Below are 55,628 nucleotides of genomic sequence, written 5' to 3'. Positions count from 1 at the left end.
AGCCTGCTGCCGCTGTTCCTGGCGCAGGCCGCGGTGATCGACTACCTCGCCATCACCCACTTCGGTGTCAGCGATTTTTGCGTGACTCCTGCCTATGCACTGCTGTTGCCCGCCTATTCCGTGCTGTGGCTGGCCGGTCGCTGGTATGCCGCACGCTACCAGTTCAACCTGCGTACGCTGCCGCTGTTCGCGGGTGCCGCGACAGTGGGAATTTCCGCATGCGAGTTGATCTCCAGCGGCGGCTTCTACTTCCTCGGTGGCCGTTTCGCCGAACCTACGCTGGCCGAGTTCGGTTCGCGTCTGGCGCAATACTTCCCCTACAGCCTGGGTAATGCTGCGCTGTACCTGGGCTGCGCAGCGCTGATCCATGTGGCGCTCGTGATCTCCCAGCGCCAGGCTTCCACCGCCGCGCAATGACCTCCGAGGCTGAGCGCGACGAGCGCCACCGAGCGCGGATGGCGCGCCAGAAGGCGGTCGTCGATGCGAAGATCGCCTCTGCCGCCGTCGAACGCGGGGTAGTCGTGGTCAATACCGGCAACGGCAAGGGCAAGAGCACCGCGGGTTTCGGCATGGTTGCGCGCGCGCTGGGACACGGCATGCGTGTCGGGGTGGTCCAGTTCATCAAGGGCAGTTCCACCACCGGCGAGGAAGCCTTCTTCCGGCGCTTTCCGGAAGTCGAGTACCACGTGATGGGCGAGGGCTTTACCTGGGAGACACAGGACCGCGCACGTGACACTGCCGCGGCCCAGGCCGCTTGGGCGGTGGCCGGCGGCATGTTGCGCAACCCCGGCATCGCGCTGGTGCTGCTGGACGAACTCAATATCGCGCTGAAGCTGGGCTACGTGGCAGTGGACGATGTGCTCGCCGCACTGCGCGCACGGCCCGCCGCGCAGCATGTGGTCATCACCGGGCGCGGGGCGCCCGACGCGCTGATCGACTACGCCGATACCGTTACCGACATGCATCTGGTCAAGCATGCCTTTCAGGCGGGCATACGCGCGCAGCAGGGCGTCGAGCTGTGAATCCTTCGCGCAGCTGCCCGGCGCTGCTGGTCAGCGCTGCCGCATCCAACCAGGGCAAGACCACCGTCACGGCTGCGCTGGCGCGTCATTTCGGCAGAGGCGGCAAGCGCGTCCGCGTGTTCAAGGTGGGCCCCGATTTCCTGGACCCGCTGATCCTGCAGCGGGCCTCTGGCCATCCCGTCTATCAGTTGGACCTGTGGATGGTCGGCGAGGCGCATTGCCGACAGCTGTTGTACGAAGCGGCCGCCGACGCAGACCTGATCCTGATCGAGGGGGTGATGGGGCTATTCGACGGCCAGCCGTGCAGCGCCGATCTGGCGCAGCTGTTTGGCATTCCGGTGCTCGCCGTGATCGATGCTTCCGCCATGGCACAGACGTTCGCCGCCGTGGCGTTCGGCTTGCGTCACTATCGTGCCGACCTTCCCTTCTTCGGAGTGGTTGCGAATCGCGTAGGCTCCGCGCGCCATGCCGGCATGCTGCTGCCGTCGCAAACCGATACGCCCTTGCTCGCCGCTTTGCCGCGAGATGTGGCTTGCGAGCTGCCGAGCCGTCACCTCGGCCTGTTACACGCGGCCGAAATCGAGAACCTGGATGCGCGCCTCGACGCTGCTGCCGAGGCCCTGCAGTGGCAGGATGCGATTCATCCGATTCCCTCGATCAGCTTCGACTGTCCCGCGCAAGACACCAGTGCACAGGGCGCGTTGCGCGGGGTGCGCATCGCTGTGGCACGCGACGAGGCATTCTCGTTCATCTATCCGGCCAACCTCGATTGCCTCGAGTCATTGGGGGCGGAACTGGTGTTCTTCTCGCCGTTGCGCGATGAAGCGCTGCCAGAGGCGGACAGCGTATACCTGCCCGGCGGCTACCCCGAGCTGCATCTGGCGGAACTGCAGGACAACCAGCCCATGCGCGACGCGCTGCGCGCGCACCATGCGGCGGCCAAGCCGATGCTCGCGGAGTGCGGCGGCATGCTGTACCTGCTGGAGAGCCTGCGCGACAGCGACGGCCAAGAGGCAACGATGAGCGGCATCCTGCTGGGCCAGGCGCAGGTCGGGAAAAGACTGGCGGCGCTGGCTCTGCAAAGTGTGACGCTGACCGAGGGCACGCTACGCGGCCACAGCTTCCATTACTCGCAGATGCAGACCTGCCACGCGCCTATCGCGCACGGCGCGTGCCCGAACGGCGGCACGCTGCAGGAGCCGGTATACCGCAGCAAGCGTCTGACCGCGAGTTATGTGCATTTCTACTTTCCCTCCAATCCGGCGGCTGTCGCGCAATTGCTTTTGCCATGAACACCTTCCCGGAGCATTTCTCTGAAGTGGAGCGCGAGACGCTATACCGCGTGCTGCACGCGCGGCGCGACATGCGCCACTTCCTTTCCGGTGTTCCGGTCGACGAGGCTGTGCTGCAACGTGTGCTCGAGGCAGCACATCACGCGCCCTCCGTCGGCTTGATGCAGCCTTGGCGTTTCATCCGCGTGCGTGATGCGGCGATGCGTGCATCTATCGCCGCGCTGGTGGATGAAGAACGCGGCCTGACCGCACAGGGCATGGGCGAGCGCGAGGCGGAGTTCCTGCGTCTGAAAGTGGAAGGCATCCGCGAATGCGCCGAGCTGCTGGTGGCTGTGCTGGCGCCGGACGACGGAACGCTGTTCGGGCGGCGCACCATGCCGCAGGAAATGGCGTTGTGCTCGGTGGCGTGCGCGATCCAGAACCTTTGGCTGGCGGCACGCGCGGAGAATCTCGGCATGGGCTGGGTGTCGTTGTTCGATCCTGTGCGGCTGGGCAAATTGCTTGACCTTCCTCTGGGGGCCAAGCCGATGGCATTGCTGTGCCTCGGACCGGTGCGGGAGTTTTACACGCGCCCGATGCTTGAGCAATTGAACTGGCGCCAAGGGCGGCCGCTGCACGAGTTGCTGATGCAGGACCGCTGGAGCGAACCGTGCTGAGCACCGTATTGATGATGGCGTGCGCCGTGCTGCTCGATCGTCTGCTGGGCGAACCGCGCCGCTTCCATCCGCTGGTGGGCTTCGGGCGCTATGCAGCCTGGCTGGAACAGCGCCTTAATGTTCATGGCGCGTCGCGGCTGCGCGGTGTGCTGGCCTGGCTGCTCGCCATTGCGCCGTTCCTGTTGATCGCGTTCTTCCTGTTGCGACAGCCATTCTTGCAGTTCATCGTCGGCGTGCTGGTACTGTACTTTTCGCTCGGACTGCGGAGCCTGAGCGAGCATGCAGGTCGCATCAAAGGGGCGCTCGACGCGGGTGACCTGCCGCAGGCAAGGCAGTGTGTGGGCGAGATCGTCAGCCGCGATACGGCTGCAATGCAGGAACAGGATGTGGCGCGCGCCGGTGTCGAATCGGTCCTGGAGAACGGCAACGACGCCGTGTTCGGCGCGCTGTTCTGGTTTACGCTGCTCGGCGCACCCGGCGCGCTGCTGTATCGACTGGCGAATACGCTGGATGCGATGTGGGGCTACCGTACGCCGCGCTATTTTTATTTCGGCTGGGCCGCGGCGCGGGTGGACGACGTGCTCAACTACATTCCTGCAAGGCTCACCGCGCTGACCTATGCGCTGCTCGGCAACGCACGTTCGGCTCTGCGCTGCTGGCGGAAGCAGGCGCCGGCGTGGGACAGCCCGAACGCGGGGCCGGTGATGGCGAGCGGCGCGGGCAGCCTGATGTTGCTGTTGGGTGGCGCGGCGAGTTACCACGGCACAACCGAGCTGCGTCCATCGCTGGGGGCGGGCGTTGCTCCGCAGGCGGCGGACATTTACCGCGCTGTCACGCTGGTGCAGCGCGGCGTGTGGCTGTGGCTGGCGCTGCTGTTCATCATCGAGGTGATTGTTCATGCTTGAGCACGGCGGCAGATTGCGCGTGGCGGCGCAGCGCTATGGCATTTCCGAATGCGACTGGCTGGACCTGTCCACCGGCATCAACCCCAACGGTTGGCCGGTGCCCGCAGTGCCGGGCGAAGTCTGGCAGCGCCTGCCGCAGGACGACGACGAGCTGAACGCCGCCGCACAAGGCTATTACGGAACAACGAAACTGCTGGCAGTGTCCGGTTCGCAGGCGGCGATCCAGTCCCTGCCGATGTTGCGTGCACCGTCGAGAGTGGCGCTCGTTGCGCCATGTTATGCGGAGCATGCTCATGCCTGGCGACGGCATGGGCATACCGTCGTCAGCGTGCCCGCGACTGAAATTCTGCAGGCCGGTGAGAACGCGCAAGTCGTGGTTATCGTCAATCCCAACAATCCCACGGGCAATCTTTTCGGTCGCGACGAGTTGCTGGATTTGCATGCGAAACTGGCGGCGCGCGGCGGGTGGCTGATCGTGGATGAAGCGTTCATGGATGCCACGCCTGAACACAGCCTCGCGTCCGTTTGCCCGCGTCCGGGTCTGATCGTGCTGCGCTCGCTGGGCAAGTTCTTCGGGCTAGCTGGCGCGCGGGTCGGGTTCGTTCTGGCCGAAGAAAATATTTTGCAGCCGCTCGCCGAACTGCTCGGTCCGTGGGCTATCGCCGCCCCCTCGCGCTATGTCGCGGCACTGGCCTTGCGCGACACGGCATGGCAACGCACGACGCGCGAGACCTTGCCATTGGCATCGCAACGTCTGGCGGAATTGCTGAGTGCGCACAAGCTGTCACCTTCCGGCTGCAGCGGTCTGTTCCAGTGGGTGAACTGCGACGATGCCGCGACCATGCACGAGCAACTGGCAAGGCTAGGCATCCTGACGCGCTTGTTCGAACAGCCTGCCAGCCTGCGCTTCGGCTTGCCACGCGACGAGGTGCAGTGGGCGCGCTTGTCGGCTGCATTGATCGAGGTGCGACGATGAACTCGAACGTATCACCTGTAGGAGCGAGCCCTGCTCGCGAACAGGAAGAACAGTCGCCCGCAAGGCGTGCTCTTACCATGCAAACCAAGATGACCGCCCGTACTTTGATGATCCAGGGCGCCACTTCCGACGCAGGCAAAAGCACGCTGGTGGCGGGGCTGTGCCGTTCGCTGGTGCGCCGTGGCCTGAGTGTCGCTCCGTTCAAGCCGCAGAACATGGCGCTGAACAGCGCGGTTACTGCGGACGGCGGAGAGATCGGTCGAGCGCAGGCGGTGCAGGCGCACGCCGCGCATCTTGCGCCGCACACCGACATGAATCCCGTGTTGCTCAAGCCCAACAGCGACACCGGCGCGCAGGTCATCATCCACGGACGCGCCATCGGCAACATGGATGCTCTGGAATATCACGCATACAAACAGACGGCGCGTGCGGCGGTGCTGGAGTCGCACCGGCGCCTGAGCGGACGATATCCGGTCGTCGTCGTGGAAGGTGCGGGCAGTCCTGCCGAGATCAATCTGCGCGAGGGCGATATCGCCAACATGGGCTTTGCCGAAGCGGTGGATTGCCCGGTGATATTGGTCGCCGACATCGATCGCGGCGGCGTGTTCGCGCACCTTGTCGGCACGCTGGCGCTGCTCTCCGAGAGCGAACGGACGCGCGTGCAGGGCTTCGTCATCAACCGCTTCCGCGGCGATATTTCATTGTTGCAGTCGGGGCTGGACTGGCTGGAGGCGCATACCGGCAAGCCGGTGCTGGGTGTGCTGCCTTATCTGCACGGCCTGCACCTCGAGGCCGAGGATGCACTCCCCTCTCCCGCTTGCGGGGAGAGCGTAGCGAGGGGGGCGCAGCCGGCTGGGGGGGAGGGTAAACTGAGCGTCGTCGTCCCCGCGCTGCCGCACATCAGCAATCACACCGACTTCGACCCGCTGCGGTTGCATCCGCAGGTGGAACTCCGTTTCGTCGCACCAAACGAAACACCATCTCCTGCAGACCTGGTGATCCTGCCAGGCAGCAAGAATGTGCGCGCTGACCTGGACTGGCTGCGCGCACAAGGCTGGGAAGAATACCTTGCGCGCCATCTGCGTTATGGCGGCAAACTGCTGGGCATCTGCGGCGGGCTGCAGATGCTCGGCCGTGCCATCCACGACCCGCATGGCATCGAAGGCGAGCCCGGCAACAGCGACGGGTTCGGCTATCTGGATTTCACCACTACGCTGCAACCAAACAAGCAGTTGCATAACGTGCGGGGCGTGCTGGCACAGGGCGATGTCCCGGTGAGCGGCTATGAGATCCATGCGGGTATCAGTGAAGGCGCTGCGTTGCAGCGCCCCTTCGCGCAGCTAGATGACCGCCGCGATGACGGTGCGATATCTGGCGACGGGCAGATCATGGCGACTTATCTGCACGGCGTGTTCGAATCGCCGCAGGCCTGCGCTTCGCTGCTCGAGTGGGCCGGACTGCAGGCGCCCCAGTCCATCGACTACCACGCGCTGCGCGAACAGAATCTGGAGCGGCTGGCCGATGCACTGGAATCGCATCTCGACATGCCGCGCATACTGCAATTGCTGGGAGTAAAGACATGAAGGAACTCATTTTGGGCGGCATGCGTTCCGGCAAGAGCCGTCTCGCCGAGCAGCATGCGCAAGCGACGAACCTGCCGGTCACCTATGTCGCCACCGCCACGGCGCAGGACGACGAGATGCGGCAGCGCATCGCGCATCATCAGTCGCAGCGTCCCGATCACTGGCTGCTGGTGGAAGAACCCATTGCACTCGCCGCTTCCTTGCAGCGCCATGCCGTGGATGGACACTGCATATTGCTGGATTGTCTGACGCTGTGGCTGACAAATCTATTGTGCCTGGATGATGAGGCACGGCTGCGGCAGGAAGTGGACGCACTGTTGGATGCGCTGCCGAAACTGCCGGGGACGGTCATTCTGGTGAGCAACGAGACTGGCATGGGCGTGGTGCCGTTGGGCGAACTGACGAGGCGCTATTGCGACGAGGCCGGCCGGCTGCATCAGGCCGTCGCTGCACGATGCGACAAAGTGGTTATGACGGTGGCGGGCTTGCCGCTGGTTTTGAAAGGGTAGGAGCGGGCCTTGCCCGCGACTGGCTACCTTCGCGGGCAAGGCCCGCTCCTACAGGCTGGTTATCGGAAACTTTGGGAGCAAAGATGGAAACGAGGACGGATTGGCTGCGACAGGCCATCAAACCATTGGATGAAGCCGCGCGCGCTGCCGCGCAAGCGCGCCAGCAGCAGCTGACCAAGCCGCCCGGCGCGCTGGGCAGGCTGGAAGGACTGGCGATCCAGTTCGCTGCGATGCAGGGAAGCGAGAAGCCGCAGGTTGAAGGCGTATTCATCGGCGTGTTCGCCGGCGACCACGGCATCGCGCAGGAAGGCGTGTCGGCCTTCCCGCAGGCGGTGACGGCGGAGATGGTGAAGAACTTCGCGCGCGGTGGAGCGGCGATCAGTGTGCTGGCGAAACAACTCAGCGCGAAACTGGAAGTAGTGAACCTCGGTACCGCATTCGAAACCGGCGACCTGCCCAGTGTGCTGCAATGCAACCTCGGCAAGGGCACAGCCAACTTCGCACAACAACCTGCGATGACAGAAAGCCAGCTGGAAGCGGCGCTGCAGGCTGGACGCGACAGTGCGGATAGGGCGCAACAGGCGGGCGCGCAACTGTATATCGGCGGGGAAATGGGCATCGCCAACACCACCTCAGCGGCCGCGCTCGCCTGCGCCCTGCTGGGCCTGTCGCCGCAGCAACTCGCCGGTCCCGGCACCGGCCTCGATCATGCCGGTGTGCAGCACAAGGCGCAAGTCATCGCGCGTGTGCTGGCGTTGCATGCGTCGCACCTGAATGAGCCGAGGGAAGTGCTGCGCCGCCTCGGCGGCTTTGAGATCGCCGCGCTCACCGGTGCCTTCATCGGCAGCGCGCAGCAAGGTATCCCCGTGCTGGTTGACGGCTATATCGCCAGCGCCGCGGCACTCATTGCCGTGCGCATCAATCCCGGCGTGGCGGACTGGCTGCTGTTCGCGCACCACTCCGCCGAGCCCGGACACACGCTGCTGCTAGAGGCATTGCACGCGGAGCCGCTGCTGAATCTGGGCATGCGCCTGGGCGAGGGCAGCGGTGCGGCGGTGGCCGTGCCGCTCATCCGGCTGGCCTGCGCGTTGCACAGCGGTATGGCGACGTTCGCCGAGGCGGGGGTGTCGGAGAAGATTTGACCTTTCGGGAGGCTGAAAGTCGGCTGGTTTGTGGCAGGCGCGGCGTGTTTAAATTTTAACTGCGCTATTCCGATGCCATCACCAGCAACTGCACGTACAGCTGGAGTTTCATGTTGGTCTCGTGGCTGATGGAGGTGAATTCGATGCCTGCGAGATGGCCGCTTTTGTCGTGTTCCAATTCGACCACTTTCCCGTAGATGTCGGATGCCTTGAAATCGACCAGAGGAAGATCGAATTCGAGTTTTATATCATCGTATGCCTTGAGCAGCTGATCGGTTTCCATCAACACGCCGAAATAGCCGATGTCGCGGATGGTGGCGCTGTATATCTTCGGCATCACCACCTTGTTTTGAATGAGCCTGAAAGAGCAGGGCAGCCGGACTTCCAGGCGTCGGCTATGGCGGGTCTCCTTTCGCATTCGCGGCACTTCGAGATTCAATGAGGGTATCGCATACAACTCGCGCAATCTGACGGATTGCGCCTTGCCCTTGACGAATACCTCCATCGCTTCGCTGACCGTGATGAAATCACGGCAGCGATCAAAGGTGGGTTCACTGATCAGGATCTGGCCGCGCAGACTGAAGGCTTCGATACGCGAGGTCAGGTTCACTTCATTGCCGATCACCGTATATTCGGAGTAGAAGTCCGATCCGATCTTCCCGGCCGTGACGTTGCCGGTATTGATGCCGATGCCCATGGATAGCTCCGGCATGCCTTCCTGGTGGTCCTGATTGTTGATCTCCACCATCGCGAGTTGCATCTCGACAGCGCAAGCCAGTGCACGTTGCACATCATCCGGTCGCTTGTCCGGCACGCCGAACAGCACCATGATGGAATCGCCCATGAACTTGTCGATGACACCCTGATGACGGGAGACTATTTCGTTCATGCGCCCCAGACAGCGATTGAGCAGTGGAATCACGGCTCCCGCGGGAAGCGTGGCAGTGATGGCGGTAAAGCCCCTCAGATCGGCGAGCAGGATAGTGACCTCGCGCTGCACGAAGGAACGCTCCGGCTCGGCCTCTCTGATTTGTTCGCCGACAGCGCCGCATGCACTCTGGACGATAGAGGCCATCTCGGCATTGGTCGAGGGGTTGAGTGGTGCACCGGTCTCGCGAAGGATCAATGCCTGGAGACGCCGCACTGCCTCTTTGCTAGGGTCTTCTTTCATGTCTGATGTGAATATGAAATGTGGGACACAAATTCGAACGCGGATAAAGTTTTCCAAGGATAACGGTAAATCGCATATGCAGTAACAAACAAGTCGGGTTTCACCCGATTCGCAGATGCGTTGTTATTGGCGGTATTGGAGCAGCACGAAGAACGGTTAAAGTGGGGTCAGGCTGAAGCCATGCACCCCGGGAGAGATTTCCGGGCCGAGGTGGTGCAGCAGTTCGGTAAGGTTGTCATAGTTTCCCGCGGAAGCCTGCGCCTTTCCATGAAACTCCAGTCCCCGTCCTGCCAGCCAGTTTCCATCGCCCTCCAGCAGCAATATCCCCGAGCTTGTCGTCAATCCGATATGGAGGCGGTCGCCTGAGCCATTCAGCGCCAGGCGGTAGTCGCCCAGCGGCGCGATGCTGCTGAGAGCGGAGCTTGCCTGCCGCCAGTCGACAATGGCGGATCCTTCCACGCCGCGGCTTGAGAATACGAGATGGTCGCCCTGTATCTGGAGTTGCCCGCGAAACTGGGCCGGCTTGAGCATGGTCGAGGTTTCCTCCAGCATCCGTGCCGGGAGCTGGAGCATCGCATGATGCAATTCGACCTGATTGAAAGAGATGACGGCTTCCGTTGCGGAGGCAGGAGGCTGGCCCTCCCATTGGAGCATTGTCTGGATTTTTCCGGTGAACAGGGACGGCACGGCAATCTTCCAGCGCAACAAGGGCAGGGCAACGAGACGGCCATCTTGTGTGCGCAGGGCGGGAGTGGCGGAACCGCTCCATACTGTGCCGCTGGCATTCGCCAGCAGCAGGCGGTCTTGGGATGCATGTTGCAGCACCTTGTCCAGCAAGGATGCGGGTGCCGTGATGAGCAGGGTGAGCAGATAGACGAGGGCGAAAATGGCAAATACTCGCTTGCCCATTTTTACTGAGCTCCGCCGTTGGTCAGCGTGGCGTTGATCTTCACCATGCCGGTTTGCGGCAACGCTGCGATGCCGACCGATTCCGCGCGGATGTGTTGCTCCTGTTGCAGGTTGCGCAGCCAGTTCAGCCACTGCTCGAAAGGAACTGCAGCAAGCGTGATGCGCGCGGCGTTGGGTTGCTGCGCATCGAGGCTGGTCAGGGCATCGCGCATCTGGTGACGCACGGCGGATTCCTCGATGGCCGTCTTCAGTGCGTTGGCGTCGAGCACGGCTGGTTTCGGATGGTGGCGCAGCGTTTCGGCCTCTGCCGCCTGGGCGCGCAGATGCGCCGCCTGGGCGCGCATTGCGGGGACGCTGTCTCGCAACTTGGTGCCAGCGACATGCGCCGGTTGCCAGACCAGCAAATAGGCAAATAGTGGCGACAGTGCCAGCGCCCCGAGGGCGATGGCGCGTCGCTCGCTCGATGCGCGGCCATCCCAATGGCGTTTCTTGAAGGCTTGCCAGCGCGCTTTCATCGGCCATCTCCCGGCAGCAGTGTCAGGCGTGCTTCGGCGCCGTCCCCTACATCATGGATGTCGCCTATCTGTACGCCGAGCCCCTTGTTTTGCAGGTGCTGCCGCAAGTCCTGGATATCGCTGCCGCGACTCAGCTTGATATCCACGTCGAACCGTCCGGATTCGTAGTGCAGTCCGCGAACGCTGCCCGCAGGCAGCGTGGCAAGTGTTGGAGCTGATGCGTCGAGTAGTGGCAGGAAGTCGCCGTCGTCCGGCAAGCCGGCGCTGTGGCGCAAGTCCGCCAGGTTGCGCTGCATCTGCAATGGGGCATTGACCAGCGTTCCGGCTTCGCCGAATGCGGTGCGGAAGCTGCGCTCCATGTCCTGCGTCAGTGTTTTCTTTTCATGTGCGAGCAAGGCCCATTCGATGTTGGCGCCGATGGCTTCCACGCCGAGCGCGGCCAGCAGTATCAGGGCGGCGGGTCGCAATTGCGGCCACCATTCGCTGATCCTGGCGCGGGGCGCGAAGTCGCCCCAAAGCAGGTTCAGGGCGTCCGCGGGTACGGGTGCGCGCCGCCAATCCCAGACAGGCCCTGCGGAAAGGATGGTGGGCAGGTTCCATTGCGGCAAGATGCGTTGTGCTTCGGGAACATGCTGAGGGAAGCGCACCTCGATCTTTCCCGGCAAGGATGCCGGTGAATTATTCCGGGCAGAATTCAGGCTCAGGTGCAGAGCGAGTGGGGCGGTATGGGGGCCACCGGTGTCGAGCGCCATGCCGCTGGCTGCACCCGTGCGCATGAAGCCGCTGCTGCCATCCCACATCAGAGTCCACGTCTCCGGCGCGAGTGGAGGCAGGAATGTCTCCGGAACCATCCGGCGCAAGGGCAGGTTCGCCGTGCGGCACGCCTCGACAATGCGCCTGAGCCAAGGCTTGTCCACGACGGCAATCAGCATGTGGCCATCCGCCAGTGCAGGGCCAGGCACCACATGGCTGTCTTCCGGGTCGGGCAGGGTGTGCTCCTCCGCTGCGAACGGAAGTGCTGCCTGCCATCGGCGGCGCGAACCAGGCGGCAGCTTGGCGCTGATGCTCAGCACGCGATCCGGTGCGGCGATGGCAATGCATTCCTTGCCTTTGGGCAGGGCCGCGAGCGGATCGTTACCGGATTGCAGGACGGTGCCGTTTTCTTCGCACAGCGCCCAGGGACAGGGTGAGGTGCTGTCGCGCCAACTGCCGGAAAAATAGATGCGCAGGATGCTCATTGGACACTCTGCCATACGACAGTGGGCCAGCCGCCCGTGCGTTGCAGCAATGCCTGTGCGGTGACCTGTGCTCGCCCCACGCTGCCGCGGCCGGTCACCAGGAAAAATTGGCTGCTTATCGTGATGTTAAGGTCTGACACTTGTATCCCCCCATGCGGCAGCCGCTGTCTGAAATCCGCCACATCCTTGAACGGACGAACGCTGCGTTGTTGCACCATCAGGCGGGCATCCGCCAGGTTCATGTTTCCCACTACTGCCGCCAGCACTTCCGGTGGCGCAAAATTGACGTTGATGGCCCCAAGGACCGGCAGGACCGCCACGAAGGGGCGCAACCGTTCGATGGTGCGGCTGTCGAATCCTTTTACCAGCGACAGTTCGCCGATTTCTGCCAAGGGGCGGTTCGCTGCGCGATAAGGGCGCGGGAGCGCGAGGTAATATGCATCCTCTGCTCCGCCCGGATACTGCGCTTCGCTGTCTGCATCCATCCAGTCCGCCAGGGTGGTTGCCAGTTCGACGGGCAAGCCGAGCATTCCCAGCAACTTCTGGAATTGAGCCACATCGGGTGCGCTCGTGGCGCCGTTGCGAACCAGATTATTCAGGTTGAACAGGCCTTGACGGTCCTCGATCACGCCGGTCACTTCGCCGTTTTCCACCGGCTGGGCGGGCAGGCGCATCGCCCATATTTCTTTCTCATGGTCTATGCTGCTGGCGCGCGCATCGTCGGCCAGGACGGCGCGCGCCCAATCTATCGCGGCAATGCCGATGCGACGCGCCTGGGCGCGTTCGAACTGGCTTTCTACCTGGCGCAGCCACAGATTCTGCTGTGTTGCCATGAAGGCGGCGAGCGAGGTGGCGAGCGCGACGATGAGCAGCACCATGATGATCGCCACACCGTGTTGTCTGGATGGTCTCATTGCAGTGCGAACACCCGTGTGATCTTTTCTCCGCTGGCAAGCGTCACTGCCACTTCAAGTGCTGTGGGCAAGTTGCCGGCCGTCTCTTCGGACGGCCATTGCTCCAGCCAGTTTCCGTTGGTATCGAGATGGCGCAGATGGAACTCGCGGACTCCTTCCAGCAGTGGGTAGCGTACAGGTTCGGTACGCGGCGCCTGGTCCGGGAAAGGCCACCGTAGCAGGACGATAGAGCCCTGCTGCAAGCGGTAGCCGATGCGCTGCGGTGCCAGCATGTTCTCGCCTTCGCCAGGAACCCCGGTGCGGGTGAATGTCAGTTCCGCCTCATTATTCGCCACTGCCACGGTGCGACCCACCCACTCCGGCTGGGTCCGCCCGTCCTGGTCTTGTACCGGGCGATGGATGGCTTGAGCCACATCCTGTTCCAGGCGTGAAAAACAGAAGGCCAGATGCTGCCACTTGCGGGTTTCCTGCGCGATGTGCTCGCGCGTTTGCAACACCGCATCCAGTCCGCGATAACCGGCAATAGACAGCAGCGCCATGATGACCAGCGCCGCCAGCAATTCGATCAATGTGAAGCCACGGGAGCGGTGAGTCATATCAGAGGCGCCGTTGTTCGACGAGATACGCGGTCAGCTTGCGCAATGCATGTTGCTCGTCGTCCGGGGAAAAGACCCCCACCTCGATGCGGCGGAACGCCGGGTTGGGCGTGGCACTGATGTCTTCACGCCACAGCAGGCGGACTCCTGCTTGCGTATCCTCGCCGGCTTGCGTACCTACCGCGAGCCAGTCGCCGCGAGCGGCATGCAGTGCCAAACGATTTTGCGCCACCCAGTCTGCCAGCAGACGCAAACGCAATTCTTCCGCATGGCGGGTTTCCGTGCCCGCCGTACGTAATATCGCCGCCATCGCGATGGCAAGAATGGCGAGCGCGACCAGCGTTTCCAGCAAGGTGAAGCCGCATTGTGCCAATTGAGGACGATTTTTTGTCATCAGTTTTCGTTATCCAGTTTGGAGTACACCGCTCCCGTACTGCTGCCTGTCACACTGGCGCTGGCGTGTTCGCCGGTCAGGCTGATGTGGAAAGGCAGGGTGAACGAGAATGCGTGCAGCGACATCAACTCGCCGTGCTTCAATGGCTGCCCCTCCACGCTGACCTCCGCGATACCCAACCCGGCAGGCAAGGTGTAAGGACGGAATATCGCATCGTCCTCAAGGCGGACCCATTCTCCATAGTCGTTTTTCTTCCAGAAACGGTAGCCATTTTTTTCGGAAGACCAGGCCAGCGGATGGCCGCTGGCCCGCGCTTCCATCCCGGCATTTTCCAGCAGCAGGGCGAGGCGCTGCGCCTCTTCGCGCAGGGCGGCGCGGTTATCCGGCATCAGTTGCACCACCACCATCCCCAGTGCGATGCCCATCACCACCAGCACGACGAGCAGCTCGATGAGCGTGAAGCCCTGCTGGAGGCAAGGGGCGGGGGAGATGAGAGGCTTCCCCTTACGGAGTGCTACAACTCCCACGATCCTATGTCCGCGTCACTGCCTTCGCCGCCTGGCCCACCATCTGCGCCCAGACTCATGACATCTATCTCGCCATGCAGGCCTGGCTGCAGATACTGGTAGGGGTTCCCCCAAGGGTCTTTCGGCAATTTCTCGAGATAGCCGTTGCCTTTCCAGTTAGGCGGCTCGGGAGGCAAGGCGGGTTTCTTGACCAGTGCCATCAACCCCTGCTCCGTAGTGGGGTAGCGCATGTTGTCCAGCTTGTAGAGCTTCAGCGCCTGAGAGACAGCGGCGATGTCTTGCTTGGCCGCGACGATGCGCGCCTCATCGGGGCGGCTCATCACCTTGGGCACAATCAGCGCAGCGAGCACACCGAGGATGACGATGACCACCATCACTTCGATCAGTGTGAATCCGCGTTGGCAGCGGCGCGACCAGTTTTGTAGGCTCATGTTCGTCCAAATCGTAGATGGGTTAGCCAGCAACGTCATTGTTAGCAAAACCCTTAAGGCCGGAAATACATTACATGCCTTATTTTCTCCTCTCTTTTTCGAGCATATGGTTTGCGCACGGATGTTGGGAACCGCAAAGGGGGTAGTTACGTGGCTATATGGAAGGGGGAGCTCGCGAGGTTGTCCTTGCCGTGGCATGGGTTGGGTGCGCTGGCGTTGGGTGTTTTGCTGGCAAGGTGGAGTTGGGTTCTGTTTGCACCGCACGCTACAGCGACTGCCATGGTGCCGGAATATGCGATTGCTGCGGAATCCGGGCAGTTGTTCGGCGTTGCTGCTTCTGCGGTTTCTCCAGTTGCAGGATTGGCGTTGCCGGATGTGCGCTTGATCGGGGTGTTTGCTGCCAGGGTTGGGCAGCCTGGATTCGCAGTTCTGAAACTAGACGATAAGCAGCAGGTGGGTGTTGCGGTTGGGGGAGGCGTGGTACCAGGCACAAAATTGATGGAGGTTCACCCGGATTATGTGCTTCTGGAACGTGCCGGGGTGCAGCAGCGGGTGAATCTGGAAGGGAAATCGGCGGGTGCCGCTGGGGCGGGGGTCGTGCCAGCGGAGAGAAAACGAAATGAAGACTGAATATTTTTCAAAGAGCCGAGGGTTGGCAACATGGGTAATACGAGCGCTGTTTTGCGGCGCGATGTTTTTTTCTCCCGCCGGGATGGGAGTGCAGGAAGAGAAGGTGTCGCTGAACTTCGTGAATGCGGACATCGAGGAGGTGGTGAAAGCCGTGTCGCAGATCACGGGGCGCAATTTCCTGATCGATCCGCGAGTGAAGGGCACGATCAATATCGTTTCATCCACGCCCGTTCCTGCTTCATTGGCTTATGACATCCTGCTTTCCGCGCTGCGTTTACAGGGTTTCGCGTCGGTGGAATCGGGAGGGGTGACCAAGGTGATGCCCGAGGCGGATGCCAAGCTTTACATCGGCGGTGCAGGCGACACGCGCAGCACGGGCGATAAGCTGGTGACGCGGGTGTATGTATTGAAGTATGAATCGGCGGTTCAACTGGTGCCGATCCTGCGACCGCTGATCGCGCCGAACAACATTGTGACCGCCTATCCGAATAACAATACATTGGTGGTAACGGATTACGCGAGCAACCTGAAGCGCATCGAGCAGATAGTGGAATCCATAGATCAGCCGAGCGCGGAAGCACCGGTGGTGATTCCGCTCAAGCGCGCTTCTGCAGTGGATATGGCGCAGACGATCAGCCGCCTGATGCAGGATGGGGGCGTTTCCGGCGGCGGGGATGCCAGCTTGCGCTTTGTGCTGACGGCCGATGCGCGCACCAACAGCTTGTTGTTGCGCACCGATAACCCGGCACGGCTTGAGCGGGTGCGAGAGCTGGCAGAGAAGCTCGATGTCGAGACAGGCGCGCCGGGGAATATGCATGTGGTGTACTTGAAAAATGCCGAGGCTACGAAGGTGGCGCAGACGTTGCGTGCGGTGATATCCGGTGATGTTTCGTCCCCCAGCGCCCCGGGTTCCCCGGTCGTGCCCGGCACTTCTGCAGCGGCTTCGGCTGCCACTGTGCAGTCTGGCGGAGGCATGATACAGGCCGATGTGCCATCGAATGCGTTGATCATCACTGCACCGAATGCGATCTATAACAATTTGCGGGCAGTGGTGGATATGCTTGATGTTCGCCGGGCCCAGGTGTTCGTGGAGGCGCTGATCGTGGAGGTGACGGCGGACAAAGTGGCTGAATTCGGCGTCCAGTGGCAGGGCTTGAACGGCATCAACAAGCCGGGTGCGCAGGTGATCGGCGGGACGAATTTCGGCGTGCAGGGAGTGGGCGGCGGAAATATCATTTCGGCGATGGGCTCTACCGCCACAACGAACATCGGCACCACGGTGGGCAATGGTTTGAACATCGGCATCGTGAGGGGCACGACGACAATACCGGGTTTGGGAACGGTGCTGAACCTCGGCATGCTGGCGCGTTTCCTGGAAAATGACGCCAATGCGAACATTCTGTCCACGCCGAATTTGCTGACGCTGGATAACGAGGAAGCAAAGATCATCATCGGCCAGAATGTGCCGTTCATCACCGGGAGTTATGCGCAGACAGGAAGCGCGACCACCGCAACGCCGTTCCAGACCATCGAGCGCAAGGACGTGGGCCTGACCTTGCGCATCAAGCCGCAGGTTTCCGAGGGAGGCTCAGTGAAGCTGCAGATCTATCAGGAAGTGTCCAGCGTGCAGACCCAGACCATCAATAATGCCGCCGGGGTGATCACCAACAAGCGCTCCCTTGAGTCCAGCGTGCTCGTGGACGAAGGGCAGATCATCGTGCTGGGCGGCCTGATTCAGGATTCGGTCAGCAACGGCGAAGACAAGGTTCCGGTGCTGGGCGATGTTCCCTTGTTTGGGAATCTGTTCCGGCACGAAAGACGGCAGCGCACCAAGACCAACCTGATGGTGTTCATCCGTCCTTACGTTCTGCGCACTGCACTGGCTTCGCAGGGGTTGACGCAAGATCGTTACGACTACTTGCGCGGCGAGCAAGCGAACAGCCAGATGCCTTCACGCGCCCTGTTGCCGGATATGCCTGCGCCGCAAGTTGCGCCGTTTAGCCTGAAGCAGGAATTGTCGTTGTCGAAGCCGCCTGAGGCTGTTGCCCCATCTGCTCCTGCTGTTGATAAACCGGCTGTAGCGAAACCTTGACCCGTTGCTCTATGGACCAGCACGCTAATTCCTTTTCTGGCAGGCAAGTTCCCCCCAAAATTCCCTATTCCTTTGCCAAGGCCAAGGGCGTGTTGCTGACGCATTGTTCCGCAGAGGGTGCCGAGGTGCAGGTGCGTGCGGATGCGGCGGCGGAGGCGCTGGCCGAAGTGCGGCGCGTCCTGGGAGTGCCGTTGCGCGCCGTGATGTTGCCAGCGGAAGCGTTCAACCAGGCGCTGGCGGGCGCATATTCGCAGGCAGATGGTTCTGCGGCGGCGATGGTCGGGGATGTCGAGCAGGACATGGATTTGTCGCAATTGATCCATGACCTGCCTCAGACCGAGGATTTGCTGGATGCGGAAAACGATGCGCCGGTAATCCGGATGATCAATGCCTTGCTGACCCAGGCGGTGCGCGAGAACGCTTCCGACATCCACATCGAGCCCTTTGAAACGCGCTCGGTCGTGCGCTTCCGCGTGGACGGTACGCTGAAGGATGTGATCGAGCCGCATCGCGCATTGCATGCGGCGATGGTGTCGCGCATCAAGATCATGGCAGAACTGGACATCGCGGAAAAACGCCTGCCCCAGGATGGGCGCATCACCTTGCGTTTGGCCGGGCGTCCCGTGGATGTGCGCGTGTCTACCTTGCCGACCGGGCATGGTGAGCGAGCGGTGTTGCGCCTGCTCGACAAAGATGCCGGGCGGCTCGACCTGTCGCGCCTGGGCATGGATGGCGCGACGCTGGCTGCGGTGGACGAGTTGGTGCGCCAGCCACACGGCATCGTGCTGGTGACTGGGCCGACCGGCTCCGGCAAGACCACGACACTGTATGCTGCTCTGTCGCGCATAGACGCAAGCGTGACCAACGTGATGACAGTGGAAGATCCCATTGAATACGACCTCGACGGCATCGGCCAGACACAGGTGAATCCGCGCATAGACATGAGCTTCGCTCGTGCGCTGCGGGCTATCCTGCGGCAGGACCCGGACGTGATCATGATCGGTGAGATCCGCGACCTGGAAACGGCTCAGATCGCCGTGCAGGCCAGCCTGACCGGACACCTGGTACTGGCGACGCTGCATACCAACGATACCGCGAGCGCCGTGACGCGCTTGACCGATATGGGGGTGGAGCCCTTCCTGCTGTCATCGAGTCTGCTCGGCGTGCTCGCGCAACGGCTGGTGCGTTGCCTGTGCGCCGAGTGTCGCGAGGAGTATGTTCCCGATGCCACCGAGCTGGCATTGCTGGAAGGTGCAAAGCCGTCAGTGCTGTACCGCCCGAAAGGCTGCCCCGCCTGCGGGCACAGTGGCTACCGGCGGCGCACCGGGATATACGAACTGCTGCGTGTGGATGGCGGCTTGTGCCGGCTGATACACGACCGCGTGGCTGAGCAATCGTTGCGGGAATACGCCATGCAGCGCGGAATGCATGGTCTGCGCCGGGATGGAGTGCGCCTGGTGGTTGCCGGTGTGACTTCGCTGGAAGAGTTGCTGCGTGTCACTCGAGAATAAGGCAAATTAGCCATGGCTGCTTTTCGCTATGAAGCACTGAATGAGGTCGGTCAGGTCACTCGCGGAGTGATTGAGGCGGATGCCCTGCGCCAGGCGCGTGCGCGCTTGCGTGAATTGGGCTTGATGGCAGTCGCAGTTCATGCAGTCTCGCAGGACATGCTGGATGCAGGCGAGGGACAACGCTGGCGTTGGCGCAGAGGAGTTTCATCCGCGCAACTCAGTATGCTGACACGCCAACTGGCAACTTTGCTCGATGCAGGATTGCCTCTGGAACAGGCGATCAGCGCCTTGATCGAGCAAAGTGAGAACGAGACTCTGCGCCAGGTATTGGCCGGCGTGCGCGCGGAATTGCTAGCGGGGCATACGTTGGCCCAGGCCTTGGGGCATTATGAACGTGTGTTCCCCGATATCTACCGCGCGCTGGTGAAAGCGGGCGAGGCATCGGGAGAATTAAGCCATGTAATGCTGCGTCTGGCCGATTACACCGAATCAAGGCAGGCCTTGCGGCAAAAGGTTGGGCTGGCTTTCGTGTACCCCGCCATCGTCACGCTGGTGGCGCTGCTGGTGGTCATGGGTTTGCTGGTGTATGTCGTGCCGCAGGTGGTGAATGTATTCCAGCAGTCGCACCAAGCCTTGCCGTTATTGACGCGGCTGCTTATCGGCCTGAGTTCCCTGTTACAGGCATCATGGTTCTATTTGCTGGCGGCGCTGGCAGGGGCTGGTTTTACCGTACATGTGTTGTTGGGCCGCGAAGAAATTCTTTACCAGTGGCATTTGCGCTTGCTGCGCCTGCCGATGGTCGGGCGCCTGGTGCGCGGCATCAATACGGCGCGCATGGCCAGCACCCTGGCGATCCTGTCCGGCAGCGGTGTGCCGTTGCTGGTTTCCTTGCAGACGGCCGCAGGTGTGGTGAGCAATCTTCCTATGAAACGCGCGCTGGACGAAGCTTCCAAAAAAGTGCGCGAGGGTGTGGGGTTGAGCCGCGCCCTCGCTGTCTCAGGCCTGTTTCCCCCGATATTGATTCACCTGATTGCGAGCGGCGAGGCGAGCGGCAAACTTGATACGATGCTTGAGCGTGCGGCTGTCCAGCAGGAACAGGAGATAAGCAACTACACTTCGATACTGACCTCCTTGCTGGAACCCCTGCTCATCCTGGCGATGGGCGGGGTGGTGCTGACCATCGTGCTGGCGATCCTGATGCCCATCATCGAAATGAACCAGCTGGTTCGTTAGCAGCGGGCGCTCCTCCTGTTCAATTCCTTACGCAAATCACCGCCCCATATTCCATCTGCCAGTTCAGCGTATGTGCCAGCGGCACGTTCGCCATCGACGCCAGCATTGCGCGGATGCTGCCGCCGTGCGCGGTCAGTGCGATGTTCTGCTGGGGCAGCTGCACCAGGTCGCGCATGAAAGCCCGCACGCGCTGCATCACCTCCTGCGCAGACTCGCCGCCCGGCGGGGCGTAGTCCATGACGTCGGCGGCCCAGGCATCGATCTCGTTACGAGGGATGTCGTCCCATGCTTTGCCTTCCCATGCGCCGAAATGTTTTTCCATCAGGCGCGCATCGCTGCGTAGTTCGCAGTTCTGCGCTTGCGCCAGGTGTTCGGCCAGGCGGCGAGCGCGCCGCAGGGGCGAGGCGATGACGAGTTCCAGTGGCGGCAGGTAGTGCAGGACGTTGCCAGCTTCTTCCTCGAAGCTGTCGGCCACGTCGATGTCGAACTGTCCGTAACAGATACCGGGGGCGATGCGCGGCCTGGTGTGGCGGATGAGATAAAGCGTCTGCATCAGATGGCGGCGAGCAGGCCGAGGTAGAACGCCAGTTCGCTGAGCTGCTGCACTGCGCCCAGACAGTCGCCGGTGTAGCCGCCAAGCCGTTTTTTCAGTCGCCAAGCGAGGTAGGCGCGCATCAGGATTGCAGCGGCTGCGGCGGCGAATATGGCGGTGACCTTAGCACCTGCCGCGAACAAGATGACCAGGGTTGCGATGGCGGTGAGCAGTGCGATGGCAAAGCTGAAGTGACTGAGCTGTTGTATGGCGGGCTTGGCGCGCGCACGGTCGTCTTCGCGGACGTAGTGCTGCGTCAGCATGATGCTGGCCGCCATCAGGCGGCTGACGGCGTGTGCCGCGATCAGCGCCGCGGCGGCGATAACCAGGGAGTGTTCGCGGCACAGGGCAACCAGCGCCTCGAATTTAAGCAGCAGCACCAGCACGAGGGCGATCACGCCGTAGGCCCCGACGCGCGAGTCCTTCATGATCGCCAGCGCCTTCTCCTTGGTGTGTCCGCCGCCCATACCGTCGGCGAAATCGCTCAGGCCGTCTTCGTGGAATGCGCCGGTGACGAGGATGCCTCCAACCATGCTCAGTCCCACTGCCAGCGACAGCGGCAGCACTTGTGCGCTCAGCCACAGTAATGCGGCGGCGATGACGCCGACGGCTGCACCGACCAGCGGCAGGTAGCGCGCGGCCTGTTCAAGCTGCTGCGCGGAGTGGCCCACCCATGCCGGCACGGGCAGGCGCGTGAAGAATTGGACGGCGGTGAGGAAGAGGCGCAGTTCTCGCAACATGGTCTGCATGGGAAACGAAGGCGCGGGCAGACTAGCAGCGGGCGCGCGGGCTGTCCAGTTGCAGGGCGGACGGAGCGGTTTGGCGGGCGCTTTTCTGCTAAAGTGCGCGCCATCATGAATATGACCAACAGCCAGCTTTACCTGCGCCTTCTCGGTTACGTCAAACCCTATTGGCGCGCCTTCGCGATTTCCATCATCGGCATGGTGGTTGCGGCGGCCACCGAGCCGCTGCTGCCGGCCCTGCTCAAGCCCATGCTGGATGGCACTTTCGTCAACAAAGACGATACGGTCATCAGGCTCGCGCCCTACTTTATCGTGGGGATTTTCTTCGTGCGCGGCGTGGCGACCTTCGTCTCGACCTATGCCATCAACTGGGTAGGCAACAAACTGGTGATGGATCTGCGCGACGAGATGTTCCGCAAGCTGTTGTCGCTGCCCACGCGTTACTACGACGATCACGCCACGGGTATTTTGATTTCCAAGCTGACCTTCGACGTGACGCAGGTAACGGCGGCTGCGACCACCGTGGTGACCATCACCGTTCGCGACTCCATCATCATCGCGGGCTTGCTGGGCTGGCTGTTCTATCTCAACTGGAAGCTGACACTGCTGACCCTGGTGATGGCGCCGGTCATCGCCTACATCATCCGCACCATCAGCAAACGCATGCGTAATAGCAGCCGCGACTCGCAGCGTGCCATGGGCGACATTACCCAGGTGATCGAGGAGAGCGTCACCGCGCACAAGGTGGTGAAGCTGTTCGGTGGTCAGCAGTATGAACGCGGACGCTTCCACGACCAGGCCAACTGGGTGCGCCGCTACACCATGAAGCAGGCCGCCGCGGCGGCGGCGAACGTGCCCATCGTGCAGATGGTCGCGGCCATCGCGCTCGCTGTTATCGTCTATCTCGTCACGCTGCAATCGAAGGCGGATGAGACTACGGTGGGCGGCTTCCTCTCCTTCATCGCCGCGATGCTGATGCTGACCGCGCCGATCAAGCGCCTCACCGGCGTGAGCGAATTCCTGCAGCGCGGGCTGGCCGCGGCGGAGAGTGTGTTCGAGCTGATCGACACCGAGAGCGAGACCGATTGCGGCACGGTTGCGATCGGGCGCGTGCGCGGCGAACTGCAGTTCGACAATGTGCAGTTCTTCTATGCGCCGGAGGCACGCCCGGCATTGCAGAATATTTCGCTGCATATCCGCGACGGAGAGAACATCGCGCTGGTCGGTGCTTCCGGCAGCGGCAAGACCACGCTCGCCAACCTGGTGCCGCGCTTCTATACGCCGACCGGCGGTCGCATCACTCTGGACGGCCACGATATCCACGATCTGACGCTGGCCAGTCTGCGCGCCAACATCGCGCTGGTGAGCCAGGAAGTGGTGCTGTTCAACGACACCGTCGCGGCGAACATCGCCTACGGGCAGATGCGAGAGGTGAGCGAGGACGAGATCGTCGCGGCCGCGACCGCCGCGCATGCGATGGAGTTCATCCGCGAATGGCCGGAAGGGCTGGACACACTGGTCGGAGAGCGCGGCGTGAAACTTTCCGGCGGCCAGCGCCAGCGCATCGCCATCGCGCGCGCCATCCTCAAGGACGCGCCCATCCTGATCCTTGACGAGGCGACCTCGGCGCTGGACAGCGAATCCGAGCGCCACGTGCAGGCCGCGCTGGAGACCCTGATGCAGGGCCGCACCACGCTGGTCATCGCACACCGCCTGTCCACCATCGAAAAGGCCGACCGCATCGTCGTGATGCAGAAGGGCGAGATCGCCGAGACCGGTACGCACCGCGAACTGCTGGCGCGCGACGGGGTGTATGCGCAACTGCACCGGATACAATTCAATAACCATGGTGTCGATTAATTGACGGACGCGTCCGGCGAGCGGCGACGGGGAGGGATATGGGAATTCTGGGCTCTTGTTTCTGCAATGCGGTTAAATACAAGCTGGCTTGCGCGCCCAAGGCGCTGGTGAATTGCCATTGCAATTTCTGCCGTAAGCATAGCGGGGCGGCCTTTTCGACCTATGCCGTGTTTCCGGAGGCGGCATTGGAAATTACCGAAGGGAACGAGGCGATCGCCGTGTTCAATCCCGCAGAGCATGCGCATAAACATTTCTGCAAACGATGCGGCACCCCGCTATTCAACAAGAATGCCAGATATCCCGGCCTGTGCATGGTCTATCTCGGGGGGATATCCTCATCGCTGGACATGGCTCCCACCGCCAACATCTATTGCGAGAGCCGGTTGCCCTGGGTCAATGGCATTGCGGAGATACGCGCTTTCGAGCAGGGCATCGCAAAACAGACATAGTCCAGTCCGCCCTGGATTTCCGCCTGGGCGGCGCGATAAGCCCACGCTCTGCACAAGGTTGACGCGGCAATGGCAAATAGCCTAAATTGCGCCACCCAACACAAATCACCCTTTTAGGAGCAAACCATGGCAGTTCTCGTCGGTAAAGCCGCCCCCGATTTCAATGCCGTTGCCGTGATGGGCAACAACGAAATCAACGGAAATTTCAATCTGAAGAAGCACATTGACGGCAAATACGCCGTGCTCTTCTTCTATCCCCTGGACTTCACCTTCGTGTGCCCGTCCGAGCTGATCGCGTTCAACCACCGCCTGGATGAGTTCAAGAAGCGCAACGTAGAAGTGATCGGCGTGTCCATCGACTCGCAGTTCACCCACCTCGCCTGGAAGAACACCCCCGTCGAGAAGGGCGGTATTGGCCAGGTGCAGTACCCGCTGATCGCCGACGTCAAGCACGAGATCTGCAAGGCCTACGACGTGGAGTTCGACGCCGCAGGCGTGGCATTCCGCGGCTCTTTCCTGATCGACCGCGCCGGCAAGGTGCGTCATCAGGTGGTGAACGACCTGCCGCTGGGCCGCAACATCGACGAGATGATCCGCATGGTCGACGCGCTTCAGTTCACTGAAGAGCACGGCGAAGTCTGCCCCGCAGGCTGGAACAAGGGCAAGGCCGGCATGCAGGCATCTCCGGACGGCGTGGCGAAGTACCTGGCGAATCACGCCAAAGAACTGTAATTCACGTTCGCTGGACGTTAAAGGCCGCCGTGTTCCACGGCGGCCTTTTTGTTTGGCTTAATCGCGCGCAAGGCTGCTAGAATCCGCTTCGTTGCGATTTCGAGCGAGTGCTTGTCATGCTGGTCTGGTTCGTCATCTTGTATCTGCTGGTTTCCATCGGCATCGGTCTGTATGCCGCGACGCGCGTGCATAGCGCAAAGGATTTTGCCGTGGCCGGGCGCCATCTGCCGCTGCCCGTCGTTACCGCCACGGTGTTCGCCACCTGGTTCGGCGCGGAGACGGTGCTGGGCATCTCGGCCACTTTCGTCAAGGAAGGCATGGGCGGGGTCGTCGCCGATCCATTCGGTGCGAGCCTGTGCCTGATCCTCGCGGGCCTGTTCTTCGCCAACAAGCTGTACCGCATGAATCTGCTCACCATCGGCGACTTCTATCGCGTGCGCTACAACAAAGCGGTCGAATTGATTGCGGCGGTGTGCATCGTCATCTCCTACCTCGGCTGGGTGTCGGCGCAGATCATGGCGCTGGGCCTGGTGTTCAACGTGGTGAGCGACGGCGGGGTCTCGCGGGAGGCCGGCATGGTGATCGGCGCGCTGATCGTGCTGACCTACACCACCTTCGGTGGCATGTGGTCGGTGGCGCTGCTCGATTTCGTGCAGATGACGGTGATCATGTGCGGCATGCTGTTCATCGCCTGGTTCGTCAGCGGCATGACCGGCGGCGTCGGCGCGGTGGTGTCGCACGCGCAGGCCGCCGGCAAGCTCGACTTCTTTCCCAGGGGGGATTACACGCAGTGGGTGCCGTTCATCGGCGCGTGGCTGACCATGATGCTGGGCTCGATCCCGCAGCAGGACGTGTTTCAGCGCATCACCGCAGCAAAGAACGAGAAGACCGCCGTGCGTGGCTCGGTGCTGGGCGGCTCGCTGTACTTCGCCTTTGCTTTCGTGCCGATGTTTCTCGCCTATTCCGCGACGCTGGTCGACCCCAAGCTGTTCGGCGACCTGCTGGAGCAGGATTCGCAGCTGGTGCTGCCGACGCTGATCCTCGAACACACGCCGGTGTTTGCGCAGGTGATCTTCTTCGGTGCGCTGCTCTCCGCCATCATGAGCTGCTCCTCGGCCACGCTGCTCGCACCCTCGGTGGCGTTCACCGAGAACATCCTCAAGCACTTCATGTTCAAGAACATGACCGACCACCAGTTCCTGCGCGCCATGCGCATCACGCTGTGGGGGTTCGGCGCGGTGGTGCTGACCGTGGCGCTGAACTCCCAGCTTTCCATCTTCAAGATGGTGGAGAATGCCTACAAGATCACGCTGGTGGCGGCATTCGTGCCGCTCGCCTTCGGCCTGTACTGGAAGCGCGCCAACACGCAGGGGGCGTTGCTGGCGATGTTGTTCGGCCTGTCGAGTTGGGCATTGTGCGAGGCGCTCGAACCCTCCGAGGTTTGGCCTCCGCAGCTGATCGGCCTGCTGATGAGCATGGTCGGCATGGTGGCCGGATCGGTGCTGCCGAACCTGATCGGCAAGCCGCTGCCGCAGGAGCCCGAGCACGCTTACCTGCACCATCACGCCGCGAGCCTTACCGACCATGTGCCTGCCCCGCATCATCACAGCCATTCGGTTGACTGAGCAGTGTCATACGTTTGTCATAAATTCTTCATACCCTTGCAACTTCGACAGACGGCGAGGGAGTGGCAATGAACGCGAAAGTGTTGATAGTAGAAGATGAGCCGGCGATCCAGGAGTTGCTGGAGTTCAACGTCATGCAGGCCGGTTTCCAGGTGTTCCGTGCCGAAGATGCAGACAGCGCTTGGCAGCAGATCCGCAGCAAGCTGCCGGACCTGATCCTGCTGGACTGGATGCTGCCGAACACCAGCGGCGTGGTGCTGGCAAAACAGTTGCGCGCCGATGCGCGCACCAAGGACATTCCGATTATCATGCTGACCGCGCGCGGCGATGAGCGCGACAAGGTGCTCGGGCTGGAGTCCGGCGCGGACGATTACATCACCAAGCCGTTCTCGCCGCGCGAACTGATGGCGCGCATCCGTGCCGTGCTGCGCCGCCATATCCCGCAGATGCCGGACGAGACGGTTGCGGCGGGCGGGCTGGAGCTGTCGCCGATGTCGCACCGCGTCAGCGCGAAGGGAGAGGCCATCGAGCTGGGGCCGACGGAGTTCCGTCTGCTGCATTTTTTCATGACTCATGTGGAGCGTGTGTATAGCCGCACCCAGTTGCTCGACCAGGTGTGGGGTACGCAGGTGTTCGTGGAGGAGCGCACGGTGGACGTGCATATCCGCCGCCTGCGCGCCGCACTCGAACCGGCGGGCATGGACGGCCTGATTCAGACGGTGCGCGGCAGCGGGTACCGTTTTTCGACAACATAATAAAACAGTCGCCATTCCGCCAAGCAACCCAAAGACGGTTGCCCGCGGGTGGTTACAGGGAGATTTTTTTGCGTGAATTCTGGCTGCGCCTGAGCATACCCATCGTCTTCGTCACTCTGTTCGCGTTGTTGCTGTGGGGCCTGTTTTCGGCCACCGTGGCGGCAGCGTTCATGCTGGTGGTGCTGCTGGTGGTGATGGCGATGCATGCGCGGCAGCTCTACAAGCTGGGAGTATGGCTGAACGATGCGCGCCTGGAGAACATCCCCGAGGCCGGCGGCATATGGGATGAGGTGTTCTCCCAGCTTTACCGGATGGTCAAGCGCCACAAACAGACCAAGCAGGAACTGGCCGCAGAGTTGCAGCACATCGAGCAGGCAACCGCCGCATTGCCGGAAGGCGTGGCGATCCTGAACGAGGCGAACCGCATCGAGTGGTGCAATCCGCTCGCGGAACAGCATTTCGGTCTCGATGCCCAGCACGACATCATGCAGGACATCACTTACCTGGTGCGCCAGCCGGAATTTTTGGAGTACCTGCAAGAATCGAATCCCAGCGAGCCGCTGGTAATGCGCCCGGCGCGCCACCACGACATGGTGCTGTCCATCAAGCTCATTCCCTACGGGGAGAACAAGCGGCTGCTGATCAGCCGCGACATCACTCAGATGGAACGCATCGAGGCGATGCGGCGCGATTTCGTCGCGAATGTGTCGCACGAGTTGCGCACGCCGCTGACCGTGGTGAACGGCTTCGTCGAGAACCTGCAGGACATGCCGGATATCAGCAAGGACAATGCGCGGCGTGCGTTGCAATTGATGGCGGAACAGACCAGGCGCATGGAGAGCCTGGTATCAGACCTGCTCACCCTGTCGCGCCTGGAGAACGACCAGACACCGATGAGCGAGGATGAGCTGGACATCCATGCTCTGCTCAATGAGATATATCAGGATGGGCAGTTGCTGAGCGCAGGGCGGCATACACTGCGCCTGGAAATGCCGGGCAAGGCAAAGGTGCTCGGCAATCGCGAGGAGCTCCGCAGCGCGTTCGGCAATTTGCTTAGCAACGCGATCCGCTATACCCCCGAGGGTGGAGAAATCCTGCTCCGCTGGGCGGAGCGCAATGAGCAGCCGGTATTCTCTGTGCAGGACAGCGGCATCGGCATCGCGCCGCAGCACATCCCGCGCCTGACCGAGCGCTTCTACCGCGTCGACCGCAGCCGCTCGCGCGAGACGGGCGGGACCGGCCTGGGGCTGGCGATCGTGAAGCATATCGCGATGCGCCACCAGGCCAAACTCGAGGTGTTGAGCGAAGAGGGCAAGGGCAGCACCTTCACCCTGGTGTTCCCGATCAAGCGCGTTGTGCGTTAGCAGGCGGTTGAAAAACTACTGGTGAAACAACTAGCCGACTAGGCCGTCAAAATACAACGGCCAAGTCGCTGGTTATGCGGTGGCCTCGCGGCGTTGCGCGCTACGTTTTCAACCGCCTGCAACGCGCTTCGAAAGATAGTTACACCACACTGAAGCTGACGCGCTCGTAATCGATGCCGCGCTCCACGCTGAAGCCCATCTTCATGCTCTCGGTGTCCCTGTTCTGGTGCAGGACTTCCACCACGCGGCCCGGCTGGAACCAGTCGCGCGGGATGATCAGGCTGGCGGGGGTCTTTAATGCGGGAACGGCTTGCAGCAGAAAGGCCGGCACGTATTTTTCCGACGCGCTCACGTTGATTCCGGCCGCACGGATGCTGACTGCTTCGGCGACCCCGGGCAGATAGCGCACGCCGATCTGCAGCTTGCCGCCACGCGTCACGTTCGCCCATGCCGTCGCACCCAGCATGAAGGTCTCCGCATCGCTGGGACGCAGCGCGATCAACTGGTTGTAACTCAGCCTCCCTCCGAAGGTGTCCTCGCGCGTCAGCCTTGCGCCCAGGATGCTCTCGTTCTCGAATTGCCAAGTCTCCAGCGGGAAACCCATCTCCAGCAGCTCCTTGTTGTGCGCGTCCTGCAGTACCCGCCCAAAGGTTTCGATCTGCCGCCGCGCCACACTGTCGGTGCCGGTGTCGCGGCCGGGTTGCCGGAACGGCTTGCCGGTCAGGTGCGCGTAGATGCCCTCCATGCGGTAACACAGCTGCGCATTCTGAGCGACAGGATAGCGCTCGCCGAAGCGGGTCGAGTGGTCCTCGCACCAGTAGCGGTGCAATGCCGTCAGGAACTCGACGCAGTCGACACCGGAGCAGTGATCGCACAACTCGAGCTGTTGGGGCGTCTGGCCCTGCTGCAACAGGATGGTCTTGACGCGCAGCAGCTTGGAAAGCGGCACCATTGCCAGATAGCGGATGCTGTCGCTTTGGGCCACTTGCTTGAGGGATTGCAGGCCGTACTTGTTGTTCAGGTCCACCGCGAGCGGCTGGGCATCGCCCTTGCTGACGGTGTAGGTGCGCTCCACGGTCACCATGCTGCTCCATTGCGCGAGCCAGTTATCCAGCAGGTGAAGTTGCGAGCGGGTCAGTTCGGCCGGATGCGCATAGCAGGCGAGCAGGGTCTTGACGTAGATGCTGCGGCAGCTGCTGCGGTGCTTGCCGTTCAGCGGGTCGAGTACCTCCGTTCCTTGCAGATCCTGTTGCTCGGCGAAGGCATACAGCGCATGCAATTGGTGCCATAGTTTGGCGTCGAATTCATACCCGGTGCGCAAGTGCTCGAAGATCTCCAGGCCGCTATACAGCAGACAGCGCTGGCATAGAAGCGCGCCGTGCTTGGCGAGTTGTTTGTCGCCGGCCATGTAGGCCTGCAGGCAGCGCTGGTAGCCCAGCACCATCGCCTGCCAGAGCTGCACGATGGCAACGAACACCATCAGTTCGCTCTCATTGAGCGGCAACGGTTTGGCGATCAGCTTCTTGGCGTAGTCGTCCTGCACGTAGCCTACCGTTTCGCGCAGCCGCTCCAGCGTGTTAAGGCGCTCAAGGCCGCGCATGGGGTAGCGGTTGAGTTCATTGATCTGGGTAAGCAGCAGGCTGTGCGCCAGCTGCAGGTTGGTCAGCTGCAACTGGCTGAGCCATTTGGCGCAGCCCGACTCGTCCTTGAAAAGCGGATTGGCGCGGTCGTCGGTAGGCTCGAGTGGAAGTGTCAGCATGGCTGTCTTTTTATATTTAGGCCGCTACTTTCCACGAGGTGCGTCTTGCCGTCAAGCGGGGAGAGTTAGAGCAGTACGCGTTCGATCCCGCCGCTGTTCGCTTTGGCGACATAATCCGCCAGCCAGTCCGGTCCGAGCAGGTGCTTGGCCATTTCCACCACGACGTAGCCGGCGTCGGCACGCACATCGTCGGCATAGCGCGACAAGCCCTGCTGGCAGGCGGGGCAGGATGTGAGTATCTTCACCTTGTCGGTGTTGCCGTCGGCACGCAGGGCGTCCGTGGCCTTGCGCAGCTCCTCCGTCTTGCGGAAGCGCACCTGTGTGGCGATGTCCGGTCGCGTCACGGCGAATGTGCCGGCCTCGCCGCAGCAGCGGTCGTTGACCTTGATGTCCTGCGTGCCCATCAGCTGGTTCACCACCTTGATCGGCTGGTAGGTCTTCATCGGGCTGTGGCAAGGATCGTGGAAGACGTAACGGGTACCTTTCACGCCCTCCAGCTTCACGCCTTTCTCCAGCAGGTACTCGTGGATGTCGAGCAGGCGGCAGCCGGGGAAGATCTTGTCGAACTGGTATTCGAGCAACTGATCCATGCAAGTGCCGCAGGACACGACCACGGTCTTGATGTCCAGGTAGTTCAGCGTGTTTGCCACGCGGTGGAACAGCACCCGGTTGTCGGTGATGATCTGGTTGCCCTTGTCGGCGAGGCCCACCGAGGTCTGCGGATAGCCGCAGCACAGGTAGCCGGGCGGCAGCACCGTGGTTGCACCGAGGTCGAACAGCATCGCCTGCGTCGCCAGGCCGACCTCGGAGAACAGCCGTTCCGAGCCGCAGCCGGGGAAATAGAACACCGCCTCGCTGTCCTCGCTGGTCTTGCGCGGGTCGCGGATCACCGGGACGATGGTGTTGTCCTCGATGTCGAGCAGGGCACGCACTGTCTTGCTCGGTACCTTGGGCATCGGCTTGTTCACGAAATGGATCACTTGCGCGACGACGGGCGGCTTGCCTACCGTGGCAGGCGGGTGCGCGACCTGGGCGCGGAACAGTCCCAGATACTTGGCGAGCCGGTAGCCGATGCGTTGCGCCGGGTAGCTCCACTGCAGCAGCACCTTGCGCAGCAGCTTGACGGTGGCCGGCTTGCTGCTGTTGAGGTACAGCATGGACAGCTTGGTGGTCGGGCTGAACTTCTTCTTGCCCAGCTTGCGCAGGAAGTTGCGCATGGCGCTCGACACATTGCCGAAATCGATGTCCACCGGGCACGGGCTTTCGCACTTGTGGCACACCGTGCAATGGTCGGCCACGTCGTTGAACTCGTCGAAGTGCGCGATGGAAATGCCGCGCCGCGTCTGCTCCTCGTACAGGAAGGCCTCGATCAGCAGCGAGGTGGCGAGGATCTTGTTGCGCGGCGAATACAGCAGGTTGGCGCGCGGTACATGGGTGTTGCACACCGGCTTGCACTTGCCGCAGCGCAGGCAGTCCTTGATCGAGTCGGCGATGTCGTTCAGTTCGCTCTTCTCGAGGATCAGGCTCTCCAGTTCCATCAGGTTGAAGCTGGGGGTATAGGCGTGTTCGAGGTTGCTGCCCTTGAGCAGCTTACCCTTGTTGAAGCGTCCTTCCGGGTCGACCTTCTGCTTGTAGGCGATGAAAGGCGCTATCTCCTGCTCTTCGAGGAAATCGAACTTGGTGATGCCGATGCCGTGCTCGCCCGAGATCACGCCGCCCAGGTCCTTCGCCAGCTGCATGATGCGGTCCACCGCACTGTAGGCCTGCTGCAGCATGGCGTAGTCGTCGGAGTTCACCGGGATGTTGGTGTGCACGTTGCCGTCGCCCGCATGCATGTGCAGCGCCACGAACACGCGGCTCTTCAGCACGTTTTGGTGGATGGCGTTGCACTGGTCGAGGATGGGCTGGTAGGTGCTGCCGCTGAACATCTGGCGCAGCGGCTCGCGCAGTTCGCGCTTCCACGAGGCGCGCAGCAGATGGCGCTGCACGGCGTCGAACACGGTGACCGCGTCCTGCTTGTCTTCAGGGGCATACATCCCGCCTTCGATGGGCGCGTCCAGGTTGTCCAGCAGCCACTGCCAGCGCGTGCGCACTTCGGCAAGCAGCTGCTGCGCCTGTTGGGGGCGGTTGCCGAGCAGCTCGGCATCGCCCAGCTGCTCGTCATCCTGGTAGCGCAGCGGCAGTTCGCCGGCGAAGAACTCATCCAGCGCACCCAGCAGCTTGAGCTTGTTCTTCAGAGACAGCTCGATGTTGATGCGCTCTACGCCGTCGCAATAGTCGCCCATGCGCGGCAGCGGGATCACCACGTCCTCGTTGATCTTGAACGCGTTGGTGTGTTTGGCGATGGCCGCGGTGCGCGCGCGGTCCAGCCAGAATTTCTTGCGCGCCTCGGCGGAGACGGCGACGAAGCCTTCGCCGTGGCGCAGGTTGGCCATGCGCACGATAGCGGAAGCGGCTTCGCCGACTGCGGCTTCGTCGTCGCCCGCCACGTCGGCGACCAGCACCATCTTCGGACGTGTGCCGCGCTTGGACTTGGTGGCATAGCCCACTGCCTTTAGGTAGCGTTCGTCCAGGTGCTCGAGGCCCGCCAGCAATGCGGTCGAGTTGCCGTTGCGGCGGTCGAAATAGTCCACGACCTCGACGATGGATGGCACGGCCTCGTGCACCTGGCCGAAGAATTCCAGGCACACGGTGCGCGTGAACTTGTGTTCGCGATGCAGGATGAAGCGCGCCGAGGTGATGATGCCGTCGCAGCCTTCCTTCTGGATACCCGGTAGCCCGGACAGGAACTTGTCGGTGACGTCCTTGCCCAGTCCCGCCTTGCGGAACGAGCTGCCGCGGATGGCCAAGGTCTCGGGTTCGCCGTGCGGCGTCTTGCCGTCAGCCTCGAAGCGGCTGATGCGGAAGCGCGCGGTCTCCGTGTCGTGGATCTTGCCGAGGTTGTGGTCGAGCCGCTCGACGGTCATCCACAAGCCATCCGGCGTGACCATCTTCCACGAGACCAGGTTGTCCAGCGCAGTGCCCCACAGCACGGCCTTCTTGCCGCCCGCGTTCATCGCGACGTTGCCGCCGATGCAGGAAGCATCGGCCGAGGTCGGGTCGACCGCGAACACCAGCCCGTTGGCCTCCGCCGCCTCCATCACGCGCCGCGTGACCACGCCCGCACCGCAGTGGATGGTGGCATAGGGCTCGGTCAGGCCGGGCAGCACCATATGTTCGATCGGAGAGAACGCGTCCAGCTTTTCGGTATTGATGACGGCGGCGTGCTTGGTGAGCGGGACGGCCCCGCCGGTGTAGCCGGTGCCGCCGCCGCGCGGGATCATCGTCAGGCCGAGTTCGATACAGGCGCGCACCAGCGGTGCGACCTCCGCTTCCGTGTCCGGATGCAGCACCACGAACGGATATTCCACGCGCCAGTCGGTGGCGTCGGTGACATGGCTGACGCGCGCCAGCCCGTCGAACTGGATGTTGTCCTTGCGGGTGATGTGGCTCAGCACGCGCAGTGCGCGCTTGCGCAGCTGCAGGGTGTGTTCGAATTCCGCGGCGAAGCGGTTCACGGCCTCGCCGGCGAGTTCGAGCAGACGCCTCACCTTCTCATTCTCGCCCCGCCGCGCCTCGATGGCGTTCAGGCGATGGTGCAGCGCGCCGATCAGCGCTTCGCGCCGCTTGCGGTTGGCGAGCAGATCGTCTTCCAGATAGGGGTTGCGCGTCAGCACCCAGATGTCGCCCAGCACCTCGTACAGCATCTGCGCCGAGCGGCCGGTGCGGCGTTCCTCGCGCAGGGTGTTGATGATGTCCCATGCCTCGTCGCCCAGGATGCGCAGCACGATCTCCCGGTCGGAGAACGAGGTGTAGTTGTAGGGGATTTCGCGCAAACGTGCCGTCATGGTGAGCCTTGGTTAACGAGGGGCGCATTCTACCGCAACCCAAGGTAGTTCTCGACCCCGAGCGGAGCAGGGAGTTCAGCCGCGGCAAAAAAATGCGGGATTCCGGGCGGGGGGGCATGGGGGCAAAATGGTCCTGTGCCTTGCCGCTGTAGCGGTTGCCGGCGTGGTGTAAGCTATGCGACATGAGCGATAAGCCTGATTCCACTGCCCGAGTGTTTTTCGCGCTCTGGCCGAATGCCGCGGAACGCGCCGCCCTGGCCGGATGGCAGCCGCCGCTGCGCGAGCTGTGCGGGGGACGAGCGATGCTGGCGGCCAATCTGCACAACACGCTGGTGTTCATCGGCAACATTGCCGAGCACCGCCTCGAGGCACTGAAGCTGGCGGCGCAGGAAGTCGAGGCGGAGCGATTCAAGCTGCGCTTCGATCTGGCGCGCTACTGGGGGCACAACCACATCGTGTTCGCCGCGCCGCACAGCGCACCGCCGCAACTGGCACAGCTGGTGCACGATCTGGAGCAGCACCTGGAGCGCCATCGTTTCCGATTCGACCGGCGCGATTACAAACCGCACATCACGCTGCTGCGCCATGCCAAGTGGAGCGATTCGCCTTTGCCTGAGATGCCGGCGGTTCCCTGGCCGGTGCACGACTTCGTGCTGGTGCAGTCCCCTCAACAGGAGGGCGATTCGCACTATCGCGTGCTGGCCAGATTCCCCTTGACGCCAAGGCCATAGGATAATGAAACCCATTCATCGAGGAGCACCATGCTTTACGCATTCAATCTGAGCAACGGCCGCCTGAGCCGGCTGCACATCGAGGAAGGGAGCGATCTGGGCGCCACGCAGCCGGTGTGGATCGATCTCGTTGCGGCCACCGACGAGGAGCGTGCCCGCGTCGAGCAGGCCTATAACGTGCAGCTGCCGCGTCCGGCGCACTTGCAGGACATCGAGGCCAGCGCGCGTTTTTACGAGGGGGAGGGCGGGGTGCACCTGCGCTCGGATTTCCTGTCCGGCAAGGAGAGCCATTCGCGCAGCGTGACCGTGGCATTCGTGCTGTCCGGTGCGATGCTCATCAGCATCCACGAGGAGGACCTGCCCATCTTCCGTTTGTTGCGCATGCATCTGCATGCCCAGACGGGCGATGTCGAGGACTGTCTGGACGTGCTGGTCGACCTGTACGGGATGGACGTGGAGTTCTCCGCCGATGCGCTGGAAAAGGTGTATGCCGACCTCGGGTCGGTGAGTCAGCGCGTGCTGAATGCGCCGCTGAGGGACCGCGATGCGGCGAAGGCGCTGGCGATCATCGCGCATGCCGAGCATATCAACGGGCGTATCCGCCGCAACGTGATGGACACGCAGCGCGCCGTTTCCTTCCTGATCCGCAGCAAACTGCTCAGGCCTGAACAGGTCGATGAGGCGCGCCAGATCCAGCAGGACATCGAGTCGCTGCACGGACATACCTCGTTCCTGTCAGACAAGATCAACTTCCTGATGAGCAGCACCACGGGTTTCATCAACATCAACCAGAACCGCATCGTGCGCATGTTCACGGTCGCTTCCGTGGCCCTGCTGCCGCCCACGCTGATCGCTTCCATCTACGGCATGAACTTCCAGTTCATGCCCGAGCTGGCCTGGAAACTGGGCTATCCGTTCGCGTTGGGGCTGATGGTGGTGACGGTCGCAGGGCCGTTGTGGTTCTTCCTGCGCAAGGGATGGCTGAAATGAGCGAACCGAGAGTCCCTACGCATTACGAGCGCATCGGCGGCGAGGAGAAAGTCCGCGCGCTGGTGCGACGCTTCTACGAGTTGATGGACGAACTGCCGGAAGCCTACGGCATCCGCAAGATGCACGCGGACAGCCTGGACGGCGCGGCTGACAAACTGTTCAAGTTTCTTTCCGGCTGGCTGGGCGGGCCGCAGCTGTTCATTCAGGAGTTCGGCGAGCCCTTCCTGCGCCGCCGTCATTTTCCCTTCGCCATCGGCGAATCCGAGCGCGACCAGTGGCTGATGTGCATGGATAAGGCATTGAACGACGTGGTCGAGAATGCCGAGTTGCGCCGCGAACTCTCTGCGGCCTTCGCCAAGCTCGCCAATCACATGCGCAACCGGCCGGGCTGATGCGGATTAGCCCTCGGGATTCTGCTGCGCAACGATCCGCTCTAGGCACCAGGCTGCTGCGGCAAACCCCATGGATGCGGTGACCGTGACCGCCGAACCGTAACCGGAGCAACTCAGGTCACTTGCAGAGCAGGAAGTGCTGCGTTTCGATGGCTCTTCCAGGTACACGCAGGCCACGCCGAACTTGCCGTTCTTGCGCGGCTGGATGTTGAAATCCTTGCGCAGCATGTTGCGGATGCGCGACAGCAGCGCGTCGTGGGTAGTGCGGCCGAGATCGTCGCAGCGCAGTTTCAGCGGGTCGCGCTTGCCCCCCGCCGCGCCGCATACCACCAACGGAATCTTGTTGAAGCGGGCATGAACAATCAGGGCAGCCTTCACCTTCGCCTCGTCGCAGGCATCGATCACCGCATCGAACGCGCCCGCCGGAATCAGCTGCGGCAGGTTCTCTACGGTCAGAAAATCGTCCACCGCGTTCACACGGCAATCGGGATTGATATCGCGGATACGTGCTTCCAGAGCGCTCACCTTGGCCTCGCCCAGCGTGCTCGAGAGCGCCTGTATCTGGCGGTTGACGTTGGACACGGCGACATGGTCGAAGTCGATCAGCGTGATGTTGCCGATGCCGCTGCGCGCGAGCGCCTCCACCGCCCAGGAACCGACACCGCCCACGCCTACCACCGCGACGCGGCTGCGATGCAGCGCGAGGCGCGAGCCTTCGCCGTACAGTCGGTCGAGTCCGCCGAAGCGGCGGTCGTGTTCGTCGTCGAGAGGGTGATGGTGTTGCATATTCAGTTTGCCGAGCCGAGTTTGGGGAGCGCGGACAATACATTCTCCGTGGTGATGCGCGCAATCTCTTCGAGCGGAAGGCCGCGCAACTCAACCAGCGTCTGCGCGATGTGCGGCACGTATTGCGGCTCGTTCGGCAAGCCGCGCTCCAGGAAGTCGGGAGGGATGTCCGGCGCATCGGTCTCCAGCACGATGCTATCCAGCGGCAGCGTCGCCGCGAGTTCGCGCAACCGCGTCGCGCGAGAGTAGGTCATCGCGCCGCCGAAGCCGAGCTTGAAACCGAGCTTGATGAACTCGTCCGCTTGTTGCCTGCTGCCGTTGAAGGCGTGCGCGATACCGCCGCGCACCTTGGTCTGGCGCAGGTGCTTGAGCACGATGTCCTGCGCGCGCCGGATGTGCAGCAGCACAGGCAGGTCGAACTCCTGCGCGAGTTTCAACTGTTCGACGAAGAAGAATTCCTGGCGCGCGCGGTCGTAATGGTCGATGAAGAAATCCAGCCCGATCTCGCCAACCGCGACGGTATCCGGCAGTGCCAGATATTCGCGTAGTTCGGTAAGGTCTTGCGGCAGCGCGCCGTCGGTATACATCGGATGGATGCCGTAGGCGGGGGAGCAGCCGGGATGCTGTTTGCACAGATCGCGCACGATGCCGAAGTTGGCTCGTGCTACCGAGGGCACGACCATGCGCCCGACTCCGGCATCGTGCGCCGCCTTGACCAGCGCGGCTTGTTCGTCGCCGAATTCTTCGGCGTCCAAGTGGCAGTGGGTATCGATGAACATATCAGTCCATTGTCAGGATGATCTTGCCGATCATGCCGCCCGCCTCGATCAGCCGATGAGCCTCGGCGGCCTGTTCCAGCGGCAGGCGGTGCGTGACCAGCACGCCGAGCTGTCTGGCCTCGACCAGCTTCGCGCCCTCCTCGAGTATCTTACGCTGGCGCACGCGCTCCTCGTGCAGGTTTAGCACCTGCGGCGTGAGCATCAGTTCGAAGCCCAGGCCGAGGTTGCGCAGCCGCGCGAGCTGCACGTCCGCGCCTGCGAGCGGCGTGGCGAGCAGGCTGACCACCTTGCCGCCGATGCGTGCGGCGTTGAGTGAACGCAGATAGGTCTCGCCGCCGACGGTGTCGAACACCACGTCCACGCCTTTACCCTCGGTGCAGTCCAACGTCTCCTTCACGAAGTCCTGCTCCTTGTAGTTGATGATCTTGTCGGCATGGAGGCCGTGCACCAGGCCGGCCTTGCGGTCGTCGCCCACCGTGACGACGAGATGAGCGCCGAGGTGGTGCGCGAGCTGCAGCGCGACATGACCGACGCCGCCAGCGGCCGCGTGGATGAGTATCGTCTGCTCTTTCTGCAGGTTCGCGCGCTCCACCAGCGCTTCCCAGGCGGTGATGAGCACCAGTGGCAGTGCGGCGCTGTCCTGCAGCGACAGGTTGGCGGGCTTCGCCGCGCAGTATTCCTCGTGCAGCGTGGTGTATTCGGCATAGTTGCCCGGCTCGTCGCCGATGCCGCCGTTGCAGAAATACACCTCGTCGCCCACCTTGAAGCGCGTGACCTGATCGCCGACTGCTTCCACGACGCCCGCGCCGTCGCACCCGAGGATGGCCGGCAGCTTGTCCGGATGGTAGGCCGGCTTCGCGCGCAGCTTGGTATCCACAGGATTCACGCCGGCGGCGGCGAGCTTCACGCGCAGGTGATGCGGCGAGGGGAGTTCTGGTTTCGGGATGTCGCGCAGTTGCAGCACGTCGGTGCCGCCCGCGGCGGTGGCAAGAATGGCTTTCATCGGTGTTCTCAGGGGAAACGGGGATGGTCGCTATGTTAAACTTGCACAATCAAATTAGCGAGACAACGTCATGTCTGGAAACACATTCGGCACCCTTTTCACGGTCACTACTTTCGGCGAATCGCACGGTGCGGCCATCGGCTGCATCGTCGACGGCTGTCCGCCGGGAATGGAACTCTCCGCAGCCTGCATCCAGCGCGACCTCGACCGCCGCAAGCCCGGTACCTCACGCCATGTCACGCAGCGCCGCGAATCCGATACGGTGGAGATCCTCTCCGGCGTGTTCGAAGGCAAGACCACCGGCACGCCCATCGCGCTGCTGATCCGCAACGAAGACCAGCGCAGCAAGGACTACGGCAGCATCGCCGAGACCTTCCGTCCCGGCCACGCCGACTACACCTACTGGCAGAAATACGGCATCCGCGACTACCGCGGCGGCGGCCGCTCGTCCGCGCGCGAGACCGCCGCGCGCGTCGCCGCGGGCGCCATCGCGAAGAAGTGGCTGAATGAACGCTACGGCATCGAGGTGCGCGGCTACCTCGCGCAGCTCGGCGAGATCGAGGTCCCGTTCAAGAGCTGGGCCGAGTTGAACGAAGAGGGCAACAGCTTCTTCGTGGCCGATGCGAGCTATGTCGGCCAGCTCGAAGACTACATGGACGAGTTGCGCAAATCCGGCGACTCCATCGGCGCGAAGCTCGCCGTCGTCGCGAACAATGTGCCGGTCGGCTGGGGCGAGCCGGTGTTCGACCGCCTCGATGCCGACATCGCCCATGCGCTGATGGGCATCAACGCGGTGAAGGGCGTGGAGATCGGCGCGGGCTTCGCCTGCGTGACGCAGAAGGGCAGCGAGCACGGCGACGAACTCACTCCGCAAGGCTTCCGCTCGAACAACGCGGGCGGCGTCCTCGGCGGCATCTCCACCGGCCAGGACATCGTCGCCCACTACGCGATCAAGCCGACCTCCAGCATCCGCATCGAGCGCGATTCCATCGACAAGGCGGGCAACCCCGTCAAGGTCTCCACCGAAGGCCGCCACGACCCCTGCGTCGGCATCCGCGCGACGCCGATTGCGGAGGCGATGGTGGCGCTGGTGCTGATCGATCATGCGCTGAGGAATAGGGCGCAGAATGGGGATGTGGTTTGTGAGACGCCGAAGATTCGTTAGCACCTAATAATCAAAGACAGCATGGGTTACTACTCACTCGAACCGCCGATAAGTAAGATGTTGTCTACTTATCCAAGCCCATTGCTGGTGCAGCCTGATTCGCCGCGTCGAATTCGTGAGTTTGTTGAAGTTCTCGGAAAGCACTTTCGAAGAGAGCTTCAGTTTGATTCTGTCCCGTTTGAGGCTGCTGAAACGCCTGACAGTTTGGGTTATGTGCCGTTCGAGGTGTATTTATTCCACGAAGTGGCGAGTGATCTATTTGAGTTTGATAAGCCGGTTAAACATCGTTGTATTGGTGCATGTGGTTTTCGTTGGTACGAATGGTCAGATGCGCCGGCAAGTTGGTCACTTCAATGGGTATGGTTCCATCCTTACTTTCGAGGACGCGGACATCTTTCTAAAGCTTGGCCCCATTTCATTGCGAAGTATGGGGAGTTCCATGTTCAATATCCCGTATCTGCCGCGATGGAGAAATTCCTTGAGAAGCATCCGCGAACGAAGTCGGTGTAGGAAGTATTGATGGCAGCTCAATCGCTGAAAATGGGAGGTGCATTATGAAATGGTTAATATGCAAAATTTTTTGGCACGACATAGAAATTGAGCGTGGATACCATCATGGAGACATGATGAGTTGGGAAGTTCATAGGTGCAAACGTTGCGGCAGGCATGTATAGAAACTTAGAAAAGCTCGTGTAGGATGGGTTGAGCGCAGCGATACCCATCAATCAAAGTCAAAACCGCCGGGGGTTGCCCGGCAGCAAGTTACCTTTCTTGTCTTGCCAAGAAAGGTAACCCAAAGAAGGCGCCCCCGGTTTGCCGCCGCTTCGCGGTTCTCTGCGTTGCTCGACTGGTCAGGCGGCTGCGGAACTCGCGCTACGCGCTCAGACAGTCCTCGCCGACATCCCCTGACCAGTCTCCGCTACTCGGCGGCGCACAGGGGAAAGAAAAGCAAAGCGGTCTTGTGTGCGCTTCGCGCACGATTGATTTTGAATTGAGAGAGGCGGGCCTTGGCCCGCCTCTCTGGTTTTGGGGGCTCAGGTTTTGACTTTATTCCCCTGTGCGCCGCCGAGTAGCGGAGGACGGGCGGGGGAGTCCGACGAATATGTTTGAGCACGTGGCCGCGTAGCGGATCGTGCGAGTTTATGAGGAGGCCCGACCGTTCGAGCAACGGAGGGAACCTCCGAAGGAGGCGGCAAACCGGGGTCGCCTTTTCTTTGGGTACTTTCTTTTGGCGAAGCAAAAGAAAGTACCTTGCTGTCGGGCAACCCCCGACGGTTTTGTTCTTGATGTTGGGTTACGCGCTGCGCACTAACCCAACCTACTGACCCGGGCGGGTTTGGCGTTGCATAGCCAATCGACTAAGCCGCAAAGCGGCAAGTCGCTGGTTAAAACCCGCCCCTACGGAATGCGGCGGTACAACCGGTAATGCTCTCCCTTGTCGCCCTTGCGGCTGCCTTCCCAGATCTTTTTCCAGCGGGTCTCGTCCAGCAGCGGCTTGGATAACCGGTTGCCCTGGATCAGTCGCAGGTCGCAGCGTTCCTTGCGGTCCTCGCGCGTGACGATGCCGCCGAAGTAGTGCAGCATCGCGCGCGGGCCTTCGCCGACGTAGTCGTAGCCGACGCAGTGGTAGTGTTGCGGCATGGCCTGCTTCAGCGAGGCGACCATGTGGCGGTAGCTCTTGCCGCTGTCCAGCCACGGCAGCCACAGCGTCATCGCGAGTACCCAGGTCAGCGTGATGCCTGCGGCCCAGTTGGTGACGGCGCGGCGCATCGAGCGGCCGACGCGCCACACCATCACCAACCACAGCACAGTAGCGGCGACTGCGATCCAGAACGGCAGCGCTTCGAAGGAGGGCTCGAAGCCGGGCTGGTAGTCCTTCAGCCAGAGCGTGATCTTGGCGTGGTTGTCCAGCAGCAGGCCGGCCCAGCCCCACCACAGCGCGATGGCGAGCAGCGCGAAGGTCATCAGGCCGAACCAGTCCAGCGCGTTGGCCGCGCCGCGCTTCAGCGACGACAGCGATGCGGTGGCGAGCAGGGTGAGCGGCAGCAGCATCGGCAGGGCGAACACTTCCTTGATGTTGGGCACGAAGCTTAGTGTGACGAACATCACGCCGAAGGCGACCAGCGGCAGTTGCAGATCGTCGCGCTGCGCGAGGCGGTGGCGCGATTGCCATACCGCCCAGGCCGCCAGCGGTAGTGCCGGCCATGCGAGCCACGGCAGGTTCTTCAGGTAGTAGAACGAGTCCACGGTCGGGCCATGCTCCGCGTAATCAACCCAGCGGCCGATGTTGTGCGCCCACGCCCAGTCGGCGAACAGTCGCGGCGAGTGCTGGTACAGCAGCAACGGCCATACGGTGAGCCAGGGCAGGGCGAACAGCGCGGCGATGGCGAGGCTGGAGACATAGCGGCGCCCGCGCCATTGCTGGAACAGCGCGGGCAGCATGGCCGCGATCAGCATGAACAGCACGGGGGCGATGAAGCCCTTGGACATGAAGCCGATGCCCACGCTGGTGCCTATCAGCAACCCGGCGCGCAGCGAGCGTTCCTGGCTCAACGAGAAGCCGTAAAGCATCATCGCGCAACCGGCGAGCAATGGCAGGTCGGTGACCATCTGGTGCGCGCGCACCATCATGCCGACACAGCCGATCAGGATGACGGCTGCGGCCCAGCCGCGGTTTTCGCCGTACAGCTTGCGCCCGGCGAGGCCGATGAACAGCAGGGTGAGTCCGACGTAGAGGGCGCTGGCGAGGCGCGCGCCATCGTGCAGCGGCAACAGCGGCTCGAACAGGCTGGCGGACAGCGCGGCGGTCCAGTAATACAGCGGCGGCTTGTCCATGTAGGGCTCTCCGACCAGCGTGGGTACCAGCCAGTCGCCGCTTTGCAGCATGGAATACACGACCCCGAAGCCTTGGGCCTCATCCGGTTTCCACGGGTCATGGCCGACCAGTCCGGTAAAGACCCAGATCAGGATCAGCGCGCCCAGCAACACCGCCTTGGCGGGGGTGATGGGATTGGGGTCGGTGGGTTTTATGAAGTACATTAAAACCTGCTGCGCGATCCGATAGCGGCGTTGCGCGGTGCTCGCTCCTCGCCTACCCATTCGGTATGTCTCGTTCGCTGTGCTCCGTGCGCCTTGCTCTCGAACCGCTCGCTACGGTTTTGGTCTCTTATCATGTCTCTATTCCACGATCTTGACTGCTTGGCCCGCGCGAGGCTCGCCATTCGGATACTGCGCGTTGATCAGGCGCAGGTAGGATTCCGCCGACTTGCCCAGCGGCGAGCCTTGCGCCAGTTTTGCGTAGGTTTCGCCGGCGCGGACGTGGATGACCCGGATGCTGAGCGGCTTGACCAGCTTGCGCTCTTCGGCGGTGAGTGTGTGGAAGCTGCGCACCGTGTCGAAGATCTCGTTGCGGTGTGCGTCCAGTCCGCCGCGCGCCTTGGCTTGTGCCGCCAGAATGTAGGCATATTTACCCTGGTAGATCACGCCGCCCATGGTGTTGGACAGTTCGAAGGTCGCGGCGGGCAAGCCGTTCAGGTCGAGCGAGCGGGTCTGCGCGCCGTAGCCCACCATGCGGCGCGCATATTCAGCCGGTGTGCCGCTCGGCTGCTGATCCATCTTCATCTGCAGCATCGCTTCGCCGCCGGGGCTGACGGCGACCAGTGTGTCAGGCAGGTTATGCACCTGCCAGGTTTCCGGGAAGGCGACGGCGATGCCGAGGTCGGCGTGGTAGAAGTGGTTGTTGCGTACCACACCCTGGTCGCTGCTGTCGCCGAATGCCAGACCGTCGGTGGCGGCGAGGAATTCGGCGCGGCCTTCAAAGGGGGCGGCGGGCGCCAGTTTGTCCGCTTCGCCGACCACTTGCTTCAGGCGCGTGTCGTTGTCCGGATGCGTGGCGAACAGGCCGGAGTAGCGTCGCGGCTCGCGGCCTTCCTGCTTGGCCAGCTCGATATCCTTCAGTTCCTGGTTCTTCAGCACTCGGAGGACGCTGATGATGGCCTGCGGGTCGTAATCGGCACGCGCGAGATATTGGGCGCCCAGGCGGTCAGCCTCCAGCTCATGTTCGCGGCCGTAGCCGGACAGCAGGGCTCCGCCGACGATGTTGGTGATGTTCTGCCCGCCCATCGAGCCGATCTCCGGCACGAAGATCGAGGCGATGGTCAGGCCGATGTTGGCGGCCTGCGCGGCGCTCTGCTGGCGCACGCCGTGGCGCGCCGTGACGTGGCCGATCTCGTGACCCACCACGGCGGCCAGTTCGGCCTCGCTGTTGAGGTAGGGCAGGATTCCGCGTGTGACGTAGACGTATCCGCCGGGCAATGCGAAGGCGTTGACCTCGGGGGTGTCCAGCACGGTGAAGTGGTATTGCAGGTTGGGGCGATGGCTCTGTTTGGCGAGCCTCTGGCCGACGCGGTTGACGTAATCCTGCAGCGCCTTCGATTCATAGACCTTGTATTGCTTCTTGATCTGCACGTCGGCCTGGCGGCCTTCGGCGACCTCCTGGCTTTCCGACATCATTACGAAATCGTTCTGCCCGGTGACGGGGTTCTGTGCGCAGCCGGCTAGCAGCGCGAGTGCGAGAGCGGTGATTACAAAACGCATGGCACACCTGTTCAGCTTGTTGAAGGAGAGGATTGTCGCCGCAAATAAAAAAGGCAGCAAACGCTGCCTTTTGATGAGTCCGCTGCGAGAAGTTCCTTTGGAACTCCTCGCCATTCCACCGGGCTGCCAAAAGACGGCAACCAAGTGGCTGGTTATTACGCTGCGGTCTTGCCGTACTTCTGGCGGAACTTGTCGATACGGCCAGCGGTGTCGACGATCTTCTGCGTGCCGGTGTAGAACGGATGGCACTCGGAACATACTTCGATGTTCAGGGTCGGCTTGCCGATCACGGACTTGGTCTTGAAGCTGTTGCCGCAACTGCAGGTCACGGTGATTTCCTGGTAATTCGGGTGGGTGTCTGCTTTCATTTTCTTTCCTTTAGGGGTTCGGTGCGGCGGGTGTACGCACTATCAGGGGCGCGCATTATCCATAAATACACGGGGTTAGGCAAATTATTTTGGGATGTCGGCTTTCGCTAGCAGCAGCGCTTTATGCCGCCCCATTTCTGCTGCTCCTGATGGGCGAACCAGTCCCGGCGCGACAAAGGGGGATGGCCTGGATGGGCTACGGCGTGGTGCGCCAGGTAGCGCTCGTAGCCGTCGTCGCCGCTCAGACGGCGGATGGCTGCCCAAAGCCGTTTTAATCCCTTGCCCATGCCGCCTCCAGCTGTGTCGGGTAATGGGGTTCTTCACTCAGCGGCGGCACGGGCTTGCCGCGCAGGTGGCGCAGGCAGACGCGTAGCATGTCGGCGACGATCAGCCACAGCAGTGCCACGAAGAACAGCGCAAGCACCGCATCGAGCTGCTGGTTGAAGATCAGCTGCGGCGCGACGGCGGCCTTCTCCGGTGGCAGCGCACCTGCGGCGAGCTTGTCGGACAGACTGTTGGCCGCGGCGATGAAGCCGATGCGCGGGTCGTCGCTGGTGAGCTTCTGCCAGGTTGCGGTGCTGGTGATGATGACCAGCCACAGCAGCGGCAGCGCGGTGATCCAGGCGTATTTGAGCTTGCCGGACTTCACAAGGATGCCGGTGCCCACGCACAGCGCGATGGCCGCGAGGATCTGGTTGGAGATACCGAACAGCGGCCACAGGATGTTGACCCCGCCGTTCGGGTCGATCACGCCGATGTACAGGAAATAGCCCCAGGCCGCGACCACTATGGCGCTGGTGAATATCACCGACGGATACCAGGAGGTCTGCCCCATCGGTTTCCACACATTGCCGAGTAGGTCCTGCAGCATGAAGCGGCCGACGCGCGTGCCAGCGTCCAGGGTGGTGAGGATGAAGATAGCCTCGAACATGATGGCGAAGTGGTACCACAGCGCGAGCAGATTCTGGCCAAAGGCGCTGCCGAAGATGCTGGCCATGCCCACCGCCAGCGACGGCGCGCCGCCGGTGCGCGCGAACAGCGTGGCCTCGCCCATCTGCTGCGCGAGCAGGTTCATCTGCTCGACGGTGACCGGGAAGCCCCAGGACGAGATCTTCGCGACCGCATCGGCCGCTTCCTTGCCGACGATACCGGCCGGGGAGTTGATGGCGAAATACACGCCGGGGTCGAGCACGGTGGCGGCAATGATCGCCATCACCGCGACCATCGATTCCAGCACCATGCCGCCGTAGCCGATCATGCGGATGTCGCGCTCGTTGGACAGCAGCTTCGGCGTCGTCCCCGAAGAGATCAGCGAGTGGAAGCCCGAGATCGCGCCGCAAGCGATGGTGATGAACACGAAGGGGAATAGCGCGCCGCCGAAGATGGGGCCGCTGCCGTCGATGAACTGGGTCAGCGCGGGCATCTTGATTTCGGGGCGCAGCCACACGATGGCGAGCGCGAGCAGGATCACCGTGCCGAGTTTCATGAAGGTGGAAAGATAGTCGCGCGGAGCCAGCAGCAGCCACACCGGCAGGATGGCTGCTGCGAAACCGTAGCCGATGACGGCGAAGGCCAGCGGCAGGCCGGGGTGGTTGAACAGTTCGCGCAGTCCGGCCTGCTGGTCGATCCAGCCGCCGCCCGCCACCGCCAGCAACAGCAGGATCACGCCGAGCGCGGAGCCTTCGAGCACGCGCCCCGGCCGCAGCTTGTACATATAGAGTCCCACCAGCATCGCAATGGGGATGGTCGCGGCGACGGTGGAAGTGGCCCACGGACTGTTCTTCATCGCATTGACCACCACCAGGCCGAGCACGGCGATGAGGATGATCATGATGAGGAAGGTTGCGGTTAGCGCGGCCACGCCGCCGATGTTGCCCAGTTCGTCGCGCGCCATCTGGCCTAGGCTGCGCCCGTTGCGCCGGGTGGAGAAGAACAGCGTTACCATGTCCTGCACGCAACCGCCCAATACTGCGCCGAACAATATCCATAGCGTGCCCGGCAGGTAGCCGAATTGCGCGGCCAGCGTCGGGCCGATCAGCGGGCCGGGGCCGGCGATGGCGGCGAAATGGTGGCCGAACACGATCCAGCGGTTGGTCGGCACGAAATCGCGGCCGTTGTTCAGCCGCTCGGCCGGTGTGGCGCGCGTCTCGTCGATACTTAGAACTGTCGCGGCGATCCACGCCGCATAGAAACGGTAGGCGATGGCATAGACACACAGCGCGGCGGTGACGAACCACAGCGCGTTGATGGATTCGCCGCGGTTCAGCGCGATGCCGCCGACGGCGGCGGCACCCAGCACCGCGACGCCGAGCCAGACCAGAATAGAAGAGAGGGATCGTTTCATAAGGGCACCATTCGAGGAGGGGCGATTTTATGCGACAATGCCGCCCCACGAGAAGAGCGCGTACGCGCCATTTAGGCAAATCAGGCAACGTCTTACAAGAATTCAAGGTGGAGAGTTTGGAAAACCTCAAGCAATTGCTCGCGGCGGACATGGCTGCTGTGGACCAGGTGATACGCGCGCGGCTGCATTCCGAAGTGCTGCTGGTCAATCAGATCGGTGAATACATCATCAACAGCGGCGGCAAGCGGCTGCGCCCGGCACTGGTGGTGTTGTCCGCCGAGGCGTTCGGCTACCGCGGCAAGCATCAGCACGAACTGGCGGCGGTAGTGGAGTTCATCCATACCGCGACCCTGCTGCACGACGATGTGGTGGACGAGTCGGAGCTGCGCCGCGGGCGCGAGACCGCCAACGAGTTGTTCGGCAACGCCGCCAGCGTGCTGGTGGGCGACTTCCTCTATTCGCGCGCCTTCCAGATGATGGTCGAAGTGGGCGAGATGCGCGTCATGCAGGTCCTGGCGGAAGCGACCAACGTCATTGCCGAAGGCGAGGTACTGCAACTGCTCAACTGCCACGACGCGAGCGTCGATGTATCCAACTACATGCGCGTGATCCATTGCAAGACAGCCAAGCTGTTCGAGGCGGCGATGCGCCTCGGCGCAATCCTGGCCAAGGCATCGGCGGCGGACGAAGAGGCCGCGGCGAAATACGGCATGCACCTCGGCACCGCGTTCCAGCTGGTGGATGATGTGCTGGATTATTCCGCGGACGAGGCGGAGACCGGCAAGCACCTCGGCGACGACCTCGCCGAAGGCAAGCCGACCCTGCCGCTGATCTATGCGATGCAGCACGGCACGGCCGCACAGGCAGCCGTGGTGCGCGAGGCCATCGAGCAGGGAGATGTGGGAAGATTCACCGAAGTGCTGGAGATCATTCGCGAAACGGGCGCGCTGGAGTTCACACGCCAGCAGGCGATGCGCGAGGCGGAAGCGGCTTGTGCTGCGATTTCTTCACTTGCCGGTTCTCAATACAAACAGTCTCTGGTAGAATTAGCGCTCTTCGCCGCCCAACGGCAATTCTAGTAGTTATTTCGGAGCGTGGCTCAGCCTGGTAGAGCACTGCGTTCGGGACGCAGGGGTCGGAGGTTCGAATCCTCTCGCTCCGACCATTAAGGTCGTCGGTTTTCACCGTATTTCCCCATCTTGTTGTTTTGCCCGGTTTTCGGGCGCCCCGGCATTCATCTAGCTGTTCTCTACAGCGATTCCCTACCTTTCAAATCAGGCTCATCCCCCAGCCGAATACGGGCTTCCTCCCGCTGCATTTGCTGCGCCCACGGCTGACACTTGCATCGCAGACTGGGGCGAGCGAATCGGGACCTCGCAGATTCAAAATTGACACTGTCGGGTTAACTTTTCATGACTATCATCAACGACCAGCAGTATTGTCACGGCCATGCTGAGAAGCGTGGCTTGGTGCGAATTCAATATTGCTGTACCGGCGGAAAACTGTCCGCTGTCCAGGGATGATCGCCCTCGTCTCGCGTCGGCTGGGCGCGCTGCGCACCGCCCCCAGCATGCGTGAAGTGGCGCTGAGTTCGTTTGGCGCCCGGTTGCTGGGCGTGCTGCTGGCTTTTCTGTTCAATGTGATGCTGGCACGTTTGCTGGGGGCGGAGGCTGCAGGGTTGTTCTTCCTCGCCCTGTCGGTGGTGCTGGTCGCCGAGGCGGTCGGGCGCTTCGGGCTTGAACACAGCTTGGTGCGTTTCGTGTCGGCAGCCTACACACAGCAGGACTGGGGCGGAGTTGCGGGCGTCTGGCGGCATGCACTGCGAATGGGTGTTTCTGCTTCCATCATGATGGCGCTATTGATCGCCTTCCTGGCCGCTCCGGCCGCCAATCAAGTGTTCGGAAAGCCGGAACTGCAGTCCCTGTTGCTGACTCTGTCCGCCGCGATCGTGCCGCTTGCGCTGACCAAGTTATACGCCGCGGCGTTGCGCGGCACGCAACGCATCCTCATTTACCAGCTACTGCAGAATGCTCTGCCTTTCGTGCTGGTGATCGCGCTGCTGGTCCCGCTGGACATGCAATTCGGCAAGACTCACGGCGCCGCCCTCTCATATGTGGCGGGCTGGATGATGGCTCTCGGCGTAGGGTGGTGGAGTTGGAGCGTCGTGATGGAAAGCGTTCCGGTCGCACAGCCGGCGTTCGAGCGTGAGCGTCTGCTGGCATCATGCGTGCCGATGCTGGCAGTCACCTTGTCTGCCTTGCTGCTGACGCAGATGCCGATGCTTTTCATCGGAATCTGGGCGGATGCGCAAGAGGTGGCAATCTTCAACGCAGCTGTCCGTGTCGCGCTCCTGGGTGCTTTTCTGCTGCACTCCATGGTCAGCATCTTCTTGCCGAAACTCTCCGAACTGATCGCAGCCGGCAGGCTTGCCGATCTGAAGCGTGTTTCCAAACAATCCATCATGCTGGCGGCACTTTGCGTCATTCCTCTGTGGGGCGCGGTGCTGCTTTTCCCTGCTTCGATGCTGGCCCCGTTCGGCGAGGAATTCCGCCAGGGGGGCGAGGTGCTCATGGTGGTGTTTACCGGCCAGATGCTGTTCGGCATTTTCGGGATAGGCGGTGAGCTCCTGCTGATGGGCGGGTACGAGCACCTCGCCAGACGCATCAGTTTCATGTCACTGTTGCTTTGCTTTGCCGCCTGCCTCTTGCTCGTTCCGGGTCATCGCGCGATGGGCGCGGCCGTTGCGATCAGCCTGGCGTCCGTGGGACACGCGGCGATGTGCCTGTTCCATGTGCGGCGGCATTTCGGATTCTGGCTGGTGCCGTCTTTTACTTTTACAGGGAGTGCGAAGTGAATCTGAAATTTGCCGAAAAATTGTTCGCGCGCATCGCCGATGCAATCAGAAAGCCGCGTTTCATGGCGGACTCCAGCCAATACCGCCGTCACTGTATCGGCGCCTATACCTATGGCGCGCCGAAGATCTACCAGTGGGACGACAGCACCAGGCTGTCGATCGGCAAGCACTGCTCGATTGCGAAGGACGTTTCGATACTGCTCGGTGGCGAACACCGCACCGACTGGGTCACCACCTATCCGTTCAACAAGTTCTTTCGGGAGGTGGACGGAATCACGGGGTATCCGCACTCCAAGGGGGATGTGAGCATCGGCAACGACGTCTGGATAGGTATGGGCGCCACCATCCTGTCCGGGGTGACTATCGGCGACGGAGCGGTGATCGCGTCACACAGCCTGGTGACCAGGGACGTGCCGCCCTATGCCATCGCGGGCGGCAACCCGGCACGGGTCATCCGCTCGAGATTCCCGGTGGACGTGGTTCGCAAGTTGCAGGTCATCGCATGGTGGGACTGGCCGATCGAGAAGATCGAGGAGGGCGTACCGCTGCTGATGCACAACGACATCGATGCATTCATCCGGTGGAGCGACGAGTGCTCAATAGCACGATAAGCCGCAGAGAAGGGAAGGGCTCTCATCCGGCAGGCGGTGCTGGAGGGCAAGCGTGCGTGCCTGGGAAAGGCAGTGGCGCCGCCGGAGCCAATCTGGGAGCCGTTCCGCGGCACGGATAAACGGTGCGGAAAACATAGCCTGCTTGCCTCCTCCGGCCTGCAAAGGCCGCGAGGAGAATCCCTGGATGACACCATTCAGGATTTCAGGCAAAGGAGGAGATCATGGATATGCAAAACCGCAATGGCGCAATCGACACCGCGCAACCCTCCGCTTCAATGCCGTCGCAGTCAAGGCGCGAGGTCATCATCATACATACCTTCGATGCGCCGCCAGAACGGGTATTCGGCTGGTGGACCGAGCCAGCCCTCCTGATGCGCTGGTGGGCGCCGAAGGGGTGGAGCACACCTTCATGCAAAGTGGATCTGCACCCCGGCGGTATCTTCCATTACTGTATGCGATCACCCGAGGGAAACGACTTCTGGGGGCGGGGCGTCTATCGCGAAATTGCGGCCCCGCAGCGTCTCGTCTATACCGACTCCTTTTCGAACGAGGAGGGCAATATGGTCGACCCGGCTCGTTATGGCATGAGCTACGGCTACCCATCGGAAACGCAGGTGACAGTGGTGTTTTCTGGGCAGGAAGGCAAGACTCGGGTCGCAGTACTTCACGACGTTCCTGAAGAGATTCCCGAGCGCACCGGGATGCAGCAGGGATGGGCAGAGATGCTGGAGCGTCTTGACAACGAACTGGCAGCCACTGCGACGCATACCGAAGTTGCGGAAAAAGAGGTGATCTTCTCGCGCCTCATCGCCGCGCCGCGGGCTCGCGTGTTCAAGGCTTGGACCGATGCGGCACAACTGGCGCAGTGGTGGGGGCCGCATGGATTCAGCTGCATCTGCGAAATGGACGCGCGGCCGGGCGGCAGTTACCGTGTCGTGATGCGATCCAAAGATGGAGTCGAGTATCCCCTCAACGGGATTTATCGCGAGATCGTGGAGCCGGAACGACTCGTCATGACCGATAACTGGGCCGAGCATCCGGCTGAGTGGCAGGAGTTGTTGAAAAAGAATCTCCGGCAAGTAGATGGCGAGCCGGCCCAGGAATCACTCAATACGGTGACTTTCGAGGAGCAGGGCGGCAAGACCGCGCTCACCATCCGGACTCGCTTCGACTCGAATGTGGTTCGCGATGCGATGCTGAAAATGGGAATGGCCGAGGGATGGACGCAAAGTCTGGATCGTCTCGAAGCATTGCTCGGTTGAGCGGACTCAACCGGAAGCAAATACTCATCCCGAAGTCAGGGCGAATTATCCCCATTGCGTGAGGCCTGCCAACGGGCGAGTCGCGCGTGCATGCGCTTGTAGTGAGATCCACGCCAGTAGACTCTCCCACACATCGGGCAGTGTGACAGCGGCTCGCCCGGCCTGAGCGCATCCGCCGGCACGCGCTTCAGTGTGGCCGCATCGGCGGGCAGTAGCGGCGTATTGTCAACCAGGCAGCGAGTGAAGGCGTGGTTAAGCCAGTCGAGATGGAAGTGAGCGCCGAGCCAAACCGCGAGCTGGTCGATGTCGCCCTGCGGCAGGATCAGTGCGATGTCACGCGCTGCCTTATGTTCGCTCACCAACGTGTCCTGAGTCAGGAAATAGCGACCCTCCTCGTGGCATTGCTGCAGCCATTCCCGGTCGAGATGGCCGCCGTTCGCCAGCAGGGCGTCGTAGCCGGCGGCACGCAGGTAGCGGCATAGCCGGCCCAGCATTTCGTCGCAGAGAAAACGGGGCCGGGAGTTCATCTTGTCATGTTATCCCTATTGCAGCTTTTCGGTTGCACACGTTTTTTGCTGTTGGCGGGCGCATGAATTTCAGCGTGCCCCGCCTTCCGGATTCCGGTTGCCTCTGGCAATCGCCGCGCCGTAGAATGGCCGCGGTGATTTTTGCCTTAAACTCTGGAGTCGATATCGTATGAGTCGTCTGTTGTTCCTGGTTGCGATCGTGGCTGTGGTTTATTTGCTGATCCGATCCTTACGCAAGAATGTTTCGCGGCAAGAGGGGCCGGTGGCCGAGGATATGGTGCGCTGTGCGCATTGCGGCGTGCATCTTCCCAAGGGCGAGAGCGTTCAGGCTGAGGGCCTTTTCTTTTGCAGTGCGGAGCATCGCGATGCCTGCCGCAAGTGAATGCGGCGCGAAGTCGTGTCGAAAACGATGACTGACAGGCACGTTGCGGACTCCCACCCCGTCGATTTCTGGCGTTCCCTGTATTACTTCAATCTCTACCGGCTGGCACTGGCCGGCTTGTTCGTCTTTCTCGCGGGAGTGTTCGGCGCCGGGGAGCACAACTGGCTTCTGTTCTACGTCGGGAGCACGGTCTACGCGGCGGTGGCGGTGCTTTCCTCCTTCCTTCTCTGGCTGCGCTTGCCGCGTATTACCCTGCAACTGGCCTGGATGGTGGGCGGTGATATCGTCGGCCTGTCGGTGTTGTCCTATGCCAGCGGCGGGATAGAGAGCAGTATCGGTCTGTTGCTGCTGGTTTCGCTTGCCGCGGCGGGGATCATCAGCCGCGGCAAGATCACGCTGTTCTTTGCATCGCTGGCGAGTATCGCCGCGCTGCTGCAACACTCTTTTGCGGTGCTCTACGACGATGCCGCCGTGGCACAGTATGTCCAGGTCGGATTGCTGTGCATCTCCTATTTCGCGGTGGCCTGGCTGGCGCACACGCTGGCCAAGTATGCCGTGGCCAGCCAGGATCTGGCGCAACGCCGCAGCCTCGATCTGGCCAGCCTGGCGGAAGCAAACCGTATGGTGATGCGCGACATGCAGGATGGCGTGCTGGTAGTGGACGAACAGGGCTTGATCATGCAGATGAATCCGGCCGCCGAGCGTTTGCTGCGCAAAAGCAGCAGTCCCGGGGCTGCCTTGTCGGAAACCTTTCCAGTCCTGTTCGGGCAGTATGCCCTGTGGAAGCAGACCGGGGCGCCAAGCCGGGATACATTGCAGCTGGGGACTGGAGGGCAGGTCAGGCTGCGCTTCATTTCGGTGGAACGCGATGCTGCACGCGGTGTAGTGATCTTCCTGGAGGATATGCAGCGGGCGCAGGCTGAAGCACAGCAGATCAAGCTGGCCGCACTGGGGCGGCTGACCGCGAACATCGCCCACGAGGTGCGCAACCCTCTGTCGGCGATTAGCTACGCGACTGAGCTACTGGGCGAAGAGCAGGGCGATGCGAAACAGCAGCGCTTGCTGCAGATCGTGCTGGACAATACGCAGCGCATCAACCAGATCGTGCAGGATGTGATGCAACTGAATCGGCGCGACCGGGCCCAGCCGGAGGTGTTCGAACTCGATGCGATGTTGCGGACCTTTGCCGAGGAACTAAGTCTGGCGGAGCGTCTCGAGCCCGGTGTGTTGGTGCTTGAGGGGGGGGCGGGCACGAAGGTGCGCTTCGACCGGGGGCATCTGCGGCAGGTGTTGTGGAATCTGTGCCGCAACGCGCTGCGCCATGGCCGCAAGTTGCCCGGTAGCCTTGTGTTGTCGGTGCATGAGGCGGACGGGCGGCTGGTTCTGGATGTGCAGGATGACGGCCCCGGCATTTCCGCAGAGCATCAGGGCAAGTTGTTCGAGCCGTTTTTTACCACTGTTGCGGATGGTACGGGGCTGGGGCTGTATATCGCCAAGGAGTTGTGCGAGGCGAACGGCGCGCGGCTGGAATATCATGCGCAGGAGGGGCGGGACGGGGCCTGCTTCCGCATAACGTTTGGAGAATTGCATAGAGATGCTGAGGGGGCCGGACATGGCGGATAAGAGAGCCTGTGTGCTGCTGGTGGATGATGAGCCCGATATTCTCGAGCTGCTGGATCTGGCGCTGAGCAAGATGGGGCTTGAAGTGGAACGGGCCGCCAACGTGCGCGAGGCGCTGGCGAAGCTGGCATCTCGCCGCTACGACTTGTGTCTGACCGATATGCGCATGCCGGACGGGGATGGCCTGCAGGTGGTACAGCATATCGCCCAGCACAACCTGGATGTGCCTGTGGCAGTGATCACAGCCCATGGCAACATGGAAAACGCTGTTAATGCGCTCAAGGCGGGGGCGTTCGATTACCTGGCTAAGCCGGTTTCGCTGGACCAGTTGCGCGCCCTGGTGAAATCGGCGCTGAATCTGCCGCAGGCGGCTTCGGCGCATGGCAAGGGCTTGCTGGGTGCGTCCCCGGCGATGCAGAAGGTGCGCGACCTGATCGGGCGCGTGGCGCGCAGCCAGGCGCCGGTGCACATCAGTGGCGAGTCGGGCAGCGGCAAGGAGCTGGCGGCTCGGCTGATCGTGCAAAGCGGGGCGCGGCGCGACCAGCCGATGATCGCGGTAAACTGTGGCGCGATCCCGGAGAGCCTGATGGAAAGCGAATTCTTCGGTTACAGGAAGGGTGCATTCACCGGTGCAGACAAGGACCGGGACGGCTTCTTCCAGGCGGCGCATGGCGGCACCCTGTTCCTTGATGAGGTGGCTGACCTGCCGCTGACCATGCAGGTCAAGCTGCTGCGTGCGATACAGGAAAAACACGTGCGCAAGGTGGGCGCGACGACCGAAGAGGCTGTGGATGTGCGCATCATCAGCGCGACCCATCGCGATCTCGCCGAACTGGTGCGCCAAGGCAAGTTCCGCCAGGATCTGTATTATCGCCTGAACGTGATCCAGATCCAGATGCCGCCGCTGCGCGAATTGCGCGAGGACATCGCCGCCATCGCGCAGCAGACCCTCAATCGTTTGCGTGGCGAATCTGCAGCGGAGTTTTCCGAAGAAGCGTTGCAAGCACTGCAAGGGTATGACTTCCCCGGTAACGTGCGTGAGCTGGAGAATGTCATCGAGCGCGCCCTGGCGCTGTGTTCGGGCGATGTGATCACGACGCAGGATTTGCAACTTTCGCCGGGCGAACATCAGCAGGGCGGCCACGCGGTGCTTGGGGAAAAATGCCCACTGCCGGATTACCTGGACCGGGTCGAGAAGCAGGCCTT

General features: G+C 62.2%; 53 protein-coding genes and 1 tRNA gene (2 of these 54 running past the window's edge). 32 read left to right on the top strand and 22 right to left on the bottom strand.

The window, feature by feature from the left end:
- The 9 genes from FGKAn22_RS10995 to cobT form a co-directional block, all read left to right on the top strand.
- On the top strand, positions 1-417 hold the 3' portion of the coding sequence (locus FGKAn22_RS10995; protein WP_212785679.1) for a hypothetical protein. It extends 156 nt beyond the left edge of the window; only the last 417 of its 573 coding nucleotides appear in the window; its start codon lies beyond the left edge, outside the window; its stop codon occupies positions 415-417.
- Positions 414-1,022, top strand: coding sequence for a cob(I)yrinic acid a,c-diamide adenosyltransferase (cobO, locus tag FGKAn22_RS10990; protein WP_212785678.1), 609 nt, complete (start codon positions 414-416; stop codon positions 1,020-1,022). The genes FGKAn22_RS10995 and cobO overlap by 4 nt, the downstream gene beginning before the upstream one ends.
- On the top strand, positions 1,019-2,314 hold the full coding sequence (locus FGKAn22_RS10985; RefSeq protein WP_246487397.1) for a cobyrinic acid a,c-diamide synthase CobB: 1,296 nt from the start codon (positions 1,019-1,021) through the stop codon (positions 2,312-2,314). The genes cobO and FGKAn22_RS10985 overlap by 4 nt, the downstream gene beginning before the upstream one ends.
- Positions 2,311-2,970 carry a 5,6-dimethylbenzimidazole synthase gene (gene bluB, locus FGKAn22_RS10980; RefSeq protein ID WP_212785677.1) on the top strand — a complete coding sequence of 220 codons (660 nt, stop codon included), beginning with the start codon at positions 2,311-2,313 and terminating at the stop codon, positions 2,968-2,970. Before FGKAn22_RS10985 ends, bluB begins: the two co-directional genes overlap by 4 nt.
- Positions 2,971-2,981: 11 nt before the next feature.
- Positions 2,982-3,875, top strand: a complete 894-nt coding sequence (cbiB, locus tag FGKAn22_RS10975; protein ID WP_212787219.1) for an adenosylcobinamide-phosphate synthase CbiB — start codon at positions 2,982-2,984, stop codon at positions 3,873-3,875.
- Positions 3,868-4,851 carry a threonine-phosphate decarboxylase CobD gene (gene cobD, locus FGKAn22_RS10970; protein WP_212785676.1) on the top strand — a complete coding sequence of 328 codons (984 nt, stop codon included), beginning with the start codon at positions 3,868-3,870 and terminating at the stop codon, positions 4,849-4,851. Before cbiB ends, cobD begins: the two co-directional genes overlap by 8 nt.
- Before the next feature lie 77 nt (positions 4,852-4,928).
- Positions 4,929-6,434 (top strand): cobyric acid synthase, encoded by a 1,506-nt coding sequence (locus tag FGKAn22_RS10965; protein ID WP_246487396.1) that lies wholly within the window; start codon positions 4,929-4,931, stop codon positions 6,432-6,434.
- Positions 6,431-6,943, top strand: a complete 513-nt coding sequence (gene cobU, locus FGKAn22_RS10960) for a bifunctional adenosylcobinamide kinase/adenosylcobinamide-phosphate guanylyltransferase (RefSeq protein ID WP_212785675.1) — start codon at positions 6,431-6,433, stop codon at positions 6,941-6,943. Before FGKAn22_RS10965 ends, cobU begins: the two co-directional genes overlap by 4 nt.
- A gap of 83 nt (positions 6,944-7,026) precedes the next feature.
- The gene (gene cobT, locus FGKAn22_RS10955) at positions 7,027-8,085 is read left to right on the top strand and encodes a nicotinate-nucleotide--dimethylbenzimidazole phosphoribosyltransferase (RefSeq protein WP_212785674.1); all 1,059 of its coding nucleotides are present in this window, start codon (positions 7,027-7,029) and stop codon (positions 8,083-8,085) included.
- Between the two features lie 64 nt (positions 8,086-8,149).
- Here cobT and FGKAn22_RS10950 read toward each other — a convergent pair whose 3' ends face one another.
- From FGKAn22_RS10950 to gspG, 9 genes are all read right to left on the bottom strand, one after another.
- Positions 8,150-9,256 (bottom strand): adenylate/guanylate cyclase domain-containing protein, encoded by a 1,107-nt coding sequence (locus FGKAn22_RS10950; protein ID WP_212785673.1) that lies wholly within the window; start codon positions 9,254-9,256, stop codon positions 8,150-8,152.
- Positions 9,257-9,412: 156 nt separating this feature from the next.
- Positions 9,413-10,165 (bottom strand): type II secretion system protein N, encoded by a 753-nt coding sequence (gene gspN, locus FGKAn22_RS10945; RefSeq protein WP_212785672.1) that lies wholly within the window; start codon positions 10,163-10,165, stop codon positions 9,413-9,415.
- Positions 10,166-10,167: 2 nt separating this feature from the next.
- Positions 10,168-10,680, bottom strand: a complete 513-nt coding sequence (locus tag FGKAn22_RS10940) for a type II secretion system protein M (RefSeq protein WP_212785671.1) — start codon at positions 10,678-10,680, stop codon at positions 10,168-10,170.
- A complete protein-coding gene (gene gspL / locus FGKAn22_RS10935) occupies positions 10,677-11,918 on the bottom strand; it encodes a type II secretion system protein GspL (protein WP_212785670.1) in 1,242 nt (413 codons plus the stop codon). Before gspL ends, FGKAn22_RS10940 begins: the two co-directional genes overlap by 4 nt.
- Complete coding sequence (gene gspK / locus FGKAn22_RS10930; protein WP_212785669.1) at positions 11,915-12,832, bottom strand: type II secretion system minor pseudopilin GspK; 918 nt, start codon at positions 12,830-12,832, stop codon at positions 11,915-11,917. The genes gspL and gspK overlap by 4 nt, the downstream gene beginning before the upstream one ends.
- Positions 12,829-13,428, bottom strand: coding sequence for a type II secretion system minor pseudopilin GspJ (gene gspJ / locus FGKAn22_RS10925; RefSeq protein WP_212785668.1), 600 nt, complete (start codon positions 13,426-13,428; stop codon positions 12,829-12,831). The genes gspK and gspJ overlap by 4 nt, the downstream gene beginning before the upstream one ends.
- 1 nt (position 13,429) lies before the next feature.
- Positions 13,430-13,822: a type II secretion system minor pseudopilin GspI gene (gene gspI / locus FGKAn22_RS10920; protein ID WP_212785667.1), complete on the bottom strand. Its 393-nt coding sequence runs from the start codon at positions 13,820-13,822 to the stop codon at positions 13,430-13,432.
- The gene (locus tag FGKAn22_RS10915) at positions 13,822-14,349 is read right to left on the bottom strand and encodes a prepilin-type N-terminal cleavage/methylation domain-containing protein (protein WP_212785666.1); all 528 of its coding nucleotides are present in this window, start codon (positions 14,347-14,349) and stop codon (positions 13,822-13,824) included. The genes gspI and FGKAn22_RS10915 overlap by 1 nt, the downstream gene beginning before the upstream one ends.
- Complete coding sequence (gene gspG / locus FGKAn22_RS10910; RefSeq protein WP_212785665.1) at positions 14,337-14,780, bottom strand: type II secretion system major pseudopilin GspG; 444 nt, start codon at positions 14,778-14,780, stop codon at positions 14,337-14,339. Before gspG ends, FGKAn22_RS10915 begins: the two co-directional genes overlap by 13 nt.
- A gap of 150 nt (positions 14,781-14,930) precedes the next feature.
- Here gspG and FGKAn22_RS10905 point away from each other — a divergent pair, with 150 nt between their 5' ends.
- The 4 genes from FGKAn22_RS10905 to gspF all read left to right on the top strand — a co-directional run bounded on the left by FGKAn22_RS10905 (position 14,931) and on the right by gspF (position 20,246).
- Positions 14,931-15,410 (top strand): type II secretion system protein N, encoded by a 480-nt coding sequence (locus FGKAn22_RS10905; RefSeq protein ID WP_246487395.1) that lies wholly within the window; start codon positions 14,931-14,933, stop codon positions 15,408-15,410.
- A gap of 61 nt (positions 15,411-15,471) precedes the next feature.
- Positions 15,472-17,502: a type II secretion system secretin GspD gene (gspD, locus tag FGKAn22_RS10900; RefSeq protein WP_246487394.1), complete on the top strand. Its 2,031-nt coding sequence runs from the start codon at positions 15,472-15,474 to the stop codon at positions 17,500-17,502.
- A gap of 11 nt (positions 17,503-17,513) precedes the next feature.
- Positions 17,514-19,013 carry a type II secretion system ATPase GspE gene (gene gspE / locus FGKAn22_RS10895; protein ID WP_212785662.1) on the top strand — a complete coding sequence of 500 codons (1,500 nt, stop codon included), beginning with the start codon at positions 17,514-17,516 and terminating at the stop codon, positions 19,011-19,013.
- A 12-nt stretch (positions 19,014-19,025) separates the two neighbouring features.
- Positions 19,026-20,246: a type II secretion system inner membrane protein GspF gene (gene gspF, locus FGKAn22_RS10890; RefSeq protein WP_212785661.1), complete on the top strand. Its 1,221-nt coding sequence runs from the start codon at positions 19,026-19,028 to the stop codon at positions 20,244-20,246.
- A 19-nt stretch (positions 20,247-20,265) separates the two neighbouring features.
- Here the strand turns inward: gspF and cobC are convergent, their stop codons facing one another.
- Both cobC and FGKAn22_RS10880 read right to left on the bottom strand, forming a co-directional pair.
- Positions 20,266-20,799, bottom strand: a complete 534-nt coding sequence (gene cobC / locus FGKAn22_RS10885) for an alpha-ribazole phosphatase (protein ID WP_212785660.1) — start codon at positions 20,797-20,799, stop codon at positions 20,266-20,268.
- Positions 20,799-21,578 (bottom strand): adenosylcobinamide-GDP ribazoletransferase, encoded by a 780-nt coding sequence (locus tag FGKAn22_RS10880; RefSeq protein ID WP_212785659.1) that lies wholly within the window; start codon positions 21,576-21,578, stop codon positions 20,799-20,801. Before FGKAn22_RS10880 ends, cobC begins: the two co-directional genes overlap by 1 nt.
- A gap of 120 nt (positions 21,579-21,698) precedes the next feature.
- On the opposite strand from FGKAn22_RS10880, the gene msbA reads away from it, so the two are divergent.
- From msbA to phoR, 6 genes are all read left to right on the top strand, one after another.
- The gene (gene msbA / locus FGKAn22_RS10875; protein WP_212787217.1) at positions 21,699-23,441 is read left to right on the top strand and encodes a lipid A export permease/ATP-binding protein MsbA; all 1,743 of its coding nucleotides are present in this window, start codon (positions 21,699-21,701) and stop codon (positions 23,439-23,441) included.
- A 38-nt stretch (positions 23,442-23,479) separates the two neighbouring features.
- A complete protein-coding gene (locus FGKAn22_RS10870) occupies positions 23,480-23,890 on the top strand; it encodes a GFA family protein (protein WP_212785658.1) in 411 nt (136 codons plus the stop codon).
- A gap of 126 nt (positions 23,891-24,016) precedes the next feature.
- Entirely contained in the window at positions 24,017-24,622 is a 606-nt protein-coding gene (locus FGKAn22_RS10865; RefSeq protein ID WP_212785657.1) for a peroxiredoxin, read from the top strand.
- A 116-nt stretch (positions 24,623-24,738) separates the two neighbouring features.
- On the top strand, positions 24,739-26,247 hold the full coding sequence (locus tag FGKAn22_RS10860) for a high affinity choline transporter 1 (RefSeq protein WP_212785656.1): 1,509 nt from the start codon (positions 24,739-24,741) through the stop codon (positions 26,245-26,247).
- A 68-nt stretch (positions 26,248-26,315) separates the two neighbouring features.
- Positions 26,316-27,002: a phosphate regulon transcriptional regulator PhoB gene (phoB, locus tag FGKAn22_RS10855; RefSeq protein ID WP_212785655.1), complete on the top strand. Its 687-nt coding sequence runs from the start codon at positions 26,316-26,318 to the stop codon at positions 27,000-27,002.
- Between the two features lie 68 nt (positions 27,003-27,070).
- A complete protein-coding gene (gene phoR / locus FGKAn22_RS10850) occupies positions 27,071-28,366 on the top strand; it encodes a phosphate regulon sensor histidine kinase PhoR (RefSeq protein ID WP_212785654.1) in 1,296 nt (431 codons plus the stop codon).
- 139 nt (positions 28,367-28,505) lie between these two features.
- Here phoR and FGKAn22_RS10845 read toward each other — a convergent pair whose 3' ends face one another.
- Positions 28,506-30,125: a hypothetical protein gene (locus tag FGKAn22_RS10845; protein WP_212785653.1), complete on the bottom strand. Its 1,620-nt coding sequence runs from the start codon at positions 30,123-30,125 to the stop codon at positions 28,506-28,508.
- A gap of 65 nt (positions 30,126-30,190) precedes the next feature.
- Positions 30,191-34,012: a DUF3683 domain-containing protein gene (locus tag FGKAn22_RS10840; protein ID WP_212785652.1), complete on the bottom strand. Its 3,822-nt coding sequence runs from the start codon at positions 34,010-34,012 to the stop codon at positions 30,191-30,193.
- Positions 34,013-34,194: 182 nt separating this feature from the next.
- On the opposite strand from FGKAn22_RS10840, the gene thpR reads away from it, so the two are divergent.
- The 3 genes from thpR to FGKAn22_RS10825 are packed head-to-tail and all read left to right on the top strand — an operon-like array spanning position 34,195 to position 36,125.
- The gene (gene thpR, locus FGKAn22_RS10835; protein ID WP_212785651.1) at positions 34,195-34,743 is read left to right on the top strand and encodes an RNA 2',3'-cyclic phosphodiesterase; all 549 of its coding nucleotides are present in this window, start codon (positions 34,195-34,197) and stop codon (positions 34,741-34,743) included.
- 30 nt (positions 34,744-34,773) lie between these two features.
- A complete protein-coding gene (gene corA / locus FGKAn22_RS10830) occupies positions 34,774-35,733 on the top strand; it encodes a magnesium/cobalt transporter CorA (RefSeq protein WP_212785650.1) in 960 nt (319 codons plus the stop codon).
- Positions 35,730-36,125 (top strand): group II truncated hemoglobin, encoded by a 396-nt coding sequence (locus FGKAn22_RS10825; RefSeq protein WP_212785649.1) that lies wholly within the window; start codon positions 35,730-35,732, stop codon positions 36,123-36,125. Before corA ends, FGKAn22_RS10825 begins: the two co-directional genes overlap by 4 nt.
- Before the next feature lie 6 nt (positions 36,126-36,131).
- On the opposite strand, the gene FGKAn22_RS10820 is transcribed toward FGKAn22_RS10825, so the two are convergent.
- Genes FGKAn22_RS10820 through FGKAn22_RS10810 form a run of 3 tightly spaced genes read right to left on the bottom strand, consistent with a single transcriptional unit; the run spans position 36,132 to position 38,693 of the window.
- Positions 36,132-36,911 carry a tRNA threonylcarbamoyladenosine dehydratase gene (locus FGKAn22_RS10820; RefSeq protein WP_212785648.1) on the bottom strand — a complete coding sequence of 260 codons (780 nt, stop codon included), beginning with the start codon at positions 36,909-36,911 and terminating at the stop codon, positions 36,132-36,134.
- Positions 36,912-36,913: 2 nt separating this feature from the next.
- Complete coding sequence (locus FGKAn22_RS10815; protein ID WP_212785647.1) at positions 36,914-37,690, bottom strand: TatD family hydrolase; 777 nt, start codon at positions 37,688-37,690, stop codon at positions 36,914-36,916.
- A 1-nt stretch (position 37,691) separates the two neighbouring features.
- Positions 37,692-38,693 carry a zinc-dependent alcohol dehydrogenase family protein gene (locus tag FGKAn22_RS10810; protein WP_212785646.1) on the bottom strand — a complete coding sequence of 334 codons (1,002 nt, stop codon included), beginning with the start codon at positions 38,691-38,693 and terminating at the stop codon, positions 37,692-37,694.
- A gap of 70 nt (positions 38,694-38,763) precedes the next feature.
- Between FGKAn22_RS10810 and aroC the strand changes: the two genes are divergently transcribed.
- A complete protein-coding gene (gene aroC / locus FGKAn22_RS10805) occupies positions 38,764-39,858 on the top strand; it encodes a chorismate synthase (RefSeq protein WP_212785645.1) in 1,095 nt (364 codons plus the stop codon).
- Positions 39,859-39,879: 21 nt separating this feature from the next.
- A complete protein-coding gene (locus tag FGKAn22_RS10800; protein ID WP_212785644.1) occupies positions 39,880-40,368 on the top strand; it encodes a hypothetical protein in 489 nt (162 codons plus the stop codon).
- 888 nt (positions 40,369-41,256) lie between these two features.
- On the opposite strand, the gene FGKAn22_RS10795 is transcribed toward FGKAn22_RS10800, so the two are convergent.
- From FGKAn22_RS10795 to FGKAn22_RS10775, 5 genes are all read right to left on the bottom strand, one after another.
- A complete protein-coding gene (locus FGKAn22_RS10795; protein WP_212785643.1) occupies positions 41,257-42,897 on the bottom strand; it encodes an ArnT family glycosyltransferase in 1,641 nt (546 codons plus the stop codon).
- Between the two features lie 138 nt (positions 42,898-43,035).
- Complete coding sequence (locus tag FGKAn22_RS10790) at positions 43,036-44,454, bottom strand: M48 family metalloprotease (protein ID WP_212785642.1); 1,419 nt, start codon at positions 44,452-44,454, stop codon at positions 43,036-43,038.
- A 155-nt stretch (positions 44,455-44,609) separates the two neighbouring features.
- A complete protein-coding gene (rpmE, locus tag FGKAn22_RS10785) occupies positions 44,610-44,822 on the bottom strand; it encodes a 50S ribosomal protein L31 (protein WP_212785641.1) in 213 nt (70 codons plus the stop codon).
- 107 nt (positions 44,823-44,929) lie between these two features.
- Positions 44,930-45,109 carry a YbdD/YjiX family protein gene (locus FGKAn22_RS10780; RefSeq protein WP_212785640.1) on the bottom strand — a complete coding sequence of 60 codons (180 nt, stop codon included), beginning with the start codon at positions 45,107-45,109 and terminating at the stop codon, positions 44,930-44,932.
- Entirely contained in the window at positions 45,094-47,166 is a 2,073-nt protein-coding gene (locus FGKAn22_RS10775; RefSeq protein WP_212785639.1) for a carbon starvation CstA family protein, read from the bottom strand. The genes FGKAn22_RS10780 and FGKAn22_RS10775 overlap by 16 nt, the downstream gene beginning before the upstream one ends.
- 116 nt (positions 47,167-47,282) lie before the next feature.
- Here FGKAn22_RS10775 and ispB point away from each other — a divergent pair, with 116 nt between their 5' ends.
- From ispB to FGKAn22_RS10750, 5 genes are all read left to right on the top strand, one after another.
- Positions 47,283-48,245, top strand: coding sequence for an octaprenyl diphosphate synthase (ispB, locus tag FGKAn22_RS10770; protein ID WP_281411911.1), 963 nt, complete (start codon positions 47,283-47,285; stop codon positions 48,243-48,245).
- Positions 48,246-48,254: 9 nt separating this feature from the next.
- A tRNA-Pro gene (locus tag FGKAn22_RS10765) sits at positions 48,255-48,331 on the top strand.
- A 354-nt stretch (positions 48,332-48,685) separates the two neighbouring features.
- The gene (locus tag FGKAn22_RS10760) at positions 48,686-50,020 is read left to right on the top strand and encodes an oligosaccharide flippase family protein (RefSeq protein ID WP_212785637.1); all 1,335 of its coding nucleotides are present in this window, start codon (positions 48,686-48,688) and stop codon (positions 50,018-50,020) included.
- Positions 50,017-50,631 (top strand): CatB-related O-acetyltransferase, encoded by a 615-nt coding sequence (locus FGKAn22_RS12605; RefSeq protein ID WP_281411873.1) that lies wholly within the window; start codon positions 50,017-50,019, stop codon positions 50,629-50,631. The genes FGKAn22_RS10760 and FGKAn22_RS12605 overlap by 4 nt, the downstream gene beginning before the upstream one ends.
- A gap of 221 nt (positions 50,632-50,852) precedes the next feature.
- A complete protein-coding gene (locus FGKAn22_RS10750) occupies positions 50,853-51,893 on the top strand; it encodes an SRPBCC domain-containing protein (RefSeq protein WP_212785636.1) in 1,041 nt (346 codons plus the stop codon).
- A 35-nt stretch (positions 51,894-51,928) separates the two neighbouring features.
- On the opposite strand, the gene FGKAn22_RS10745 is transcribed toward FGKAn22_RS10750, so the two are convergent.
- Complete coding sequence (locus tag FGKAn22_RS10745; protein ID WP_212785635.1) at positions 51,929-52,420, bottom strand: Mut7-C RNAse domain-containing protein; 492 nt, start codon at positions 52,418-52,420, stop codon at positions 51,929-51,931.
- Between the two features lie 169 nt (positions 52,421-52,589).
- On the opposite strand from FGKAn22_RS10745, the gene FGKAn22_RS10740 reads away from it, so the two are divergent.
- The 3 genes in view from FGKAn22_RS10740 to FGKAn22_RS10730 are tightly spaced (at most 27 nt apart) and all read left to right on the top strand, a layout consistent with a single transcriptional unit that may run on beyond the window.
- Entirely contained in the window at positions 52,590-52,802 is a 213-nt protein-coding gene (locus tag FGKAn22_RS10740) for a PP0621 family protein (protein ID WP_212785634.1), read from the top strand.
- A 27-nt stretch (positions 52,803-52,829) separates the two neighbouring features.
- Positions 52,830-54,425, top strand: a complete 1,596-nt coding sequence (locus FGKAn22_RS10735) for a sensor histidine kinase (protein WP_212785633.1) — start codon at positions 52,830-52,832, stop codon at positions 54,423-54,425.
- On the top strand, positions 54,415-55,628 hold the 5' portion of the coding sequence (locus FGKAn22_RS10730) for a sigma-54-dependent transcriptional regulator (protein WP_212785632.1). Its footprint extends 127 nt past the window's final position; 1,214 of the gene's 1,341 nt are visible here — the first part of the coding sequence; the start codon lies at positions 54,415-54,417; its stop codon lies off the right edge, out of view. The genes FGKAn22_RS10735 and FGKAn22_RS10730 overlap by 11 nt, the downstream gene beginning before the upstream one ends.

Source organism: Ferrigenium kumadai, assembly GCF_018324385.1.
Taxonomy (GTDB): domain Bacteria; phylum Pseudomonadota; class Gammaproteobacteria; order Burkholderiales; family Gallionellaceae; genus Gallionella; species Gallionella kumadai.
Note: the sequence above shows the minus strand (reverse complement) of the source record. Positions and strands in the feature narration are given on the sequence as shown.

Bases quoted from the DNA above. Each gene is read 5' to 3' on its own strand.
- cobO (WP_212785678.1), top strand. From the start codon at position 414: ATGACCTCCGAGGCTGAGCGCGACGAGCGCCACCGAGCGCGGATGGCG.
- bluB (WP_212785677.1), top strand. From the start codon at position 2,311: ATGAACACCTTCCCGGAGCATTTCTCTGAAGTGGAGCGCGAGACGCTA.
- cbiB (WP_212787219.1), top strand. From the start codon at position 2,982: ATGATGGCGTGCGCCGTGCTGCTCGATCGTCTGCTGGGCGAACCGCGC.
- cobD (WP_212785676.1), top strand. From the start codon at position 3,868: ATGCTTGAGCACGGCGGCAGATTGCGCGTGGCGGCGCAGCGCTATGGC.
- FGKAn22_RS10965 (WP_246487396.1), top strand. From the start codon at position 4,929: ATGCAAACCAAGATGACCGCCCGTACTTTGATGATCCAGGGCGCCACT.
- cobU (WP_212785675.1), top strand. From the start codon at position 6,431: ATGAAGGAACTCATTTTGGGCGGCATGCGTTCCGGCAAGAGCCGTCTC.
- cobT (WP_212785674.1), top strand. From the start codon at position 7,027: ATGGAAACGAGGACGGATTGGCTGCGACAGGCCATCAAACCATTGGAT.
- FGKAn22_RS10950 (WP_212785673.1), bottom strand. From the start codon at position 9,256: ATGAAAGAAGACCCTAGCAAAGAGGCAGTGCGGCGTCTCCAGGCATTG.
- gspN (WP_212785672.1), bottom strand. From the start codon at position 10,165: ATGGGCAAGCGAGTATTTGCCATTTTCGCCCTCGTCTATCTGCTCACC.
- FGKAn22_RS10940 (WP_212785671.1), bottom strand. From the start codon at position 10,680: ATGAAAGCGCGCTGGCAAGCCTTCAAGAAACGCCATTGGGATGGCCGC.
- gspL (WP_212785670.1), bottom strand. From the start codon at position 11,918: ATGAGCATCCTGCGCATCTATTTTTCCGGCAGTTGGCGCGACAGCACC.
- gspK (WP_212785669.1), bottom strand. From the start codon at position 12,832: ATGAGACCATCCAGACAACACGGTGTGGCGATCATCATGGTGCTGCTC.
- gspJ (WP_212785668.1), bottom strand. From the start codon at position 13,428: ATGACTCACCGCTCCCGTGGCTTCACATTGATCGAATTGCTGGCGGCG.
- gspI (WP_212785667.1), bottom strand. From the start codon at position 13,822: ATGACAAAAAATCGTCCTCAATTGGCACAATGCGGCTTCACCTTGCTG.
- gspG (WP_212785665.1), bottom strand. From the start codon at position 14,780: ATGAGCCTACAAAACTGGTCGCGCCGCTGCCAACGCGGATTCACACTG.
- gspD (WP_246487394.1), top strand. From the start codon at position 15,472: ATGTTTTTTTCTCCCGCCGGGATGGGAGTGCAGGAAGAGAAGGTGTCG.
- gspE (WP_212785662.1), top strand. From the start codon at position 17,514: ATGGACCAGCACGCTAATTCCTTTTCTGGCAGGCAAGTTCCCCCCAAA.
- gspF (WP_212785661.1), top strand. From the start codon at position 19,026: ATGGCTGCTTTTCGCTATGAAGCACTGAATGAGGTCGGTCAGGTCACT.
- cobC (WP_212785660.1), bottom strand. From the start codon at position 20,799: ATGCAGACGCTTTATCTCATCCGCCACACCAGGCCGCGCATCGCCCCC.
- FGKAn22_RS10880 (WP_212785659.1), bottom strand. From the start codon at position 21,578: ATGTTGCGAGAACTGCGCCTCTTCCTCACCGCCGTCCAATTCTTCACG.
- msbA (WP_212787217.1), top strand. From the start codon at position 21,699: ATGACCAACAGCCAGCTTTACCTGCGCCTTCTCGGTTACGTCAAACCC.
- FGKAn22_RS10870 (WP_212785658.1), top strand. From the start codon at position 23,480: ATGGGAATTCTGGGCTCTTGTTTCTGCAATGCGGTTAAATACAAGCTG.
- FGKAn22_RS10865 (WP_212785657.1), top strand. From the start codon at position 24,017: ATGGCAGTTCTCGTCGGTAAAGCCGCCCCCGATTTCAATGCCGTTGCC.
- FGKAn22_RS10860 (WP_212785656.1), top strand. From the start codon at position 24,739: ATGCTGGTCTGGTTCGTCATCTTGTATCTGCTGGTTTCCATCGGCATC.
- phoB (WP_212785655.1), top strand. From the start codon at position 26,316: ATGAACGCGAAAGTGTTGATAGTAGAAGATGAGCCGGCGATCCAGGAG.
- FGKAn22_RS10845 (WP_212785653.1), bottom strand. From the start codon at position 30,125: ATGCTGACACTTCCACTCGAGCCTACCGACGACCGCGCCAATCCGCTT.
- FGKAn22_RS10840 (WP_212785652.1), bottom strand. From the start codon at position 34,012: ATGACGGCACGTTTGCGCGAAATCCCCTACAACTACACCTCGTTCTCC.
- thpR (WP_212785651.1), top strand. From the start codon at position 34,195: ATGAGCGATAAGCCTGATTCCACTGCCCGAGTGTTTTTCGCGCTCTGG.
- corA (WP_212785650.1), top strand. From the start codon at position 34,774: ATGCTTTACGCATTCAATCTGAGCAACGGCCGCCTGAGCCGGCTGCAC.
- FGKAn22_RS10825 (WP_212785649.1), top strand. From the start codon at position 35,730: ATGAGCGAACCGAGAGTCCCTACGCATTACGAGCGCATCGGCGGCGAG.
- FGKAn22_RS10820 (WP_212785648.1), bottom strand. From the start codon at position 36,911: ATGCAACACCATCACCCTCTCGACGACGAACACGACCGCCGCTTCGGC.
- FGKAn22_RS10815 (WP_212785647.1), bottom strand. From the start codon at position 37,690: ATGTTCATCGATACCCACTGCCACTTGGACGCCGAAGAATTCGGCGAC.
- FGKAn22_RS10810 (WP_212785646.1), bottom strand. From the start codon at position 38,693: ATGAAAGCCATTCTTGCCACCGCCGCGGGCGGCACCGACGTGCTGCAA.
- aroC (WP_212785645.1), top strand. From the start codon at position 38,764: ATGTCTGGAAACACATTCGGCACCCTTTTCACGGTCACTACTTTCGGC.
- FGKAn22_RS10800 (WP_212785644.1), top strand. From the start codon at position 39,880: ATGGGTTACTACTCACTCGAACCGCCGATAAGTAAGATGTTGTCTACT.
- FGKAn22_RS10795 (WP_212785643.1), bottom strand. From the start codon at position 42,897: ATGTACTTCATAAAACCCACCGACCCCAATCCCATCACCCCCGCCAAG.
- FGKAn22_RS10790 (WP_212785642.1), bottom strand. From the start codon at position 44,454: ATGCGTTTTGTAATCACCGCTCTCGCACTCGCGCTGCTAGCCGGCTGC.
- rpmE (WP_212785641.1), bottom strand. From the start codon at position 44,822: ATGAAAGCAGACACCCACCCGAATTACCAGGAAATCACCGTGACCTGC.
- FGKAn22_RS10780 (WP_212785640.1), bottom strand. From the start codon at position 45,109: ATGGGCAAGGGATTAAAACGGCTTTGGGCAGCCATCCGCCGTCTGAGC.
- FGKAn22_RS10775 (WP_212785639.1), bottom strand. From the start codon at position 47,166: ATGAAACGATCCCTCTCTTCTATTCTGGTCTGGCTCGGCGTCGCGGTG.
- FGKAn22_RS10760 (WP_212785637.1), top strand. From the start codon at position 48,686: ATGATCGCCCTCGTCTCGCGTCGGCTGGGCGCGCTGCGCACCGCCCCC.
- FGKAn22_RS10750 (WP_212785636.1), top strand. From the start codon at position 50,853: ATGGATATGCAAAACCGCAATGGCGCAATCGACACCGCGCAACCCTCC.
- FGKAn22_RS10745 (WP_212785635.1), bottom strand. From the start codon at position 52,420: ATGAACTCCCGGCCCCGTTTTCTCTGCGACGAAATGCTGGGCCGGCTA.
- FGKAn22_RS10740 (WP_212785634.1), top strand. From the start codon at position 52,590: ATGAGTCGTCTGTTGTTCCTGGTTGCGATCGTGGCTGTGGTTTATTTG.
- FGKAn22_RS10735 (WP_212785633.1), top strand. From the start codon at position 52,830: ATGACTGACAGGCACGTTGCGGACTCCCACCCCGTCGATTTCTGGCGT.